Below are 40,493 nucleotides of genomic sequence, written 5' to 3' on the forward strand. Positions count from 1 at the left end.
ATCATACGGACACCTCTTTTTTTAGTTTATAAAATCGAACTTGTGTTCGTTTTTATAATATCATCGTTTTACATTTCATTCAACTATTTACTTCCCTATTTTCAAAATTATTTTGAAGGAAGCTCCATTTCTTGTTTTCTAAGTTCAATACGGCGAATTTTTCCGGAAATCGTTTTTGGTAGTTCATCTACAAATTCAATTTTGCGAGGGTATTTATATGGTGCAGTCAATTCTTTGACGTGTTGTTGGAGCACTGGAATTAATGTTTCTTCGTTCTTGTCTATATTCTCTCTTAATACGATAAATGCCTTCACGACACTTCCGCGAATTTCATCAGGGCTTGCAACAACCGCACATTCTCTTACATATGGATGTTTTACAAGTGCATCTTCGACTTCAAACGGTCCGATTGTATAACCAGAGCTAATAATAATATCATCACCGCGACCTTCAAACCAAAAATAGCCTTCTTCATCTTTTTTCGCTTTATCACCGGTAATATAATAATCACCGCGGAATTGCATCGCTGTGCGCTCATCGTCTTTATAATATTGTTTAAAGAGTGCTGGTGTTTCAATGTGAACTGCGATATCACCAACTTCTCCTACCTGTACAGGAGTTCCTTCTTCATTTACGATATCAACATGGTTTCCCGGCGTCGGTTTTCCCATTGATCCTGGTCTAATGTCCATCCCTTTCATTATCCCAACGAGTAATGTGTTTTCCGTTTGCCCATAACCGTCTCTTACCGTAATATCAAAATGCCTTTGGAACGTTTCAATAACTTCCCTGTTTAACGGTTCACCAGCTGATACAGCGCTATGTAACGCTTCTAAATTGTACTCACTTAAATTTTCTACCTTTGCCATTAATCTATACTCAGTCGGCGTACAACAAAGCACATTCACCTTATTATCGCCTAATAAATTTAAATACGTTTTTGGTTCAAACTTACCATTGTATACAAATCCTGTTGCACCTGAACCGAGAGTCGCTACAAACGGGCTCCAAATCCACTTTTGCCAACCTGGACTAGCCGTTGCCCATACAACATCATTTCCTTCAATTCCGAGCCAGTTCGGAGCGCTTGTACGTAAATGAGCGTATGCCCATGCATGCGTATGAACAACTCCTTTTGGATTTCCTGTCGTCCCTGACGTATAAGATAAAAAGACCATATCTTCTTTATCTGTCTTCGCCATTTCTAACATGTCACTTTCTGTTTCTAATGCTGTTTTTAAATTTTTCCAACCATCTACTGAACGCTCGCTCAAAACGAATTTCTGAAGAGATTCCACCGCTTCTACGCCGTCGAATTGTCCAATATACGGTTCGTAACTTACAATTGCTTTCACTTCTCCGTGCCCAATACGGTACTCAATATCTTTTTTACGCAACATTTCTGAGCTTGGAATAACGACAAATCCTGCTTTAATCGCAGCAATATACGTCATGTAAGCTTCAATTAAGCGCGGCATCATAATAAGGAGCTTGTCCCCTTTTTGTAAGCCACTTTTTATAAAAGCGTTTCCAATTCTATTCGCACCTTGCATTAATTCAAAATATGTAATCTCTCGTCTATTCCCTTTATCATCTTGCCAAATTAAAGCAAGCTTCTCTTTATCACTCGTATATTTCTCTATTTCCGAAACTAAATTATAAGACGGCGGCGCTAACAATTCCTCTCTCTTCATATAACATCCTCCTTTATTTCTATGCCTCCCTTATATAATAAAGAATTTTCAGTAAATTTTGAACCCTCTTCTTTTGACAATTTTTTTATATTTATGTCGAATTGATGTATGAATGTATAGCGACGATGTTTTTAACATAACGATTCATCGGCAAATAACGACGAAAACGACAAAAAGAAAGAGCGGGAGAACCCGCTCTTTCTAAGCCATCGTATATGGGATTATTTTTGGTAACCGCCTAATTGTTGCTCAGCTAGTGAAACTAGACGTTTAGTAATTTCGCCACCAACAGATCCGTTAGCGCGAGATGTTGCATCAGCTCCAAGTTGAACACCAAACTCTTGAGCGATTTCGTATTTCATTTGATCTAATGCTGCTTGAGCACCAGATACTGCTAATTTATTTGTGCTTGCCATGTTGTATCACCTCCTTGTGAGTATAGAGTGTGATAAACAACATGACTTCATGCACATTTGAATGTGGTAATTTATGGGTTTAGAAAAGTTCTTCGAATTTTTCTTCTTCAGCCACTACTTCTACTGTTTGTAATACCATTGTTTCTTTGTTCGCTACAGCCTCTTCAATTAACGGCGCGAAATCGTACTTCGCTTCAAAACGATTTGCTTTCTCACGCTTCGGTTTCGTCGATGGACTTGCTGGTGTAAACACTGTACAGCAGTCTTCATATGGACGAATTGAAATATCATACGTTCCAATTTCTTTTGCAATTTTAATAATTTCTAATTTATCCATCGTAATAAGCGGACGAATAACAGGATAGTTTGTCACTTCGTTAATCGTATGCATACTATCTAACGTTTGGCTCGCTACTTGTCCAAGACTTTCACCAGTCGTAATTGCAAGTGCATTACGCTCCTCTGCAATACGCTCTGTAATACGCATCATCATACGACGCATAACTGTCATAGAATAGCTAGATGGAATTTCTTTATTAATCGTTTTTTGCACTTCAGTAAATGGAACAAGATGAAGTGTTACACGTTTACAGTATTGCGTTAACTCTTGTGCTAAATCGATTACTTTTTGTTTCGCGCGCTCGCTTGTGAAAGGTGGACTATGGAAGTGAACTGCTTCCACAGATACGCCGCGTTTCATCGTTAAGTAAGTTGCTACCGGGCTATCGATACCACCAGAAAGAAGTACCATTACTTTTCCGCCAACGCCAACTGGTAAACCGCCAGCTCCCATGTGCTCACCACACATAATATAGCTGTAACCACTGCGAATTTCTATACGTACATTCACATCTGGATTATGAACATCTACTGTGATATCCTCTGTATTTTCTAAAATGTGCCCACCGATTTCTGGAAGTAACTCCATCGTCTTCATTGGGAAGCGCTTATCAGAGCGGTGCACTGTAATTTTAAATGTTTTCACATCACCTTTTACTTGTAAGAAAGCTGCTAATGCACCTTTTTTAATATCTTCTAATTCTGATGGTACTTTCATTGCTAAGTTAAACTTATGAATACCAAATACATCTTTCAATCTTTCAGAAATTGCTTCATGGTCTTCACCATTTAACTGAATGTACATACGATCATGTGTTGCATCAATTTTAATGTTTGGGAATTTTTTTAATTTGAATTTCACATTATCTTTTAACGTACTTACAAACTTAGAACGGTTCTTTCCTTTTGTCGTCATTTCTCCATAACGAACTAAAATATATTCATATGTCATCATATTTCTTTACCTCATCACTTCATATAATTTTGGCATCGTCTCTTTAACAATACCTTCAAATTGTTTTACTTCTTCCATCGTGTTGTCTGGTGCTAGACTAATGCGAATCGCACTTGTAGCTGCGGCGTGCGGTACTCCCATTGCCACTAGTACTCTGCTCACTTCATTTGCTTTTGAAGAACAAGCAGACTTCGTCGATACATATACACCATGCTCTTCTAAAGCATGAACGACTACTTCTGGTTTTAAACCGACAAATGATACATTTAAAATGTGCGGTGCCGCATATTCAAGTGATGTATTAATCGTTACAGTTTCCATCTCTTTAAAGAAACGGACCAGCTCTGTTTGTAAATTTTGCAAATGAACTATCTTTTCTTTCACTTGTTCCATCGTCATACGAAGTGCTTTCACCATCGCTACAATACCAGGTAAATTTTCTGTACCTGAACGATACTTGAGCTCTTGTTGACCACCTGATAAGATTGGATCTAATCTTACACCATCACGTACGTAAAGAAGACCTGTCCCCTTTACGCTATGAAATTTATGTCCAGATATTGAACAAAGGTCAATATGAGAAGCGTATAAATCAAGTGGTACTTTTCCTATCCCTTGTACATGGTCCACGTGGAATCTTATTTTCGGATAGTTCGTTAATAATGTTCCAATTTCAGCAACGGGCTGAATCGCTCCAGTCTCGTTGTTCACGTGAATAATTGACACAAGAATCGTATCTTCACGAAGTGCTCGTTTTAGATCTTCTACCGATACAACACCGTGCTCGTTAACCGGTAAATACGTTACATCAAAACCGAGATCTTCTAATTGTTTATATGCTTCAAACACAGACGCGTGTTCAATATTTGTTGTAATGATATGTTTGCCGCGCGAACGATTCCTCATCGCTATCCCTTTAATCGCAAGGTTATTCCCTTCCGTTCCACCTGATGTGAAAATAATTTCAGAAGGTTTAACGTGAAGGAGCTGTGCCGCAATCGTTCTCGATTGTGTTAATAGACGCTCTGCCTCTCCTCCAAGCGAGTGAATAGAAGAAGGATTACCAAAATATTTCCCTGCAACCGTTACGTACGATTGAAGCGCTTCTGGATATGGCTTCGTCGTCGCACTATTATCAAAATAGATCATCGTTCTTCCCCTTTCAGCGCTATCACATCATATAATCATATCACAAATACGTGTAATTACGCTAAGACTACTCAAAGGTTCCGTTTTTATATAAAAGTGTACATTTCCCCCGGCCATTTGCAGGCATACTGAGTGGTGAAGATTAATAATCAGTGATGGATGAAACCCCATCACTTATGGTTTCACTTTATCCCGCATTAACGGGCAGTAAGACTCCCACCTCAAAATTCAGCTGGAGCAAAGAAGTTAGGTGGGAAATCCACTGCCCGTAAATGCCCGATTGGTGAAGGCTAATAATCAGTGGGGGGATGGCCCCCTCCCACTGATTAAAGTTTCACTTTATTTTGAAACGAACAACCTTACTGTATTCCGCTATTCATTATAGCAACATCGACTTCAAAATTACACAAAAAAACAAACCCTTTATTAAAGGGTTTGCTCATTGTCTACATATTCAGCTATTTTTTGAACAACACCAGGTTCAAGTTGCTCTAATATAGAAGCCGCTTGTTCTAAAGCTGCATCGTATTGATATTCACGGAATAATTTCTCCGCATAATTTAAGCTTTCTGCAAGATTCTCATCATGACTGCGGTATCGGTTACCGTATTGAATTAGTTTTTCAACTAAATAAGCTTGTCCAATTAATTCTTCTGTCATTTCAGATACACCATTCACAACTGTGTATGCTTCTTCTAAACTGCTATTTACAGTATTCATATTTAACGGCTTTACTTCTAATTGCTCATATACAGCTTGCATCGCCATTTGCCCTTTTTGTAAATCTTCCATAATACTCTCTGGAAGACCTGGTAAATTCGACTTTTGCATAAAACGTTTCGTCTCAAAAATTGTATTTCGCATTTCTTGTAACTTCTCACGTGCTTCAAATTCTTCTTTGCGCATCGTTTGCAACATTTCTTTATATTCTGCATGAAGTACTTTTAAAGTTTCACATTGCTCATAAACCTCTTCTAGTTCCTCACGAATGATAGAGAATGCAATATCTTGTTCAGCAACGCGTATTTGTAACACTTCAAAACGTTTCATTAAAATATGCATTTGCTTTTCAATTACTTTTTGTGACTCAATATCTTTGTCTTGTAATTGATAACTTTGTTTCACAAGTTGTGTTTCTATTTTCGTTTCAATTGTTTCTGTACGAATTTCTTCTAAATCTTCATAAACAGACAGTGTTTTTTGCTCCACATAATGTTTCGCATGCACTTCTTGTTCAAGTTGATCATAAAAACTGTCTAAACGAGTTTTTAAGTTCTCTACTTTTTCTGCTGCTTCTGTTATATGAAGTTCCTGTATATCCATTAAACATGTGTGTAGTTGTGTCGTCATATCGCGGACTTCTTTAGGGATTTCCAAATACTCTAATACATAGCCTTGTCTTATCATATCATCATGACCTTGTAATAAATCTTCCAGCTGAACTGGTAATGTCGCTTGACACTCTACCAATAAATCCGGAATTTGATGAATAACGATTTCTAAACTTGCTAAACCTTCTTCTAAACTAATAACAATTTCTCTCGCTTTTAAATAATCACCATTATCTGTTGCCTCTTCAAAAGTTTTGAACTTCTCGGATTCAACATCTAACATCTCTTCAATTTTTTGCTCAGCTGCTCCATACATGTGTCGATGAGCAAGAACGCTCTTTTTCATACTACGATATGTATCACGTAACCCTTCAATTTCCGCGCTATTTTTCTCATGGCTTTCTAACAGTTGCTGTAATTCATTTAAAATGTCTGTAATACGATTATCAGCGTCATCTAAACCACTTATGGATTCTTTCATCGCATGCTTTGCTTTGCGGAAGGAGAATTGCGAGGCGAATTTTCGCGCTTGCCCTAAATCTTTTTCAGCTTTCGGAAGAGTTGTTGATACAATTTCATCCCACTCTTCACGCCATTTACCAAACAGCTCTTCCGTTTGACCTGTCATATTTAAATCTTTTACCCGCTTTAGTTCATCTGCCACAGGTTTATCTTTTATCTCTTGTTTCCACTGCTCCAGTGCTTCAATATCTTTATATGAACGATTTCTTATCACAAGCTCTATCATGAGCAGCACTAGAATAGAGCTTACTACAATGATAACGATCGTCAGGATAGAATCCATGCAAAAAAGCCTCCTAGTTATATCTCTTTTTTTGTCCGTTCCGTTTATGAAATGGAAGGCATTATGTATAAAAAGGGAATTCCCCTATATTTAACAACTAACAATGTTCTAATCATACCATGTAATGACGTGTTTTTGACCTAGTTTTTTTTAAAATTTCATGTTTCTTTACATGTGATTGTAATATTTCTTAATATTCCACTTATTCCATTATCCGTCCTCAAATGAATGCAATAAAGGTAAGACTTTTACGGGCAGTTAATGCAGGATAACGAGCTCTCTTTCATATGAGAGACGAAATAAATCTTTCGCATTAGTGGTGGTTCTACAGAAATCGCACGTACGTTACCTTGCATTACGGCTTACTGTAAAGCGGTTTCCGGAAGCAATGTTATACCAAGTCCAGCTCCTACCATCGCAATCATCGGTTCTGCATAAGATGTTTCAACCGCAATTATTGGTTTCGCGCCCATACATTGAAACACATTCATAATCATTTTCCTTACATCACATATTTCTGGGTATACAATTAGCTGTTCATTAACAATTATTGCGCTAGTATGCAACAATTTATGGCAAAGAAAACAACATATAAAAATCCCCACCTCAGTTCGTTAGGTGGGGATTTTTCACATATGAACAGCTCTTGGTAGTTCATAATACATACTCTCTTTATATAATGTTCGTTCCATCCATTGCTCAATTTCCTTCGTATACATTTCTAAGAAAAACGTCTCAGACGGAAATGAGTGTAGCACCTCTGATATATATTGTGGATATAAAAACGGCATATTCATCATGCCTTTTAATTGCGTCATAAACATTGTAAAAGATACCTTTTTAAATTCTTGCTTCATTTGTCCTTGTTTAATGATTTGCTCTATATAATATCTTTCTCTAGAAAAATAAACGGTCATCACTTCACGAATTAATGTCGTATCAAGCGAAAGCTCTCTATAAAAAAAACGTGTTAGTTCTCTATTATCAAATTGATATCGTAAAATCCCGCGCACCATTTGCACCATCACATCTTTAGCCGATAAATATTCTCTCTGTTCAAATGACGTTTCAATTACGTGAATATATCCTTCTAAAAAATCAGTAATAAGCTGTTCTAATAACCCTTGCTTTCCAGCAAAATAATATGAAATATTCGCTACATTCACATCCGCTCGCTTTGCAATTTCTCGCACCGACGTTCCATCATAACCTTTCGTGTTAAACAACGCTATTGCCGCATCAATTACTTTTTGTTTCGTCTGTTTCATGCGCTCACTTCCTCTCACTGAACAGCTATAGTTTAAATTTCTTGACTTTTAAGACAAATTCCTTTAATTTTCTATCGACAAAGTCATGTGAAATACATCGTATTTTGCTATCGTTTTACATATCTCGCTAAAAAGGGAGTTGTTTCCATGTTTACAAAAGAAAGTTATGCAGGATCTCGTGAAGAGCAATATAAGACAGTAATTAAACAACTGGATGCATTATTAACTGGCGAACCGAACGTAGTCGCAAACTTATCAAATGCGTCCGCACTATTAAATCAATTTTTAGATCGCGTTAATTGGGTTGGCTTTTATGTAACAGAAGGAAATCAGCTTGTTCTTGGACCATTCCAAGGGATGCCAGCTTGCGTGCGTATTCCGTTCGGACGTGGTGTTTGCGGCGTTGCAGCTGAAACAAAAACAACGCAACTTGTAGCAGATGTTCACCAATTCCCAGGACATATCGCTTGCGATAGTGCCTCTAATTCTGAAATCGTTGTACCGATTATGAAAGAAGGAAATATCATTGGTGTGCTTGATATTGATAGTCCTGAAAAAAATCGTTTCGATGAAGTAGATCAGCACTATTTAGAAAAGTTTGTGGAAACACTCCTAAAGCATATTTAATAAAGAAAAGAGTGAGCTATCGATTACGTACGAAACCGATAGCTCACTCTTTTTTATCCCGCATTAACGGGCAGTAAATTCGGCGAATACAAGGAAGTTAAGTGGGAGATAACTTCCCGTAAAAGCCCGATTGGTGAGGGCAAATAATCAGCGGGTGATGGACAAACCCCCCACTGATTAAAGTTTCACTTTATTGATTACTAACAGTAGATATCTTCTTTAGTGCCTGTTCTAAATCAGAAACGATATCTTCCCATGATTCTAAGCCGACAGATAGGCGTATTAAATTATCAAAAATACCCATTTCTTTTCTTAGTTCAGCCGGAATAGCTGCATGCGTCATCGTCGCTGGATGCTGAATTAACGTTTCTGTATCACCTAAACTTACGGCAATTGTAATAAAATGGAGGTCATTGATAAACGACTGTGTTTCCTCTTTCCCGCCTTTAATTGAAAAAGAAATAACGCCCCCGCCTCGTTTCATTTGGCGGGATGCTAATTCTCCCTCGGGATACCAAACACCTTCTACTGCTTCATGATTTTTCAAAAACGATACAATTTTTTCCGCATTATCACAATGACGATCCATTCTTACTGCTAATGTTTTTAATCCACGTAACAATAACCACGCGTCAAACGGCGCCATAATACCTCCGATATCTTTTCGCATCGGACGGATTTTGTCAGCTAACGTTTTCGTTCTACAAATTGTTACACCCGCTACAACATCCCCGTGACCACCAATATATTTTGTCGCACTGTGAACGACGGCGTCACAACCAAGTTCAAGAGGTCTTTGTAAATAAGGTGAACAAAACGTATTATCAACAATAACAAGCAAATCATTGCGCTTCGCTACCCCGATCACCTTTTCTAAATCAATTAATTTCATCGTTGGATTTATCGGTGTTTCAACGAAAATAAGCTTTGTATTTGGACGAATTTTATTTTCAATATCAGTCTCTGTCTCCATATCACAAAACGAATGAGTAATCATAAATTTCTCTTCTAATACTTCTAAAAAACCGTACGTACATCCATATAATCCATTTGAACAAATAATATGATCTCCAGCCTTTAGAAAACCGATTAACGTTGCTGAAATGGCTGCCATACCTGAACCGAACGCCAGCGCTTCCTCTCCACCTTCTAAAACAGCCATACGTTCTTCAAATAATTTCACAGTTGGATTCCCAAGCCTTGAATAAATATAAGATGGATCTTCTCCCGCAAAACTCGCTTCTCCTTGCTGTGCTGTCTCAAACGTAAATGTAGAAGTTTGAAATAAAGGTGGTGTTAAACTCCCTTTATTTTCATTTGATTCATATCCGTGATGAATTAATGCTGTCTCTATATGTTTCTTTTTCATAAAAACATCCCCCTTATGTCTTTATTTCCACATATCCACCAGGAAAAATCTGATGAACGTCTTTACTACATTTTATGTAAGCGTTTTATTTGTGTTTCTATCTTTTCTTTTATATTGTTTTAAATTCCTTCTTGTTAATTTCCAAAATTTATCTGCATAAAACAAAAAGGGAGTCTCTTGACGAAACTGTAAGTAAAAGATATAATAGCGTTTGTGTAAAATAAAAAGGCAGCCTTGTAATGTGAGTTTATCGTTTGTATTTTGTTCCTCTGCGGAGGTGTATCTCGTAACTCCCTGCTGCTGGAGCGAAGGTACATGAAAACAAAATACCCGTAAATATCGATTACGTCTGTTTTTATTTTACGAAAATAAAAACATTTTTAAAGGAGGAGTCAACTATGGCTCGTTATACAGGTCCAGCATGGAAACTGTCTCGTCGTCTTGGAATCTCTCTAAGCGGCACAGGAAAAGAATTAGAAAAACGCCCTTACGCACCAGGTCCTCACGGTCCTAACCAACGTAAGAAACTTTCAGAATACGGTTTACAATTACAAGAGAAACAAAAACTTCGTCACATGTACGGCATGACTGAACGTCAATTCCGTCGCACATTTGACCAAGCAGGTAAAATGCCTGGTAAGCACGGCGAAAACTTCATGATCCTTCTTGAAGCTCGTCTTGACAACTTAGTTTACCGTATGGGCTTAGCTCGCACTCGTCGTGCAGCTCGCCAATTAGTAAACCACGGTCACATCACGGTTGATGGCGCTCGCGTAGATATCCCATCTTACCGCGTTAAACCTAACCAAACTATCAGCGTTCGCGAAAAATCTAACAGCCTTGTTGTTGTTAAAGAAGCGATCGAAGTTAACAACTTCGTACCAGAATACTTAACTTTCGATGCTGATAAGTTAGAAGCTACTTACACTCGTCACGCTGAGCGTTCTGAGTTAGCAGCTGAAATCAACGAAGCATTAATCGTAGAGTTCTACTCTCGTTAATCTCGGTACTCTGCAAAGAGTATTATTAAAAGCCTTAGGAACCTTGTTTATCAAGGGGCCTGGGCTTTTTTTATTTATATAAATGTCGTATGTATAGTAAGATACTTCAAGGAAGTTTTTTCATGAGTTATGGATAATCGTCCTTACTTCTCTTTTATTCATTCCAACGATTGGATTCTCTTTAATACTGGCTCCGTTTATTGTGCAAAATTTTATAATCCATCTTCATTACATGCTGTTATACTTATTCCCTTAAACATATAATCATTTCGTTTTCAGACTACTCCTTTTTTCATTACTTCCAAATTATATCTCAATAGAAAAAGCTACCAAAGAAACTAAAACGTTCTCTCTGGTAGCTTTTATTTATATATTAAAATTATTTATTTTCCTCTTTTTGAACATATACATAAGCATCTTTCTGCTCTTTATGTACATCAACCTTTGAATGCTCTGCAAGCTGACCAGCGTTTAGCAAAGAAAAAATAATGAGCGCTTCTAGTGACATTTTGTTTTACCACTCCTTTCTATTTGTTATACATTTATCATACCGCTTACATGTGATTTCCGTATGAACTCGAAAAGGAGATTACAACAAAAAGGTTACAGGATTGCTAACTATATTTTATCTACAGAATAGTTTATTAAGGCAAATTATCACGTTATAATAACCATAAAGTGGGGGTGTTTTTTTGACAATAAACCAAATGGTTCAGTTAGGCAGTGCATTTATGCTGTTTATTACTTCAGCACTTATGAGTTGGTATCAAGGGAGTAATTTAATAGATTATCCTGATGAATGGAAATATAGCGCTAAGTTTACGAATTATTTTAAAGGGTACGTTTCACATTATGACGATATTTATCAAATCGATTTCTTTATATATGCGGCAAAATTTTATCCCACAGCATTTGTCGTTATGCTAATTAGCTTACTTTACATGCTCGTATTAATTCTTCATATTCTATTTAAAAGAAATCATGAGGCAATTTAAATGCATACATAAAAACCCCGAACGATAGACTTTTCAGCCTACCATTCGGGGTACTATTTGTTTTAAATTCTTTTCTGATTAGTAACGAATTAAGAAATATTTCTTCTTACCGCGGCGAATGATTGTGAATTTACCTTCGATGCGGTCGTTTTCTGTTACAACGTAGTCTAACGCTTGTGTACGCTCACCGTTTACGTAGATTGCACCGTTAGTTACATCTTCACGTGCTTGACGTTTAGATGGTGAAATTTTGCTTTCTACAAGTAAGTCGATTAATACTGTATCTTCTGCAGTGCGTTCTACAGATGGTACGTCTTTGAATCCTTGCTCGATTTCGCTTGCAGTAAGTTCTGCTACAGATCCACTGAATAATGCAGCTGAAATTTTAATTGCTTGCTCTAACGCTTCTTCGCCGTGAACAAGTTTTGTCATTTCAGATCCTAATGATTTTTGTGCTGCACGTTTTTCTGGTGCTTCAGTTACTTGCTTTTCAAGCTCAAGAATTTCTTCATGAGATAAGAATGTGAAGTATTTTAAGTATTTAACAACGTCGCGGTCATCTGTGTTAATCCAGAATTGGTAGAACTCGTAAGGAGTTGTTTTCTCTGGGTCTAACCAAATTGCGCCGCCCTCTGTTTTACCAAACTTCGTACCGTCAGATTTTGTAACTAGCGGAATTGTTAAACCGAACGCTTTCGCATCTTCTTCTGATTTACGGATTAATTCAAGACCAGCTGTAATGTTACCCCATTGGTCACTACCACCGATTTGTAGACGGCAATTATGGTTTTGGTATAAGTTTAAGAAGTCGTATGATTGTAAAATCATATAACTAAACTCAGTAAATGAAATACCAGTATCTAAACGAGATGCTACTGTATCTTTTGCTAACATATAGTTTAAACCGAAGTTTTTACCGATATCGCGTAAAAATGTAATTACATCTAAGTTACCAAGCCAGTCATAGTTGTTAGCCATCGTTGCTGGGTTGTCCACGTTTTCAAACTCTAAGAAGTTTGAAAGTTGGTTTTTAATGCTTTCCGTGTAGTAAGCAACTGTATCTTTCGTATTTAATGTACGCTCTGCTTTTTTACCACTTGGGTCACCGATCATACCAGTACCACCGCCAACAAGTGCGATTGGTTGGTGACCAGCTAATTGGAAACGACGTAACATTAATACTGGTAACATATGACCGATGTGTAAGCTATCCGCTGTCGGATCGAAACCACAGTATAATTTAACGCTTTCTTTTTCTAATAATTGCTCAAGGCCCTCAGCATCTGTTTGCTGGTTAATTAGACCGCGAAATTCAAGATCTTGTAAAATACCCATATCCTACATACTCTCCTTTAAGTTCATTACTGGCGTGAAGGTTGAAAACATAAAAAAATCGCCCCCTTTAAATAAGGGACGATTTTGATCATCGCGTTACCACCCTAGTTGCAGACAAAAAAAGCCTACCACCTTATTTACATAACGGCTTAGCACCGTCTTTTCCCTTTTGAATACAATTCAATCGAAAAAAGATGCTCTAGGGGCGTAATTCGCGATCATCTATGTGCTGATTTCCACCGACCATCAGCTCTCTAAAACAGGGAAATGATCACTACTTCTCCCTTTCCACGCTCAATTATTCATATACTTTTCTTTATACCATCATTTATATAGGCGTGTCAAATAGAGGTAGGGTTTCTCTCCTTGCCAATCCTTTACAACGTCGCAAAGAGTATCGTAATAAGAGAAAGAATTGGAACTCCAACTAATAACGATACATGAAACACAACCGATAAATCATTTCCAATCGTTGCCTCCACAGGATCTTTCGCTGGAGAACCAAGAAATCCGATTAATCGATCGAAGCGACTTACCGTTTTTGGAAAATCCGGTATTTCTACATGGTCACTATCTAAATGCTGTTTTAATTTATATTCACTCTTAAAGGGATTTTCGCTCAATTTCATCCACCTCCAGCAATTGTTTCAATTTCTTTATCCCGTTATGGAGTCTCGACTTCACTGTTCCAACCGGAATGTTTAATATCTCCGCAATCTCTTTTTGCTGCATATCATGATAATAAGAAAGAATAAGGACAGCTCGCTGTTCTTCAGGAACTTTCAAAATTGCCGCTCTTACTGTGAGCCGATCTTCGTGAGAAAATTCTTTTTCCTGAATCGGCACTAAAAATGGCAAAAGCGTACGCCACTTTTTTCTTCTATTTAATTTATTAATCATAAGACGATAACCAATTTGAAATAAATACGTTTTTATTTTACCTTTTTCAGGTTCATACATATGTTTCTTTCGTTCTAATGTCAAAAATGTATCTTGCACGAGATCGATACTTAATTGTTCATCTCGGTTAAATCGATATAAAAATGTGTATAGCGCTGGTTTGATCAAAACATATAGTTTTTCTCCTGCCTGCTTATCTCCACTTTGATACGCAAGCATGAGCTCTTCCTCAATCCCAATCTGCGCCATGATTTTTGATCTCCTTTATTCCTTTTAACGTTAATGAAATGCGGGAAATTAAATAGCAACTTGCGACAATAATCCATACTTGCGATTGATTCGTAAAAAATTGAACATACGGGTTTTGAATTGTCTGTCCGGTTGAAACTAAAATATTTAATGCTTGCACACATACGCACGCATACACTGCCAAACAAGCCGAAATCGTATCAAATACATTCCAGCGAAAATACACTTTTGTTTTTGTAAAATCAATTTTATATCCTTTTTTCCGTACTATATGTTTTCTATCAAACGGAATAATGATTGAAAACATAACAATCATCATGACACCGGCTGTAATCATTGATACTTTAAATCCGATTGGCATCGGTAATAGCAAACCACAAGAAAATACGACGATAATTCCAATTACGGCAAAAGCAAGAAGTAATTTATTAGACATAAAAAAGCCTCCCTCATCTATTCTTTCATAAATGTATACAGACGAGGAAGGCGCTTCGTTCAAATATTATTTTATTTTTTTTATGATTCTCGCAGGATTCCCGCCCACTACTACATTATCCGGCACATCTTTCGTTACAACGGCGCCAGATGCGATAACCGCATTGTCTCCAATTGTTACACCTGGATTAATAATCGCTCTTCCGCCAATCCATACGTTATCGCCAATTGTAACTGGTTTTCCGTATTCTGATCCGCTTATGCGCTCTACTGGATCAAGCGGGTGTGTTGCTGTATAAATGTGAACACCTGGAGCTAACATGCAGTTCACTCCGATTGTCACCGGGCATACGTCTAAAATCGTACAATCAAAGTTCGCGTAAAAATTTTCACCAACGTGAATGTTATAGCCGTAATCACATCTAAAAGAAGATTCAAGATGAATGTTATCTCCAGTCGTTCCGAATAGTTCTTTTACGATTTCGCTACGCTCTTTTAATTGTACTTCTGGTGTTTCATTTAATTTTCTCGTTAATATACGAGCCTGCTCCCTCTCTTGAATCAAAACAGGATCAGCTGGTATGTACATTTCCCCAAGTATCATCTTTTCTTTTTCTGTTTTCATTTCCTTCTCCCCTTTAACTCGTATGTATAAGTTTATGATACCATAAAAAAAGAAAGGTCTGAACATATTACTTGTTCAGACCCTTCCTTCTTAATCTTCCATCGTTGATAAGTCACCTGTTGGTAAGTTTAGCTCCCAAGCTTTTAATACACGGCGCATAATTTTACCACTTCTCGTTTTCGGTAATTTATCTCTAAATTCAATTTGTCTTGGCGCTGCATGAGCTGCTAAGCCTTTTTTTACAAATTGACGAATCTCTTCTTTTAATTCTTCAGATGGTTCGTATCCCACGCGAAGCGCGATAAATGCTTTAATGATTTCCCCGCGTACTGGATCAGGAATACCAATTACACCAGCTTCTGCTACAGCAGCATGCTCGATTAATTTACTTTCTACTTCAAACGGACCAACACGCTCACCTGACGTCATAATTACATCGTCAATACGTCCTTGGAACCAGAAGTATCCATCTTCATCCATATAAGCAGAGTCACCTGATACGTACCAATCTCCCGGCATAAAGTAAGAATCATATTTTTGTGGGTTATTCCAGATTCCACGCATCATAGATGGCCAACCTTTACCAATTGCTAAGTTCCCCATTGTGTATGGAGGCACTTCATTTCCTTCATTATCAACAATCGCTGCTTTCACACCCGGAATTGGTTTCCCCATTGAACCTGGACGGATTTCCATACAAGGATAGTTACAAATAACTTGTCCACCTGTTTCTGTCATCCACCACGTATCATGAATACGAAGTCCAAATGCGCTCATACCCCAGCGAATTACTTCTGGATTTAATGGCTCACCAACACTTAATACGTGACGCACTTGTGATAAATCATATTTTTTAATTGCGTCTTGTCCAGCTCCCATTAACATACGGAACGCTGTCGGTGCACTATACCAAACTGTTACACCGTAATCTTGCAGTGCTTCATACCATGCCTCTGGACTAAATCTCCCGCCTAAAATAACATTTGATGCTCCCACTAACCACGGTGCAAAAATACCGTAAGCTGTTCCAGTTACCCAGCCTGGGTCAGCTGTACACCAATATACATCATCTTCTTTTAAATCTAATACCCATTTCGCTGTTTGATAGTGCTGAACCATTGCGTTTTGAGCATGAAGGACGCCTTTTGGCTTACCAGTAGAACCAGATGTGTAATGTAGAATTAAACCGTCTTCACGGCCTAACCACTCGATATGTAATTCTTTTGAAGCTTGTTCAAATAAAGGATTGAACGCTACAGTTTTACCGCCTTCTTCTGCATTGTCTCCAACAAGGAAGACTGTTTTTAAAGCAGGTAAATCATTTAATGGTATGCGCTCTAACAATTCAGGAGTTGTAATTAACACCTTCGCTTCGCTATCTTCTAAACGATCGCGAACTGCGCCTTCCATAAATGCTTCAAATAATGGTCCAACAATTGCCCCTAATTTCACTGCACCTAAAAGTGCGAAATATAATTCTGGGGAACGCGGCATAAAAATAAAAACGCGATCGCCTTTCTCAACATCGCCATAGTTTTTCAGGACATTTCCTGCTTTATTAGAAAAATCCTTCATTTCCTTAAACGTATATTTCTCTTTTCGCGATCCATCTTGATAATAAAGTGCTACTTTATTCTTTCGATCTGATTTCGCATGCTTATCAATTGCCTCATACGCCATATTTACTCGTCCTGTTTCATTCCAAGTAAAATTTTTATTAACCTCTTCCCAGTTAAAATTCGCGTATGCCTCTTCATAATTCGGCAAATTATTTTCTCCTTTAATGACAGGAAGCGTTTCCACTTTCATACTTTACATCCCCCTCCTATGTATTCTATTATCTATTATAATGACATTATTTAAAATTTTCAGTATTTTTGTTGATTTTTAGACAAATTTTTAATGACAAAATTCGATTCACATCGCATATATTATAAAGTACGATATTAATAGATTCACAAACCCTCAAGGTGGTGAGCAATAAATTGATTCATAAAAAAATATATAATGCCAGAAACTTAAAAACAGCGAAAGGCACTTTAATTATTGAAGGTCCTGTCTCTACACATAATCTTGAAATGTATGAATTTCATCCAGACCTAATTGCGTTTCGTCCTGCCGAGCAGCAATATAAAGCAATTGTCGAAATTTCTAAGTTACCAGAAGCTCGTCTCATTATTGCTAGACATGACCAAACGATCGTTGGATATGTTACATACTTATATCCTGATCCGCTCGAGCGATGGTCAGAAGGAAAGATTGAAAACTTAATTGAACTCGGGGCGATTGAAGTTGTCCCAGCCTTTCGTGGTTGCTCTGTCGGAAAAAATTTATTAGAAGTTTCAATGATGGACGATCATATGGAAGATTACATTATATTAACGACTGAATATTATTGGCACTGGGATTTAAAACAAACAGGCTTAAATGTTTGGGAATACCGAAAAGTAATGGAAAAAATGATGAATGCTGGTGGTTTACAATGGATGGCTACAGATGATCCTGAAATTTGTTCACATCCTGCCAACTGTTTAATGGTCCGCATCGGTAAACGTGTTGATACGGATTCCATTCAAGCATTCGATCGTCTACGTTTTCACAATCGTTTTATGTATTAATAAAGGGGGCAACTGGAATGATTGTAGAAGAAATTATGAATCAAAATGTAGTAACACTACATCCAAACGATACAATCGAAACAGCAATCCGAACAATACGTACGAAAGGTATTCGGCACATTCCAATTGTCGATCAAAATAATCATGTCGTAGGCATTATTTCTGATCGGGATGTAAGAGATGCAAGTCCGTCTATTTTAGATGAACAAGTTTCACTCGATATGCTGAAGCAACCGCTTGAACTCATAATGAAACACCCTGTTATGACTTGTCACCCTCTCGATTTCGTTGAGGAAATTGCGACTTTATTTTTTGAAAATAAAATAGGCTGTCTTCCTGTTACGAAAGCTGGAAAACTCGTAGGTATCATTTCTGAATCTACAGTGCTGCACACGTTAGTAAAATTAACAGGAGCTCATCAACCGAGTTCACAAATTGAAATTCAAGTGAAAAATGAACCTGGTATTCTTGGAAAAGTCGTTGCTATTTTTAGTGATTTACAAATAAATATTGTGAGCGTTCTCGTCTATCCAGCAAAAGATGAGAATGATAAAGTACTCGTTTTCCGCATTCAAACGATGAATCCTCTAAAAGTGATCGATGCACTCGAAGCAGAGGGCTACCGCGTATTATGGCCAAACATAATGGGGATGCAAGCATGAGCAGCGCCTTCATTTATTCGGATGACTTTCGGGGCTATTCTTTTAGCCCTGATCATCCTTTTAACCAACTACGCGTCACACTTACGTATGACTTATTACAAAAGAGTGGTTTTATCTCCCCTTCTCAAGTCATCGCGCCACGGATGGCTACAGATGAGGAAATTGCATTCATTCATACAGAGGAGTACATAAATGCGGTAAAACTTGCTGGAGAAGGAAAGTTAGAAAAATCAATTGCGATGACATATGGACTTGGAACAGAAGATACACCAATGTTTCCAAATATGCATGAAGCAAGTGCATTACTCGTTGGCGGAACATTAACAGCTGTCGATGCTGTTATTTCTGGGAAAGTAAAGCACGCCCTCAATTTAGGTGGCGGCTTACATCATGGCTTTCGTGGTAAAGCATCTGGCTTTTGTATTTATAACGATAGCTCTATCGCAATGAAATATATTCAGAAGAAATACGGTTTACGCGTTTTATATATTGATACAGATGCTCATCACGGTGACGGGGTACAATGGTCTTTTTACGACGATCCTAACGTATGCACCATTTCATTACACGAAACTGGGCGTTATTTATTTCCTGGAACTGGCGCAGTAAATGAACGTGGACAAGGAAATGGATATAATTATTCTTTTAACGTTCCACTCGACGCTTTTACAGAAGACGAATCGTTTTTAGATTCATATCGAACAGTTGTAAAAGAAGTGGCAGCATACTTTAAACCGGATATTATTTTAACGCAAAATGGTGCTGATGCACATTATTACGATCCACTTACACACCTTTGCGCAACGATGAATATTTACCGTGAAATACCGAAGCTCGCTCGTGAAATCGCTAATGAATATTGCGACGGTCGCTGGATTGCTGTCGGCGGTGGTGGCTATGATCACTGGCGCGTCGTACCAAGAGCTTGGGCACTCATTTGGCTCGAAATGAACAACATCCAAAACATCTCAGGTTATCTCCCTCCAGAATGGATTGACGCTTGGAAAGGACAAGCAGAAACCGACCTTCCCCTTACATGGGAAGATCCAGACAACATGTATCAACCTATCCCTAGAAAACCAGAAATCGAAGAAAAAAATGCATTAACTGTAGCGAAATCTCTTGAAATTATTCGGAATAATATGACAAAATCTTTATATTAAACAGAGAGGAGGCTCGCTTTTTGAACAGCCTCCTTTCTTTTATAGTTTGTTTGCTACTATTGTTGTGTTTTGTCGTTAAATCGATATTCCGTGTCGAATCGATGATATATTTTTTATTTATTAATGAACTAACCCCAACTCTAATGAGAAAAGGTAGTGACACTATGTGGAAACAACAAATAATCAACACGAAACGCGGCACATTCGAACTCTTTACAAAAGGAAATGGCGAACCGCTTTGTATTACACATCACTATTCACAATTTAATGACACTGGCGATTACTTTGCGGATGTTTTCACTGCTACGCATCGTGTATTGCTCATTAATTTACGAAACGCTGGTAACTCAGCAAAAGCCCATTCAGAAAAAGAATTAAGTATGATTGAAACCGTTCACGACTTAGAAGCAATACGAGAAGCTTTACAACTCCCAACATGGCATTTCGCTGGCCACTCAACAGGCGGTATGCTTGGACTTTTATATACCATTACATATCCAAATTCCTTACAATCATTAGTCATGGCCGGAGCCGCAGCAAGTAACTATACCGAAACACTATTTTGCATTTATCACCCAGCACATCCTCAGTTTCATTATATGCAACAACTCATCGAAAACTTGAAAAGCCCTCATCTTACAAATGCAGAACGAAAAGAATTATCTACTAAGAGAACAAAATTATCATTGTATAAACCAGAAAACTACAACTCTTATTTTTGTAAACCAATCCAAAAAACAATGTCCGCTAGCCGGATGAACACTTTCGCCAATGAATATCCGTCATTTGATTTAAGAGAGAATTTACCTTCCATCCAAACAAAGACCCTTATTATATGCGGAAGACATGATGTACAGTGCCCGATCCAATATTCTATCGAGATGCATGAGGGTATACGTAATTCTATCTTTGTGATATTTGAGGAGAGTAACCATTATCCTTTTTTAGAAGAAGCTGCTCAGTTTACTTCTACTACTCAAACATTTTATAAATCGTTACACTAGTACCGTTATTACTAAGGAAAGCTCACAGCCTCTATAAGAATATGAACTTTTTTCAAAAGAAATATTTCACACTAGAAACAACAAGAAGAACAAAAAAATCATTAAGCCTACATCAATGAATATCGACTTTTTATCTCCTGCTTTTATACTCATCATAAAATTAGAAATTATTTTAATTCCAAAAAAGACCATCATAAATAACCCACCGAAATGATCATTCGTAGAATCTTCATCATAAAACATTTGTATTGCACCGATAATTAATAAGATAAGTATGATATTGGTTCCAATCTTTAAAGCCTTGTTTGATTTATTATCTTTTAATGTATCTCCCAAAATGTATCACGCCCTCTCATGCTCTCCTATGTTTTATCTCTCTTTATATTTTAACATAAATTACCTATTATTCCCTTTTTGTTCGAATAACATAAAAAACCTACCAATTACTTGGCAGGTACATTACACGTTAAAGCGATAACCAGCTCCCCACACTGTTTCAATATATTGCGGGTGAGCAGGATCTCTTTCAATTTTTTCACGTAGCTTTCTAATGTGAACAACGACAGTGGCTAAATCGCCAGCTGATTCTAGTCCCCAAATACGTTCAAATAACTGTTCTTTATTTAATACTTGGTTTGGATGCGTTACAAAGAATGTTAATAAATCAAATTCCTTCGTTGTGAACGCGATTTCTTCATTGTTTATAAAAACTTTTCTCGCTCGCTGGTCAATAGAAATTCCATGAATGTATAACGTATCGCGTTGCTTACTCACATTTCCTGATAATCTTTCATAACGAGAAATATGCGCCTTTACTCTTGCTACTAATTCACTCGGGCTAAATGGTTTCGTTATATAATCATCCGCCCCTAAACCGAGTCCGCGAATTTTATCTATATCCTCCTTCTTTGCTGAAACAAGTAAAATCGGAATGTCTTTTATAGCACGTATTTGTTTACAAATTTCAAAACCATTCATTTTCGGAAGCATAATATCTAAAATAATTAAGTCATAGTCTTCCTGAAGAGCCATTTGTAGACCTATTTCACCTGAATGCTCTACATCGACTTGAAAATCACTAATTTCTAAATAATCTCGCTGTAATTCTGCAATACTTATTTCATCTTCTACTAGTAAAATTCTCTTCATTCTACTCACCACATTCCTGTACTTTTTTCAATGAGAAGAAAATACTTGTACCTTCCCCAAGCTTACTTTCCGCCCAAATTTCCCCGCCATGTTCTTCAACAATTTGCTTCGCTATCGCTAAGCCAAGTCCACTTCCACCTGTGCTAGAATTTCGCGATTGCTCTGCACGATAAAACCGCTCAAATATATACGGCAGCGTATCAGCTTCTATACCTGATCCATTGTCCATCACTTTTACAATAACTTTATTGTTATCACTTAATACTGTTACAGTAATTTTCTTCGCTTCTTTATCCATGTATTTCACACTATTATGAATTAAATTTGATATCACTCTATTTATCTTTTCACAATCGGCCGTTACATATAGTGGTGATGAATGTAATTGTAAATAAACTTCTATACCTCCCTCACTTAAATCCATCTGCATCTCTTCTAATAATTCTTGCATAAACACGTTTAACTCTATCGTTTCAAACTGAAATGGAACTCGGTTCAAATCAAGCTTCGAAAACAAAAAGAGCTCATCAATGAGTGTATCCATATGCTTTGCCTTCGTATGAATGGTCGTTAAATACTTATCCATTTTTTCTGGCGTATTTGCGACTCCATCTTTTATGCCTTCTACATATCCAATAATAGATGTAATCGGTGTTTTTAAATCATGAGAGATGTTTGAAATGAGCTCTTTTCGATTTTCTTCATATTGTGTTTGCATCTCAATCGACCCTTTTAACTTCTTCCTCATTTCCTCAAATCCTTGATTTAATTGCCCAATCTCATCATGGGATGTAACTGGAATTTGAAAATCTAAATCCCCTTCTTTAATTCTCCCAGTCGCATCTTTCAATACAAAAATTGGTTTTATCACACTTCTTGAGACGAAATAACTTAATAACCCTATGAGTAAAATGGCTAACAGTAAAAGCCCTCCGAACAAAATTGGAAATAATTTTTGTGTGAGATCGACAAATGAACTTTGCCTTTTTAGTACAAATATACTCCCTTCTTCATCTCCGGGAAAATAAAAATCAAATTTTACATATCGATAAAATGTATCGCCTAGTTCCGTTGTACCACGACTATTAATATTTGCTGATTCAAATTTCGGAATGGCTTCTTTTAAAGATACACCTTCAAATATTTTTGTAGCATAAGAAATCGTTTCTCCCTTTCTTACAACTATTTTCACACCTTCTTTTTCAAGTGATGAAACGAACGATTCATCTAATAGTTGTGATTGATTTTTCTTTGCCGCTAATTTCAATTCAATATACGTATTCTCTTCTTCTGGTGTAAGCGGCTTTTGAATATAGGAACTTTTATAGAAATTTTTCACTGATTCCAAGTCTCCTGTTATGGAAAAAACAATTAAAAATCCCGCGACTAATATGAGCGTAATGGAAACGAGAATAACAGCGATATAAGAGAATAAAAACCTTGTTTTAATAGACATATGTTACATCCTCACTTTATCCCGCATTAACGGGCAGTAAGACCCCCCACCTCAAAATTCAGAGAAAGCAACGAAGTTAGGTAGGGATCAACTGCCCATAAAAGCCCGATTGGTTCAACTAATAATCAGTGGGGGGTACCCCCCACTGATTAAAGTTTCACTTTATCAAACCTTATTACTCATAAGCATAAAAATATATGTTCAAATACTCAAGCGATTTTATAGTAATTTTAGCGTCAGTTTATAAAAATTTAATGTTCTTATTTTACAGTTGCAATGAGGAGGTTGAAATTCCATGTTCAAAAAAACATTAAGCATGATCTGTTGCGTAATTTTTTTGCAAGGATGCTCGCAAGAACAAGAGGTTCAAAAGGAGATGACAAACATGGAGACAGCGCTACTAGCAGCTACTGAGAAACAAGAAACGAATACTGTTATATCATTACTCAAAAAAGGGGCTGACATAAATATAACGGACAGTAAAGGACGTACCCCTCTTATGATTTCTACATACAAAAATGATGTAAAAACTGCAAAAGCGCTTATTGAAGCAGGGGCTGACGTAAATATCCAAGACGATATGAAAAACAATCCCTTTCTATACGCCGGTGCAGAAGGTTACTTTGATATTTTAAAACTAACGATTGATGCCGGTGCAGATCCATCGCTTACGAATCGTTACGGCGGAACAGCTCTTATCCCCGCCTCAGAACATGGCTATATTGATGTTATTAAAGAACTCCTTACGCGAACAACTATTGATGTTAACCATGTAAATAATCTCGGGTGGACCGCTTTAATGGAAGCCATCGTACTAAGTAACGGAAACGAAACACAGCAACAAGTCATTCAGCTTCTTATTGAGCACGGTGCAGATGTAAATATTCCAGACAACGATGGTGTTACCCCGTTAGAGCATGCTCGCGCTCATAACTTTGAAGAGATAGAGAAGATTTTGTTAGAAGGGCGTAAGTAAAAAGCTAATTTTTGCCTTCCTCCCCCACCCTATGCTACATTTAACCCGTTACATTAATATTAATAGGGTGGGAATAAACATGAACAAACCTAAAATTGGGATGATTGGACTTGGAAGTATTGCGCAAAAGGCCTATCTTCCAACACTTACAAAAGAAACAGATTGGAATTTTGTAGGGGCCTTTACACCTAACGCAGAGAAAAGGAAACAAGTTTGCCAACAATACCGCATTCAAGACTTCCATTCTATTGAAACGTTAGCTTCGGAATGTGATGCAATCTTCGTTCACAGTTCAACTGCTACACATTATGAAATCGTTTCTGAACTTCTGAAAAAAGGAATCGACGTTTATGTTGATAAACCGCTAGCAGCTACAGTGGAACAAGCTGAGCAACTAGTCGAGTTGAGCGAAAAGCATAACCGAAAGTTAATGGTCGGATTTAATCGCCGATTCGTTCCTATGTATGTTGCTGCAAAAGAGCAAGCTCATGATATTTCATGGGTTCGAATTGAAAAACACCGCACAAATAAAGTCGGGCCATATACGTACGACTTTACTATGTTAGATGATTACTTACATATTGTAGATACTGCTCGCTGGTTAGCTAATGATGATCTTAACGTCGTTCATAATATGATGCAAATTAATGAAAAGAATGAACTTCTTTACGGACACCATACATATACAACTCCAAGTGGACTGTTACTTTCTACCGCGATGCATCGCCATGCAGGTACAAACTTAGAACAAATTGAACTTGTAACGACAGGGAAAATTATTCGCGTAAAAAATATGAATACATTTGAAATTGAACAAGAAAACTCCGTTTCGCAAAGCGGTTCACCATCATGGGATACGACGTTAAAACAGCGCGGTTTTGAAGATGCTGTTCATCATTTTATCGAATGTGTTCACGGAGATACAAAACCTGTTGTAGATGGATTAGAAGGATTAAAAACGCAGCAACTGTTGCAATCTCTACTGGAGAATGCAACTAAAAATTAAAACGGATACATTTTTCAGAATTTACTTTCATTCCCATTTTCCCTTTATTTCTGTCGCAAATTTCTATAGAATATGTTGATAGGAATTATAAATTTCATAATGAATCGTGGAAAGGATGGGATTAACACATGTGGAACGAGTTTAAAAAATTCGCATTCAAAGGGAATGTAATCGATTTAGCTGTCGGGGTTGTAATCGGTGCTGCATTCGGTAAAATCGTTAGTTCTTTAGTAAAAGATATCATCACACCATTACTTGGTATGGTACTGGGCGGCGTTAACTTTACAGATTTAAAACTTACATTCGGTAAATCATCTATTATGTATGGTAACTTCATCCAAACTATTTTTGATTTCTTAATTATTGCAGCTGCTATCTTTATGTTTGTTAAAGTTTTCAACAAACTAACATCTAAAAGAGAAGAAGAAGAAAAGAAAGAAGAACTTCCAGAACCAACAAAAGAAGAAGAAATTCTTGGCGAAATTCGCGACTTACTAAAACAACAAAACTCTTCTAAAGATAGAGCATAATTGAACGGATAAAAAGGCATGCCCCCTCGGGACATGCCTTTTCTATATGCTATAACGTTTCTGAATTCATATGAATAAATAAAATAATACCAGCAACCATAAGTACCATAATACTACCTGCAAATAGTGTAATACCCATAAACATTAAACTTGTGCTCATGTCCACTGATACACTTTCAATAAAAATAGAAATTACATACGTGATAAGGGCGATTCCTGCAAGAATACTTCCTGGAACAAATCGCTTTAAGCCATTTTGTTTTAACGTCATATATGCAAAAATAGCGGTCATGCAAAGCGTAATTATCCAAAGAACGATCATCTCTTCTCCCCCCTCACAAGCCTTTTCTTTCTATTATACATGACATTGCCCTATAATAGTTAAATTTGCACTTGTGTGACATATAACAAGGAATAATCCAAACTGTAGCGAATGTCTTATGAAGAATCCCAAATACATTATCATTATCAAAGTAACGTATTTACAATACCCGCTTCACTTATCGCGAGTATTGTTTATAAAGTAAAACATTCAGCATAAGGAGACTGATCTCATGTGTATGCTGTAAAATTATTATTTGAATCTGTCCATTCAGGTAAACCTAATCCTAGTAAAATTGATGAACATTATGAAGAGAATCACGATACACTTTTTGAAGAAAGTATCATTCTCGTTAAGGCGAACAGTTTAGAGGAAGCTCATGAGCTAGGTGAAAAGATAGCCCTACAGTCTGAAGATACGTACGATAATATGTACGGTGAGCAAGTAACATGGACGTTTAGAAAAGTGTTGCATGTTTTCGAATTAGATGACACACCATTTGAGACAGGAAAAGAATTATATGCACGCTTTTTACATGTTAAGAAAACTGAAAGTGTAGATACAGTAGTTAAACACCATTATCCTGAATATGAATAAAAGCTCACAGCTATCGCTGTGAGCTCTCTTATTCTTACTTCGTTGAATCTCTAAATTGGATACGGTGAGGTAAGATAACTGAGTGATCTTCTACTTTTTCTTTGTTCATATATTTCGTTAGTAGACGCATTGCTACTGCACCGATATCATACATTGGTTGTACAACTGTCGAAAGTTGCGGGCGAACCATTAATGCAAGACGTGTGTTGTCAAAACCAAGCACTTCGATATCCGTTGGTACGTTTAATCCCGCGTCTTGTGCTGCGTGGATTACACCTAGTGCCATTTCATCAGAAGATACGAAGATTGCTGTTGGTTTTTCATCCATGCCCCAAAGTCTTTCAAACGCTTCTATACCTGAATCATATGTGTAATCTCCATCAATTATAAGATTTTCATCATATGAAATACCTGCTTCTTCTAAAGCTTTTTTATAACCTTGTAACTTCTTCGCGCTTCCTGCTTTATTAATGAAAGGACCAGAGACGAAACCGATACGTTTATGTCCTTGCTCAATAAAATGCTTCATTGCATCGTAAGCTGCTTGTGTATAATCAATATTTACTGATGACGTTTCATTTTGTTCATCAAATGACGCTGCTAATACAATTGGTACTGGAGATTTTTTGAACTCTTCAACGTGAATATCTGTAATATCTTCACCCATGAAAACAATCCCGTCCACTTGTTTCCCAAGCATCGTATTTAATAAGTGGAACTCTTTCTCTTTGTTCTGGTCAGAGTTACTTAAAATGATGTTATATTTGTACATTGTTGCGATATCTTCAATTCCACGAGCAAGTTCTGCATAAAACGTATTTGAGATATCAGGAATAATAACACCCACTGTAGTTGTCTTCTTACTTGCTAGTCCACGTGCTACCGCATTCGGGCGGTATCCTAAACGATCAATTGCTTCTAATACTTTCTTTCTTGTTGTAGGCTTTACATTTGGGTTACCATTCACAACGCGTGATACGGTAGCCATTGAAACATTTGCTTCACGCGCTACATCATAGATTGTTACGTTCATCTCTTCGCACACTCCTTCTATTTATGTTATCTATTTTTATGTATCGGTTCACTTGAATGAAAAAAAGACATCAACTCTATTTGCAGATGCCAACAATCGTCCCGAGTTCTTCCTTTTACTAATGATACGCTAAAAACACAGGGTCATACAATATTTTCCCGCAAAAGTTTCGAAAAAATTCGCTTCTTTTCTCGTATTTTCGTATTTTTTATGCAAAAAAGGTCAATTTTTGTAAAAAAGCTATGTAACAAGGCTACATAGACTAAGAAATCTTTTTATAATTTACTTCCGAATGCTTTTAATTCTTTCATAAACTCATTGAATTCTGGAATGTCCATTTGCTACGCTGCATCTGATAATGCAACTGCTGGGTCTGGATGTACTTCAGCCATAATAGCAAAAGCACCAATTGCCATAGCCGCTTTTGCAAACGGTAAGAGAAGGTCACGTCGCCCTGTAGGGTGTGTTACATCGACAACAACAGGTAAATGTGTTTCTTTCTTTTAAATTGGCACAGCGGAAATATCAAGCGTATTACGCGTTGCTGATTCATATGTGCGAATACCACGCTCACATAAAATGATAGTACCATTCCCCTCTGCCATACTATATTCTGCTACATTAATAAATTCTTCAATTGTTGCTGATAAACCACGCTTTAATAATATTGGTTTATTTACAGCACCAGCTGCCTTTAACAGTTCAAAGTTTTGCATATCGCGAGCGCCAATTTGAATAACATCAACATAATCTGACACTTTAAAGAAGGCACTGAAAGAGTCTATTTCATAAGAAAAAAGAGGTCATTCCCTACTATGTACAGGTAATGACCTCCTTTCTTCTTTCAACATCTTTAGGAAATTCGAAATGTTTTTCTCGAAGTATTCACTTTTTCAGTAGCCTCAGCTTAAAAACTGTCTTTTTTTATTATAGGAAAGAAACAAACGGTTTATCGCTGTTCTTCTCTTTTATAATAACAGCCTCGATTTTATTCTCGGACTTTATTTGTAATTGAACTTTAGCATCTTTAGGAAATTGTTCTAACATACTTTGAGCAGCCGTTTGAGAGAGTGCCATTAATTCTGACTTACCGTTATATTTAACGACAATATCCATCTTTAATTTATCCATCTTATTTTGCTTATAAGAAATCTTAGCATTAACAGGGATATAATCTCCTGGAGAAAATGCCTTCATTGCTTCAGAAAACTTCTTTAGCTTATCATTATCTTCTCCATGTGCCCCCCCAAATTCTTGAGAAGGATACGAATACGACTTTTCATCAATAGTATCCCAATTTCCAAGATTAGTCTCGTTCTTTTGAACAGTAGCGCTTGAAATATAAGTACCATTCTTTAAAGAACTTGTACTTTCTTGCTTGAATATAGCAAACGTAATTGGAGATTTGTTATATTTATCATTTTTATTAATAGCTTCTATAAGCCCCTTAGCGACTTCAGTACCTTTAGAAATAGCTTCCTCATTAGATACACTTGAAGACATAGATAAACCAATAACAACACCAGATAAGCTTAGTTCATTTGAATTTTGTTTGCCGAAGTAGTCCTGTTCTATAATATTAGTCAAAACTGGTACTTCTTGTTTCGTAACTAATTCATCAATTGTTTTCTCTGGAATATATTGATTTAATTGTAATACGTAATTTTCTGTATCGAATTGTTTTGAAGCAATATCCATTAAACCATTTTCATATTCTGCTAAATCTAGTTTAGAATTAGTTTTAACATTAACTGTATTAATTACCTTTTGTTCTTTTAAAGGAATAACAGTTCTATAGTAATCCTTAGAAACAGCAGTTCTTGGAATCATACTTTTTTCTTTCGTATCTTTCTGTACAACTTCATCCTTCTTCTCAATAGTATTATTGCTGCAAGCCCCCAGTAATAAACTTAAGCTTGCGATGCATAATGCCATTTTCTTCATTGCTTAAAACCCACTTTCAAAAGTCAATTTACTTAGTTTTAAAGTATCTCTAGTGTACCATTAAATATATTGCAACAAAATAAAAAAGAAGCAAGCCCTTCGCTTGCCTCTCCCTATTTTACATTCTCTTCTAAAGCTTCTTTTTTAATATTCCAGTGCGATGTATGCCATACTACCATTCCATCTTTTATGTATAACACTTGCGGAGATTCATGCTTAATGCTGTACTGCTCTGCAACATGGTTCGAAACATCTCTCGCCTCTTGTACGTATAAGTAATATGCTGGCACTTCTCTTTCTTCACCGCAATACGCTTGAAACTCTGTATATGCCCCGTGACTAATTGGACATGTCGTACTATGTTTAAAAAGAACGTAAGGCTCGTTCTTTTCTACTAACGCTTCAAGTTCTTCAATCGTTTCAATCTTCATCATACTCATCATTACTCACCTCTCATGCGAAGTCTAGAGCGCTTCTCTCTCTTTTCAGCCTTCTGCTCAGCTTTCTCAAGTTTACGCTCTTCTTTTTCAATCTTTTTCTCTTGTCTCGTAGTACGGTAATGATTATACACTTCAATTGCTGCGCTGCTCCACTGTACAACTTGTGCCACTTTATCTGCATTATTTTCAATTTCGTCCGTAACAGACTCTGAAACGTTGCGAAGCTTCGTATTTAAAGAGTGGATCGTCGTTCCGATTCCATCCACACCTTCTACTACTTTATTTAGCGACTGTGACTTCTGTTGAATATCATCAGCTAACGCATTTGTCTTATGTAATAATTGCTCCGTCTCTACGCTTATTCCTTGCATTTGCTTTTCTAAACCTTCTAACGTGCTCGCAACGTTTTCTAACGTCTTCTGAACCGATAACAACGTTCTGCATACATACACTACTAATACTGCGAAAGCAACCGCGATAATAGCCGCACTTACATATAGAAGAACTTGCATTTCATCACTTCCTTTATCTTTTTCATACTTTCTCCCATTATACAATCATTTTCCGTTTCATTCTAATCCCTATCTTTTCATTAGAATTTTCATACTTATTCGTTAACTTTAACATAAATGATTCAACAAATTCCACTAAGTAGGTTACAATAGGAGAGGATACATAATTAGTAGGGAGGCTTTACATATGAAAGATCCACGCATTGAAAAGTTAGCATACAATTTAATTAACTACTCTATTCGTTTACAAAAAGGCGAAAAAGTATTAATTGAAAACTTTGGCTTACAAAAAGAACTTGTAACTGCACTTGTAAAAGAAGCATATGCAGCTGGTGGTTTCCCATTCGTTTCTTTAAAAGATCATCAAGTAGATCGCTCTTTATTAATGGGTGCTACTGAAGAACATTTCGAACAAATCGCTGCATATGAAGCTAGTGTAATGAAAGATATGGATGCTTACATTGGCCTTCGCTCTGGTGATAACATTAACGAACAAGCTGACGTTCCAAGTGAACGTATGAAAGTTCACGGCCAAACAGTTGGCAAAAAAGTTCATAGAGACATCCGTGTTCCGAAAACACGCTGGGTTGTTCTTCGCTACCCAAATGCTTCTATGGCGCAGCTTGCTAAAATGAGCACAGAAGCTTTCGAAGACTTCTACTTCGAAGTTTGTAACTTAGACTACGGTAAAATGGATAAGGCGATGGATAGCCTTGTTACATTAATGAATAAAACAGATAAGGTTCGCTTAACTGGCCCTGGAACTGACTTAACATTCTCTATTAAAGACATTCCAGCTATTAAATGCTCGGGTCATTTAAACATTCCAGATGGTGAAGTATACTCTGCACCAGTTCGCGATTCTGTTAACGGTACAGTTTCTTACAACACACCATCTCCTTACAACGGTTATACATTTGAAAATGTACAACTTAAATTTGAGAATGGCCAAATCGTTGACGCAACTGCAAACGATTCAGAGCGCATTAACAAAATCTTCGATACGGACGAAGGCGCACGCTACGTTGGTGAGTTCGCAATCGGCGTAAACCCATACATCTTACATCCAATGGGTGACATTCTATTCGATGAAAAAATCGATGGCAGCTTCCACTTCACACCTGGACAAGCTTATGATGATGCATGGAACGGCAACAACTCTAACATTCACTGGGATTTAGTATGCATTCAGCGCCCTGAATACGGCGGCGGTGAAATTTACTTCGACGACGTATTAATCCGTAAAGACGGACGCTTCGTTGTAACTGAACTAGAAGCTTTAAACCCAGAGAACTTAAAATAATGAAAAACGCTCGGAATTGTATCCGAGCGTTTTGTTATTATTTCCACTCTATATCGAGCTACTTTCCTCGCTTTTTGTTTGCTGGAAATGAAAATAAAATAAAAGCGCAACTACGATGGTACCTATTAATATTGGTACATATAAGGGCAGATCCCATTTAATATATACTCTAGTGCAACCAACAAGCACAAACAAAATTTCTAAACAGAATAAAGGTTTTACATATTTCATTTCTTACCTACCATTGCTATTTTCACATTTGGGTTCTCTTTCTCGATAAGCGCGAAAAATTCATTCATATCTTGCGGCATCGCAACCATATGTACTTTGTATGCATTCGTCGTAATTTCAAGAGATTTTCCCACTTGACGAATGATTCTTATCTCTTTCAATACGATATCGTCATTTAAAATGCCGTACTTTAATACACCATTTTCTACTTTATGCTTTTTAATAAATACTTCCCAAACGAGTGGTACATTTACAAGGAAACATAAACCCATTCCAATTAACGCTGACATCCACTGCTCTTTATTTGTGAGGATCATGACAAGTGGATATACAAACATAAAAGCTAACGTGAGACAAACGAAAATTACTACCGATTTACTTCTTTGAATCGGAATGTTCATACACGCACCCCCTACCCCAAATTATACCACTTTTTCCATTTTAGTTCATAAAAAAAGGCCATTTCTACATGACCTTCTTAAACAATATATCTATAGAATTTCTTATCCACCTGTAACACTGGAAAACTTTTTGGCAACTCGTCTATACTCACACTTTGGAAATTATTCTTTTCATAAAAGCGATGCGCTGCTAAAAATTTAACTGTTGTTCCTAAATAAATGTCTTTCAAGTTCTTTTCTTTCGCCCAAGAAATTGCCGTTTGAAGTAGCATATATGATGCGCCCCATTCTTTTCCGCGGAACTCTTTCTTCACGAACATTTTTCTTAGCGCTACTTGATGCTTCCCAATATCTAATAAAGCTATCGTTCCAACTACTTTCCCATCATAAGTTGCTACCCAAAAATTTCCGTTGTCCCTTTGATAGAACATTTCTATTTCAAGTAAGTCCGGCTGCTCTTCTTTCGTAATAGGGACATTGTACTCTTTTCGCTGAATATGAACGATAAGATCTACTACTTCATCTTGAAACGTACTTTCATACGGAATAATGCGTAACTTCTCGTTCATCGAATCTCCTTCCACTCTGAAGCTAGTAAACTATATACAGCGATATCGTGAAAATGATCATATAACCATTCTTCATCTCTTAAAATACCATCTAACTTAAAACCTAAACGCTCTGGAATAGCTCGGCTTTTCACGTTTTCAACACCGCATCTAATTTCTATTTTATTTAATTTTAAATTCTCAAATGCATAGTGAAGTACAGCTTTCACGCTACGCGTCATAATACCTGTCCCACCAGCATCTTCTGCAAGGTAATATCCGAGACTTGCCGCTTTCTTCCCCCAACTTACCGGATGAATGCCTACCATCCCAACGAGCTTTCCTTTATAACGTATGCCACTTTCAAAACCGTCTCCCTCTGCAAACTTCTTTAACCACATCGGACAAATTTCATCATACGCACCAGCAGATTTCGTCCCATCTACCCAAGGAAGCCATCTTCGTAAATGATTACGGTTTTGGTCTATTAATTGATATAGTTCCTCTTTATGATGCTTCTCTAATAACTGTAATTCGATTTCGTCATCTACTCGGAGTGTGAACATGTTTTTTTAGCCCCTTTTAATTTTCCTATTATTCTAACACTTATAGGTGAAAAAAGGTTAAACATTCGCACTTTTTCGGTTTTATATAAGAACAATCACTATATATGATTGATATCTAGATATGAATCATATATAGTTAAAGTATGGAAAAAAATGATAATTTTATAATTCAATTACGTAAAGGTATTTTTGATCTCGCTATTTTGTCTTTAATAAGCAAACAACCTATGTATGGATACGAAATTACAAGTGCCTTACAAGATATCCCTGTGTTTCATATCCCGAACGGTTCGATATACCCTATATTAAATCGAATCACGAAAAACAATTGGGCTGTTTCCTATTGGGAAGAGTCCGGTGATGGGCCAAAAAGAAAATACTATCGCATTACAGACGAAGGGAGAGAAATTTTAAATAGTCGCTTACATGATTATGATGCAGTATACCAAGCTCTAATGTTACTAGCTAAAGGAGAGGATAAAAAATGAACAAGGAACAATTCTTTTCAAATGAACTCATTGTTTCTTTCTTACACGATCTTCATAAAGGTTTAATGAACTTACCTACGTCAGCAAGAGAACAACATGTGCTAGAAATCAAATCCGATTTATATGAAAATGCATTAAGTAAAGAAAGTGAAGGGATACCATCAGCAAGCATTCCTTCACAAGTGATTGAAGAATTTCTTCCTCCAAAAGAATTAGCAAAGGAAATTACAGTAGAATATACAGATGTTATTCAAGATGCACAGCAATCTACAAATACATTTATTAAATATTATTCCGGTCTATCTATCGGTCCACTGGGTGCTCTATCAGTTCCTATCGTATTAGGTTTCATCAATATTTCATCTAATTTACCATTTGTACTAGCATTTATTGCAAGCAACATTTGGTTTATCTGTAGAGAAAATCAATGGAATACAGATTTATTAAAATACTTTAAAACAATTATTTTCATCAGTTCAAGACTGTTAATCGCTCTTCCATTCACCTTTTTCGCGATTCGAATTATGATAACAAAACAATTCGATATGTTTTCATTCTATTATTTAATTGGATATGTACTTTTTAGTTCACTATATATATTCTTATTAAAACAACTATACAAAAAAAATGAACAATACCAACATATCAACGCTTTTTAAAAGATATCGAACACAACAAAAAAGACGCACAGCCACAGCTATGCGTCTTTTTTCTTACTTCTCTGCAACTTGAACTTCTTTTACGTAAGCTGCTTCGAATTTTTGGATGTCACCTGCGCCCATGAAAATAAGAACGCCGTTTTTATGTTTCTTTAACACATCCGTTGTTGTATCTGTAATTAGTTCTGCGCCATCGATACGTTTTTGCAGATCTTCAATTGTTAATTCACCTTTGTTTTCACGTGCTGATCCGAAAATATCACATAAGTATACTTGGTCAGCTTTACTTAAGCTTTCCGCGAACTCATCTAAAAATTTCTCTGTACGTGAGAATGTATGTGGTTGGAATACAGCGACAACTTCACGCTCTGGATGTTTTTGACGTGCTGCTTCAATCGTTGCATTAATTTCTGTCGGATGGTGTGCATAGTCATCAATGATAACTTGTTCTCCCATTGGCTTTTCATTAAAGCGACGTTTTACGCCTTCAAAAGTTGTTAGCTGATGCTTAACTGCTTCTACATCAACGTTTTCATAATGGCAAAGCGCGATTACTGCTAATGCATTTAATACGCTGTGATCGCCGTATCCTGTAATTTTGAACGTGTCATAATACGTATTACGAACGAATACATCGAATATAGTACCATCAGTTCTCTTTTGAATGTTACGTGCTTGGAAATCATTATCTTCTCCAAATCCATAGAAAATAACAGGTACTTTCGCTTGAACTTTTTGAAGTTCTTCATCATCACCACATGCAATAATACCTTTTTTCACTTGCAATGCCATCTCTTGGAATGCATTAAATACATCATTGATGTCTGCAAAGTAATCTGGGTGATCGAAATCGATATTTGTCATGATTGCATAGTCTGGATAGTAAGACAAGAAATGACGACGATACTCACAAGCTTCAAATACAAAATACTTACTATTTTCTACCCCATGCCCCGTTCCATCTCCAATAAGGTATGATGTTGGGTGTGCGCCTTGCATTACATGGGCTAACAAACCAGTTGTTGATGTTTTTCCATGTGCACCAGTTACAGCAACACTTGTGTACTGATTCATAAGATCACCTAAGAAGTGATGGTAACGATGTACTGGGATATTTAATTCTTTTGCTGCTACGATTTCTTCATGCGTATCAGGAAATGCATTTCCTGCGATAATCACTTGTCCTTCTTTAATATTATTCTTATCAAAAGGAAGGATGGAAATACCACGCTTTTCCAATGCTGTTTGTGTAAAGAAACGCTTTTCATAATCAGACCCTTGAACAGTATGCTTCATGTCATGAAGAATTTGTGCTAATGAACTCATTCCTGTTCCTTTAATTCCTACAAAATGGTAAACTGTCATCTTAAAGAACCTCCAACATTTCGAACTAATACAACGGCCTATCTATAAGACAGTATATGAATCTTTTCTTATTTTGGTAATCATCATACATTTCTGATGCAGTGAATTTCTTTTTATATTCACTTATCAGTGATAAACTCGTACGTACTTCTTTTATGTCCATAACACATTTATTATAGCAAAAAACAAGCCGCTATACTATGATAACAGAAAAACTGATAGGGTCAATCACCTATCAGTTTTTCTCGCTTTTACATATCTTCTTTTGTTTCTAATTGAACACGCTCTAGACGTGAATTTGGACGGTATTTACGACCAGCTTTTGCTTCTGGTTTTCCATTTAATTCTACGTTATCACCAGTAAAACCAATATTCATTTTTAATAAGCTACTTCCTACTCCGTATATATCGACAGGAACATTTTGAGCTTCAAATTCACGAATACGCTTCTCATCAAACCCACCAGTTACAACGATATCTACATGTTGGAACCCTTCCTCATCAAGAGCCTTACGAAGTGCAAATACAAGTGATGGATTTACACCACGTGGATCGAATGTTCCAAGTACTTCTGGGTGACGAATGAAGTATTGATCAATCATTGTGCGAGACGTATCGACACGTACACCTTTTAATGTTGATCCAAATTCACGCGCTACGCGAAGTGCATCTGTAATGACATCATTGTTATAATCAATTAGTACGACTAATTCATCTTCTGGGAATTTTTTATGATATGCCTTTGCAGCTTCAACAACATCACCATTAAACATTTGAATTAAAGCATGAGGCATCGTCCCCATACCACTTCTGCCCCACCATTCATTCATTGCATGCGTCGCTTGCGCGCTCATACCTCCGATGTATGCCGCATAGCCGTCACCAGCTTGTTGCGTATAATGATCGTCACGATCTCCCATGAAAATAACCGGTTTTTCTTTATCTACACTACGTGCAGCTTGGACAACGTTATATACGTTTGTCGCAACTGATGTACGACGAGCTAAAATCCCATCAATTACACCTTCTAAAAAGCCGAAGTATTCATAAGGACCATGAATTGTTAAAACTGTTTCAAACGGACTAATATTATCGCCATCCTTTAAAGAATGAATTTCTAATTCCTCAGGATTTTTGGCAAATGTTTGTAGCAATGCGATTACCTCATCTGCTCCGCAAAGAACTGCATGTTCTTTTTGAAAAAACTGCATTGTTACAACACTTTTCGGGCGAAATTCTTCAATGATTTCTCTAGTTTTTAAAAAGTAAACAGCAGAGAACCAGCCTTCTCCAACACGTTCATCAAATTTAAATGTTTTATTTGTTAGTCGATTTATTTCACCTTTTAATTTTAATTCAATTTCTTTCATGTCGCTTTACTCCCTACTTTACTATCCAACATTTTCTATTAGTATACAGCAAAACCGTTTCCTATACATTTGTTTCCTGCATAGCAGCGAATTCATCCTCAGAAATAAGGACATCTCTCGGTTTCGTTCCTCTTCCTTCAGAAATAATCCCTTGCGACTCCATCTCTTCAATTAGACGTGCCGCGCGATTATAACCTATGCGGAATTTTCTCTGTACAGAAGATGTGGACGCTCCCCCTTGCTCTACAACAAATTGACATGCATCAAAAAATAGTTCATCTTCAGACTCACTCTGCTCTGATTTTGCTAATAAATCCTCTTGCTTAAATAAGTAGTTTGGCTTCATTTGCTTTTTCACATGATCAACTGTTCTTTCAATCTCATCATCTGATACGTATACACCTTGTACACGAACTGGTTTAGATGTGCCGTTTCCTAAAAATAGCATATCACCACGACCAAGTAACTTCTCCGCGCCCCCAATATCGATAATCGTACGCGAATCAACTTGAGATGATACTGTAAACGCAATACGCGTTGGAATGTTTGATTTAATTAAACCTGTAATAACGTCTACAGATGGACGCTGCGTCGCAACTAATAAGTGAATACCACAAGCACGCGCTTTTTGTGCAATACGACAAATCGCTTCCTCAACATCACCAGGAGCAACCATCATTAAGTCCGCTAACTCGTCAATGACAATTACAATATAAGGTAATGTCTCACCTGGGATTTCTCTACCACTTACAATCGTATTGTAACGAGTTAAATCACGAGCACCAGCATGAGCAAACAATTCATAACGACGTTCCATCTCTTCAACCGCCCACTTTAACGCAGCTGTAGCTGCTTTTACGTCAGTAATAACAGGTGCTACAAGATGTGGAACAGAATTGTATGGTGCAAGCTCAACCATCTTCGGATCAATTAGTATCAACTTCACTTCATGCGGCTTCGCTTTATATAAAATGCTCGTTAAAATCGCGTTAATGCACACACTTTTCCCTGAACCAGTTGCACCCGCAATAAGTCCATGTGGCATTTTTCGAATATCCGTTACAATTGGATCACCGGAAATATCAAGCCCCAGCGCAACTGTAAGCGGTGATTCACTCTTTGTAAATACAGGACTTCTTAAAATTTCACGCAGGAATACTGGCTTACTTTCCTTGTTTGGAACTTCAATTCCAATTGCACTCTTCCCTGGAATTGGCGCTTCAATTCGAATATCTTTCGCAGCTAAACTTAACTTAATATCATCACTTAAATTTGTAATTTTATTTACTTTCACACCTGGGTCTGGTTGTACTTCAAAACGAGTTACCGCCGGCCCTTGTGACACATTAATAACATGTGCTCCAACATGGAAATTATTAAATGTCGTATTTAATAATTCTTCCTGTTCTTCTAGCCACTCCGTATTATCTAATGCTGCCTGCTGTGGAATTGACAACAACGTTAATGGCGGAAGTTCATACTTCGGTGGCGCTTGTAGTACGTTGCGCATATCGTTCTCTTTTTGATTTACAACATATGCTTTCTCTTGTACTTCCGTACTTGAAATTGGCTCTTGTACTTGTCCAGCCACCACTACTTGTTGCATCGGTTTTTCTTCCACTTGCGGTTCCACTACCACTTGCGGCATCGGTTTTTCTTCCACTTGGGCTTCTACTACCACTTGCTGCACTGGACTTTCTTCCACTTGCGGATCTACTACCACTTGCTGCACTGGACTTTCTTCCACTTGCGGGTCTACTACCATTTGCTGCATTGGCTTTTCTTCTGCTTGTGGTTCTACTACCACTTGCTGCATTGACTTTTCTTCTGCTTGTGGTTCTACTACCACTTGCTGCATTGGCTTTTCTTCCACTCGTTCACTGACAGTTGATTGCATTACGTTCGTTCTTGCCGCATGTCTTTCCATTAATTTCTTTCTATCCTGCTTTAACATGACAACATTAAATGGGACATGACGTTTTTTCTCACGTTTCGGTTCTTCTATTTGTAAAGCAGGCTGTTCTTCAGCAACTTGCTTCTTTTCTTCCGCTTCTTCAACTAAAACGTTCGCAAAGTTTTGAACATCTTTCTTTGTTTGCTCATCCGTTTCTGAAACTGGTACGAATACTTCACTTTCTTCCTTGAACGTAATTGTTTCTTGTTGAGAAATCACTGGTTGCTCTGCAACTGGTGTATTTTCCACTAAATCTGTATTCATCGTTTCTTCAATTACTGTTTCTTGAGAAGTTGGTTCTTCTTCCTTAGTACCCTCTAACTCCGTAACTTCTTCTGTYGCTTCCTCAGYTTCYTCTAATTCCACAACTTCTTCTGTCGCTTCCTYAGYTTCYTCTAATTCCACAACTTCTTCTGTCACTTCCTCAGATTTCTCTAATTCCACAACTTCTTCTGYYGCTTCCTTAGTTTCTTCTAATTCCACAACTTCTTCTGTCGCTTCCTCAGMTTYCTCTAATTCYACAACTTCTTCTGYYGCTTCCTCAGMTTYCTCTAATTCTACAACTTCTTCTGCTGCTTCCTCAGCTTCCTCTAATTCTGCAACTTCTTCTATTGCTTCCTCAGTTTCTTCTAATTCCACAACTTCTTCTGTCGCTTCCTTAGTTTCTTCTAATTCCACAACTTCTTCTGTCACTTCCTCAGAT

General features: G+C 37.1%; 44 protein-coding genes, 4 pseudogenes and 1 other annotated feature (1 of these 49 only partly in view). Of the genes and pseudogenes, 16 read left to right on the top strand and 32 right to left on the bottom strand.

Going from position 1 to position 40,493, the window contains the following annotated elements; genetic code table 11:
• The 7 genes and pseudogenes from AC1DS7_RS18955 to AC1DS7_RS18985 form a co-directional block, all read right to left on the bottom strand.
• On the bottom strand, positions 1-5 hold the 5' portion of the coding sequence (locus AC1DS7_RS18955; RefSeq protein ID WP_002034332.1) for a VOC family protein. 427 nt of this gene lie to the left of the window's left edge; the window shows 5 of its 432 coding nt (coding positions 1-5); the start codon lies at positions 3-5; its stop codon lies beyond the left edge, outside the window.
• Between the two features lie 102 nt (positions 6-107).
• Complete coding sequence (gene mbcS / locus AC1DS7_RS18960) at positions 108-1,694, bottom strand: acyl-CoA synthetase MbcS (protein WP_002034333.1); 1,587 nt, start codon at positions 1,692-1,694, stop codon at positions 108-110.
• A gap of 221 nt (positions 1,695-1,915) precedes the next feature.
• Positions 1,916-2,110: an alpha/beta-type small acid-soluble spore protein gene (locus tag AC1DS7_RS18965; protein WP_000168891.1), complete on the bottom strand. Its 195-nt coding sequence runs from the start codon at positions 2,108-2,110 to the stop codon at positions 1,916-1,918.
• A 79-nt stretch (positions 2,111-2,189) separates the two neighbouring features.
• Positions 2,190-3,404, bottom strand: coding sequence for a tRNA uracil 4-sulfurtransferase ThiI (gene thiI / locus AC1DS7_RS18970; protein ID WP_002034334.1), 1,215 nt, complete (start codon positions 3,402-3,404; stop codon positions 2,190-2,192).
• 6 nt (positions 3,405-3,410) lie between these two features.
• Positions 3,411-4,553: a cysteine desulfurase family protein gene (locus AC1DS7_RS18975; RefSeq protein ID WP_002167571.1), complete on the bottom strand. Its 1,143-nt coding sequence runs from the start codon at positions 4,551-4,553 to the stop codon at positions 3,411-3,413.
• A 426-nt stretch (positions 4,554-4,979) separates the two neighbouring features.
• The gene (ezrA, locus tag AC1DS7_RS18980) at positions 4,980-6,689 is read right to left on the bottom strand and encodes a septation ring formation regulator EzrA (protein ID WP_002129414.1); all 1,710 of its coding nucleotides are present in this window, start codon (positions 6,687-6,689) and stop codon (positions 4,980-4,982) included.
• 248 nt (positions 6,690-6,937) lie between these two features.
• Positions 6,938-7,231 (bottom strand): annotated as a pseudogene (locus tag AC1DS7_RS18985) (LysR family transcriptional regulator substrate-binding protein); the annotation flags it as partial.
• Between AC1DS7_RS18985 and AC1DS7_RS18990 the strand changes: the two are divergent.
• Positions 7,179-7,307: pseudogene (locus tag AC1DS7_RS18990) on the top strand (EamA family transporter); the annotation flags it as partial. The pseudogenes AC1DS7_RS18985 and AC1DS7_RS18990 sit on opposite strands and share 53 nt — an antisense overlap.
• Before the next feature lie 11 nt (positions 7,308-7,318).
• On the opposite strand, the gene refZ reads toward AC1DS7_RS18990, so the two are convergent.
• Entirely contained in the window at positions 7,319-7,957 is a 639-nt protein-coding gene (gene refZ / locus AC1DS7_RS18995) for a forespore capture DNA-binding protein RefZ (protein WP_476999154.1), read from the bottom strand.
• A gap of 147 nt (positions 7,958-8,104) precedes the next feature.
• Between refZ and AC1DS7_RS19000 the strand changes: the two genes are divergently transcribed.
• On the top strand, positions 8,105-8,584 hold the full coding sequence (locus AC1DS7_RS19000; protein WP_012261827.1) for a GAF domain-containing protein: 480 nt from the start codon (positions 8,105-8,107) through the stop codon (positions 8,582-8,584).
• Positions 8,585-8,774: 190 nt separating this feature from the next.
• On the opposite strand, the gene megL is transcribed toward AC1DS7_RS19000, so the two are convergent.
• On the bottom strand, positions 8,775-9,953 hold the full coding sequence (megL, locus tag AC1DS7_RS19005; protein WP_002015566.1) for a methionine gamma-lyase: 1,179 nt from the start codon (positions 9,951-9,953) through the stop codon (positions 8,775-8,777).
• Positions 9,954-10,351: 398 nt separating this feature from the next.
• Here megL and rpsD point away from each other — a divergent pair, with 398 nt between their 5' ends.
• Entirely contained in the window at positions 10,352-10,954 is a 603-nt protein-coding gene (rpsD, locus tag AC1DS7_RS19010) for a 30S ribosomal protein S4 (protein WP_002015568.1), read from the top strand.
• Positions 10,955-11,333: 379 nt separating this feature from the next.
• Here rpsD and AC1DS7_RS19015 read toward each other — a convergent pair whose 3' ends face one another.
• Positions 11,334-11,462 carry a hypothetical protein gene (locus AC1DS7_RS19015; RefSeq protein ID WP_000050938.1) on the bottom strand — a complete coding sequence of 43 codons (129 nt, stop codon included), beginning with the start codon at positions 11,460-11,462 and terminating at the stop codon, positions 11,334-11,336.
• A gap of 184 nt (positions 11,463-11,646) precedes the next feature.
• Here AC1DS7_RS19015 and AC1DS7_RS19020 point away from each other — a divergent pair, with 184 nt between their 5' ends.
• Entirely contained in the window at positions 11,647-11,949 is a 303-nt protein-coding gene (locus tag AC1DS7_RS19020) for a YjdJ family protein (RefSeq protein ID WP_012261829.1), read from the top strand.
• A gap of 78 nt (positions 11,950-12,027) precedes the next feature.
• On the opposite strand, the gene tyrS is transcribed toward AC1DS7_RS19020, so the two are convergent.
• The 6 genes from tyrS to acsA form a co-directional block, all read right to left on the bottom strand.
• Positions 12,028-13,284 carry a tyrosine--tRNA ligase gene (gene tyrS / locus AC1DS7_RS19025; RefSeq protein ID WP_159147177.1) on the bottom strand — a complete coding sequence of 419 codons (1,257 nt, stop codon included), beginning with the start codon at positions 13,282-13,284 and terminating at the stop codon, positions 12,028-12,030.
• Positions 13,285-13,355: 71 nt separating this feature from the next.
• Positions 13,356-13,584, bottom strand: a binding site (T-box leader).
• Between the two features lie 77 nt (positions 13,585-13,661).
• Positions 13,662-13,907 carry a hypothetical protein gene (locus tag AC1DS7_RS19030; RefSeq protein WP_001293781.1) on the bottom strand — a complete coding sequence of 82 codons (246 nt, stop codon included), beginning with the start codon at positions 13,905-13,907 and terminating at the stop codon, positions 13,662-13,664.
• Complete coding sequence (locus tag AC1DS7_RS19035) at positions 13,888-14,433, bottom strand: RNA polymerase sigma factor (protein WP_002143399.1); 546 nt, start codon at positions 14,431-14,433, stop codon at positions 13,888-13,890. The genes AC1DS7_RS19030 and AC1DS7_RS19035 overlap by 20 nt, the downstream gene beginning before the upstream one ends.
• The gene (locus AC1DS7_RS19040) at positions 14,414-14,869 is read right to left on the bottom strand and encodes a hypothetical protein (RefSeq protein ID WP_002143400.1); all 456 of its coding nucleotides are present in this window, start codon (positions 14,867-14,869) and stop codon (positions 14,414-14,416) included. Before AC1DS7_RS19040 ends, AC1DS7_RS19035 begins: the two co-directional genes overlap by 20 nt.
• 66 nt (positions 14,870-14,935) lie before the next feature.
• Complete coding sequence (locus AC1DS7_RS19045; protein ID WP_002143401.1) at positions 14,936-15,493, bottom strand: maltose acetyltransferase domain-containing protein; 558 nt, start codon at positions 15,491-15,493, stop codon at positions 14,936-14,938.
• Positions 15,494-15,583: 90 nt separating this feature from the next.
• Positions 15,584-17,302, bottom strand: a complete 1,719-nt coding sequence (acsA, locus tag AC1DS7_RS19050; RefSeq protein ID WP_016102955.1) for an acetate--CoA ligase — start codon at positions 17,300-17,302, stop codon at positions 15,584-15,586.
• Positions 17,303-17,478: 176 nt separating this feature from the next.
• Here acsA and acuA point away from each other — a divergent pair, with 176 nt between their 5' ends.
• The 4 genes from acuA to AC1DS7_RS19070 all read left to right on the top strand — a co-directional run bounded on the left by acuA (position 17,479) and on the right by AC1DS7_RS19070 (position 20,940).
• Positions 17,479-18,111 (top strand): acetoin utilization protein acetyltransferase AcuA, encoded by a 633-nt coding sequence (gene acuA, locus AC1DS7_RS19055; RefSeq protein ID WP_002112293.1) that lies wholly within the window; start codon positions 17,479-17,481, stop codon positions 18,109-18,111.
• Positions 18,112-18,128: 17 nt separating this feature from the next.
• A complete protein-coding gene (locus AC1DS7_RS19060; protein ID WP_002123078.1) occupies positions 18,129-18,773 on the top strand; it encodes an acetoin utilization AcuB family protein in 645 nt (214 codons plus the stop codon).
• A complete protein-coding gene (acuC, locus tag AC1DS7_RS19065; protein WP_078206416.1) occupies positions 18,770-19,936 on the top strand; it encodes an acetoin utilization protein AcuC in 1,167 nt (388 codons plus the stop codon). Before AC1DS7_RS19060 ends, acuC begins: the two co-directional genes overlap by 4 nt.
• Before the next feature lie 143 nt (positions 19,937-20,079).
• A complete protein-coding gene (locus AC1DS7_RS19070) occupies positions 20,080-20,940 on the top strand; it encodes an alpha/beta fold hydrolase (protein WP_407707777.1) in 861 nt (286 codons plus the stop codon).
• A gap of 66 nt (positions 20,941-21,006) precedes the next feature.
• Here the strand turns inward: AC1DS7_RS19070 and AC1DS7_RS19075 are convergent, their stop codons facing one another.
• The 3 genes from AC1DS7_RS19075 to AC1DS7_RS19085 all read right to left on the bottom strand — a co-directional run bounded on the left by AC1DS7_RS19075 (position 21,007) and on the right by AC1DS7_RS19085 (position 23,545).
• Positions 21,007-21,276: a hypothetical protein gene (locus tag AC1DS7_RS19075; protein ID WP_002129432.1), complete on the bottom strand. Its 270-nt coding sequence runs from the start codon at positions 21,274-21,276 to the stop codon at positions 21,007-21,009.
• 123 nt (positions 21,277-21,399) lie between these two features.
• Positions 21,400-22,089, bottom strand: coding sequence for a response regulator transcription factor (locus tag AC1DS7_RS19080; RefSeq protein ID WP_002034338.1), 690 nt, complete (start codon positions 22,087-22,089; stop codon positions 21,400-21,402).
• Position 22,090: 1 nt separating this feature from the next.
• Positions 22,091-23,545 (bottom strand): sensor histidine kinase, encoded by a 1,455-nt coding sequence (locus AC1DS7_RS19085; protein ID WP_002034337.1) that lies wholly within the window; start codon positions 23,543-23,545, stop codon positions 22,091-22,093.
• Positions 23,546-23,840: 295 nt separating this feature from the next.
• Between AC1DS7_RS19085 and AC1DS7_RS19090 the strand changes: the two genes are divergently transcribed.
• The 3 genes from AC1DS7_RS19090 to mscL all read left to right on the top strand — a co-directional run bounded on the left by AC1DS7_RS19090 (position 23,841) and on the right by mscL (position 26,057).
• Complete coding sequence (locus AC1DS7_RS19090; protein WP_016102951.1) at positions 23,841-24,521, top strand: ankyrin repeat domain-containing protein; 681 nt, start codon at positions 23,841-23,843, stop codon at positions 24,519-24,521.
• A gap of 79 nt (positions 24,522-24,600) precedes the next feature.
• Positions 24,601-25,527 carry a Gfo/Idh/MocA family protein gene (locus tag AC1DS7_RS19095; protein ID WP_016102950.1) on the top strand — a complete coding sequence of 309 codons (927 nt, stop codon included), beginning with the start codon at positions 24,601-24,603 and terminating at the stop codon, positions 25,525-25,527.
• 128 nt (positions 25,528-25,655) lie between these two features.
• Positions 25,656-26,057: a large-conductance mechanosensitive channel protein MscL gene (mscL, locus tag AC1DS7_RS19100; RefSeq protein ID WP_002015591.1), complete on the top strand. Its 402-nt coding sequence runs from the start codon at positions 25,656-25,658 to the stop codon at positions 26,055-26,057.
• A 49-nt stretch (positions 26,058-26,106) separates the two neighbouring features.
• Here the strand turns inward: mscL and AC1DS7_RS19105 are convergent, their stop codons facing one another.
• Positions 26,107-26,379 (bottom strand): DUF3917 domain-containing protein, encoded by a 273-nt coding sequence (locus AC1DS7_RS19105; protein WP_000636592.1) that lies wholly within the window; start codon positions 26,377-26,379, stop codon positions 26,107-26,109.
• Between the two features lie 111 nt (positions 26,380-26,490).
• Between AC1DS7_RS19105 and AC1DS7_RS19110 the strand changes: the two are divergent.
• Both AC1DS7_RS19110 and AC1DS7_RS19115 read left to right on the top strand, forming a co-directional pair.
• A pseudogene (locus AC1DS7_RS19110) lies at positions 26,491-26,598 on the top strand (DUF3949 domain-containing protein); the annotation flags it as partial.
• A gap of 15 nt (positions 26,599-26,613) precedes the next feature.
• A complete protein-coding gene (locus AC1DS7_RS19115) occupies positions 26,614-26,976 on the top strand; it encodes a DUF4288 domain-containing protein (protein WP_002184820.1) in 363 nt (120 codons plus the stop codon).
• Between the two features lie 34 nt (positions 26,977-27,010).
• On the opposite strand, the gene ccpA is transcribed toward AC1DS7_RS19115, so the two are convergent.
• The 5 genes and pseudogenes from ccpA to AC1DS7_RS19140 all read right to left on the bottom strand — a co-directional run bounded on the left by ccpA (position 27,011) and on the right by AC1DS7_RS19140 (position 30,905).
• On the bottom strand, positions 27,011-28,009 hold the full coding sequence (ccpA, locus tag AC1DS7_RS19120; RefSeq protein WP_002034370.1) for a catabolite control protein A: 999 nt from the start codon (positions 28,007-28,009) through the stop codon (positions 27,011-27,013).
• A gap of 275 nt (positions 28,010-28,284) precedes the next feature.
• A pseudogene (locus tag AC1DS7_RS19125) lies at positions 28,285-28,764 on the bottom strand (bifunctional 3-deoxy-7-phosphoheptulonate synthase/chorismate mutase); the annotation flags it as partial.
• Between the two features lie 172 nt (positions 28,765-28,936).
• Positions 28,937-29,953, bottom strand: coding sequence for a CamS family sex pheromone protein (locus tag AC1DS7_RS19130; protein WP_002015611.1), 1,017 nt, complete (start codon positions 29,951-29,953; stop codon positions 28,937-28,939).
• Between the two features lie 113 nt (positions 29,954-30,066).
• A complete protein-coding gene (ytxJ, locus tag AC1DS7_RS19135) occupies positions 30,067-30,393 on the bottom strand; it encodes a bacillithiol system redox-active protein YtxJ (protein ID WP_002067603.1) in 327 nt (108 codons plus the stop codon).
• A 2-nt stretch (positions 30,394-30,395) separates the two neighbouring features.
• A complete protein-coding gene (locus AC1DS7_RS19140) occupies positions 30,396-30,905 on the bottom strand; it encodes a DUF948 domain-containing protein (protein WP_012261840.1) in 510 nt (169 codons plus the stop codon).
• 187 nt (positions 30,906-31,092) lie between these two features.
• Here AC1DS7_RS19140 and AC1DS7_RS19145 point away from each other — a divergent pair, with 187 nt between their 5' ends.
• Positions 31,093-32,208: an aminopeptidase gene (locus tag AC1DS7_RS19145; protein WP_002034367.1), complete on the top strand. Its 1,116-nt coding sequence runs from the start codon at positions 31,093-31,095 to the stop codon at positions 32,206-32,208.
• Between the two features lie 48 nt (positions 32,209-32,256).
• On the opposite strand, the gene AC1DS7_RS19150 is transcribed toward AC1DS7_RS19145, so the two are convergent.
• From AC1DS7_RS19150 to AC1DS7_RS19165, 4 genes are all read right to left on the bottom strand, one after another.
• On the bottom strand, positions 32,257-32,439 hold the full coding sequence (locus AC1DS7_RS19150) for a hypothetical protein (protein ID WP_012261842.1): 183 nt from the start codon (positions 32,437-32,439) through the stop codon (positions 32,257-32,259).
• Positions 32,436-32,840, bottom strand: a complete 405-nt coding sequence (locus AC1DS7_RS19155; protein WP_002143426.1) for a PH domain-containing protein — start codon at positions 32,838-32,840, stop codon at positions 32,436-32,438. Before AC1DS7_RS19155 ends, AC1DS7_RS19150 begins: the two co-directional genes overlap by 4 nt.
• A 77-nt stretch (positions 32,841-32,917) precedes the next feature.
• Entirely contained in the window at positions 32,918-33,409 is a 492-nt protein-coding gene (locus AC1DS7_RS19160) for a GNAT family N-acetyltransferase (RefSeq protein WP_016102948.1), read from the bottom strand.
• Positions 33,406-33,954 carry a GNAT family N-acetyltransferase gene (locus AC1DS7_RS19165; protein WP_002143428.1) on the bottom strand — a complete coding sequence of 183 codons (549 nt, stop codon included), beginning with the start codon at positions 33,952-33,954 and terminating at the stop codon, positions 33,406-33,408. Before AC1DS7_RS19165 ends, AC1DS7_RS19160 begins: the two co-directional genes overlap by 4 nt.
• Before the next feature lie 143 nt (positions 33,955-34,097).
• On the opposite strand from AC1DS7_RS19165, the gene AC1DS7_RS19170 reads away from it, so the two are divergent.
• Together AC1DS7_RS19170 and AC1DS7_RS19175 are read left to right on the top strand one after the other, a co-directional pair.
• Entirely contained in the window at positions 34,098-34,442 is a 345-nt protein-coding gene (locus tag AC1DS7_RS19170; protein ID WP_002143429.1) for a PadR family transcriptional regulator, read from the top strand.
• Complete coding sequence (locus AC1DS7_RS19175) at positions 34,439-35,101, top strand: HAAS signaling domain-containing protein (protein ID WP_016102947.1); 663 nt, start codon at positions 34,439-34,441, stop codon at positions 35,099-35,101. Before AC1DS7_RS19170 ends, AC1DS7_RS19175 begins: the two co-directional genes overlap by 4 nt.
• 54 nt (positions 35,102-35,155) lie before the next feature.
• Here the strand turns inward: AC1DS7_RS19175 and murC are convergent, their stop codons facing one another.
• The 3 genes from murC to AC1DS7_RS19190 all read right to left on the bottom strand — a co-directional run.
• Entirely contained in the window at positions 35,156-36,466 is a 1,311-nt protein-coding gene (gene murC / locus AC1DS7_RS19180) for a UDP-N-acetylmuramate--L-alanine ligase (protein ID WP_002015598.1), read from the bottom strand.
• A 251-nt stretch (positions 36,467-36,717) separates the two neighbouring features.
• Positions 36,718-37,836, bottom strand: a complete 1,119-nt coding sequence (locus AC1DS7_RS19185) for a nicotinate phosphoribosyltransferase (RefSeq protein WP_002015597.1) — start codon at positions 37,834-37,836, stop codon at positions 36,718-36,720.
• A gap of 61 nt (positions 37,837-37,897) precedes the next feature.
• Positions 37,898-40,493, bottom strand: a 2,596-nt coding sequence (locus tag AC1DS7_RS19190) for a DNA translocase FtsK (RefSeq protein WP_476999155.1), incomplete at its 5' end; no start/stop codon positions are given.

The sequence above is a fragment of the Bacillus sp. P4_E1 genome (genome assembly GCF_056401715.1).

What these genes read in the sequence shown, in the direction of transcription:
- mbcS (WP_002034333.1), bottom strand. Translation starts at nt 1,694, where the DNA reads ATGAAGAGAGAGGAATTGTTAGCGCCGCCGTCTTATAATTTAGTTTCG.
- AC1DS7_RS18965 (WP_000168891.1), bottom strand. Translation starts at nt 2,110, where the DNA reads ATGGCAAGCACAAATAAATTAGCAGTATCTGGTGCTCAAGCAGCATTA.
- thiI (WP_002034334.1), bottom strand. Translation starts at nt 3,404, where the DNA reads ATGATGACATATGAATATATTTTAGTTCGTTATGGAGAAATGACGACA.
- AC1DS7_RS18975 (WP_002167571.1), bottom strand. Translation starts at nt 4,553, where the DNA reads ATGATCTATTTTGATAATAGTGCGACGACGAAGCCATATCCAGAAGCG.
- ezrA (WP_002129414.1), bottom strand. Translation starts at nt 6,689, where the DNA reads ATGGATTCTATCCTGACGATCGTTATCATTGTAGTAAGCTCTATTCTA.
- refZ (WP_476999154.1), bottom strand. Translation starts at nt 7,957, where the DNA reads ATGAAACAGACGAAACAAAAAGTAATTGATGCGGCAATAGCGTTGTTT.
- AC1DS7_RS19000 (WP_012261827.1), top strand. Translation starts at nt 8,105, where the DNA reads ATGTTTACAAAAGAAAGTTATGCAGGATCTCGTGAAGAGCAATATAAG.
- megL (WP_002015566.1), bottom strand. Translation starts at nt 9,953, where the DNA reads ATGAAAAAGAAACATATAGAGACAGCATTAATTCATCACGGATATGAA.
- rpsD (WP_002015568.1), top strand. Translation starts at nt 10,352, where the DNA reads ATGGCTCGTTATACAGGTCCAGCATGGAAACTGTCTCGTCGTCTTGGA.
- AC1DS7_RS19015 (WP_000050938.1), bottom strand. Translation starts at nt 11,462, where the DNA reads ATGTCACTAGAAGCGCTCATTATTTTTTCTTTGCTAAACGCTGGTCAG.
- tyrS (WP_159147177.1), bottom strand. Translation starts at nt 13,284, where the DNA reads ATGGGTATTTTACAAGATCTTGAATTTCGCGGTCTAATTAACCAGCAA.
- AC1DS7_RS19035 (WP_002143399.1), bottom strand. Translation starts at nt 14,433, where the DNA reads ATGGCGCAGATTGGGATTGAGGAAGAGCTCATGCTTGCGTATCAAAGT.
- AC1DS7_RS19040 (WP_002143400.1), bottom strand. Translation starts at nt 14,869, where the DNA reads ATGTCTAATAAATTACTTCTTGCTTTTGCCGTAATTGGAATTATCGTC.
- AC1DS7_RS19045 (WP_002143401.1), bottom strand. Translation starts at nt 15,493, where the DNA reads ATGAAAACAGAAAAAGAAAAGATGATACTTGGGGAAATGTACATACCA.
- acsA (WP_016102955.1), bottom strand. Translation starts at nt 17,302, where the DNA reads ATGAAAGTGGAAACGCTTCCTGTCATTAAAGGAGAAAATAATTTGCCG.
- AC1DS7_RS19060 (WP_002123078.1), top strand. Translation starts at nt 18,129, where the DNA reads ATGATTGTAGAAGAAATTATGAATCAAAATGTAGTAACACTACATCCA.
- acuC (WP_078206416.1), top strand. Translation starts at nt 18,770, where the DNA reads ATGAGCAGCGCCTTCATTTATTCGGATGACTTTCGGGGCTATTCTTTT.
- AC1DS7_RS19070 (WP_407707777.1), top strand. Translation starts at nt 20,080, where the DNA reads ATGAGAAAAGGTAGTGACACTATGTGGAAACAACAAATAATCAACACG.
- AC1DS7_RS19080 (WP_002034338.1), bottom strand. Translation starts at nt 22,089, where the DNA reads ATGAAGAGAATTTTACTAGTAGAAGATGAAATAAGTATTGCAGAATTA.
- AC1DS7_RS19085 (WP_002034337.1), bottom strand. Translation starts at nt 23,545, where the DNA reads ATGTCTATTAAAACAAGGTTTTTATTCTCTTATATCGCTGTTATTCTC.
- AC1DS7_RS19090 (WP_016102951.1), top strand. Translation starts at nt 23,841, where the DNA reads ATGTTCAAAAAAACATTAAGCATGATCTGTTGCGTAATTTTTTTGCAA.
- AC1DS7_RS19095 (WP_016102950.1), top strand. Translation starts at nt 24,601, where the DNA reads ATGAACAAACCTAAAATTGGGATGATTGGACTTGGAAGTATTGCGCAA.
- mscL (WP_002015591.1), top strand. Translation starts at nt 25,656, where the DNA reads ATGTGGAACGAGTTTAAAAAATTCGCATTCAAAGGGAATGTAATCGAT.
- AC1DS7_RS19105 (WP_000636592.1), bottom strand. Translation starts at nt 26,379, where the DNA reads ATGATCGTTCTTTGGATAATTACGCTTTGCATGACCGCTATTTTTGCA.
- ccpA (WP_002034370.1), bottom strand. Translation starts at nt 28,009, where the DNA reads ATGAACGTAACAATCTATGATGTAGCGCGTGAAGCAAATGTTTCAATG.
- AC1DS7_RS19130 (WP_002015611.1), bottom strand. Translation starts at nt 29,953, where the DNA reads ATGAAGAAAATGGCATTATGCATCGCAAGCTTAAGTTTATTACTGGGG.
- ytxJ (WP_002067603.1), bottom strand. Translation starts at nt 30,393, where the DNA reads ATGAGTATGATGAAGATTGAAACGATTGAAGAACTTGAAGCGTTAGTA.
- AC1DS7_RS19140 (WP_012261840.1), bottom strand. Translation starts at nt 30,905, where the DNA reads ATGCAAGTTCTTCTATATGTAAGTGCGGCTATTATCGCGGTTGCTTTC.
- AC1DS7_RS19145 (WP_002034367.1), top strand. Translation starts at nt 31,093, where the DNA reads ATGAAAGATCCACGCATTGAAAAGTTAGCATACAATTTAATTAACTAC.
- AC1DS7_RS19150 (WP_012261842.1), bottom strand. Translation starts at nt 32,439, where the DNA reads ATGAAATATGTAAAACCTTTATTCTGTTTAGAAATTTTGTTTGTGCTT.
- AC1DS7_RS19155 (WP_002143426.1), bottom strand. Translation starts at nt 32,840, where the DNA reads ATGAACATTCCGATTCAAAGAAGTAAATCGGTAGTAATTTTCGTTTGT.
- AC1DS7_RS19160 (WP_016102948.1), bottom strand. Translation starts at nt 33,409, where the DNA reads ATGAACGAGAAGTTACGCATTATTCCGTATGAAAGTACGTTTCAAGAT.
- AC1DS7_RS19165 (WP_002143428.1), bottom strand. Translation starts at nt 33,954, where the DNA reads ATGTTCACACTCCGAGTAGATGACGAAATCGAATTACAGTTATTAGAG.
- AC1DS7_RS19170 (WP_002143429.1), top strand. Translation starts at nt 34,098, where the DNA reads ATGGAAAAAAATGATAATTTTATAATTCAATTACGTAAAGGTATTTTT.
- AC1DS7_RS19175 (WP_016102947.1), top strand. Translation starts at nt 34,439, where the DNA reads ATGAACAAGGAACAATTCTTTTCAAATGAACTCATTGTTTCTTTCTTA.
- murC (WP_002015598.1), bottom strand. Translation starts at nt 36,466, where the DNA reads ATGACAGTTTACCATTTTGTAGGAATTAAAGGAACAGGAATGAGTTCA.
- AC1DS7_RS19185 (WP_002015597.1), bottom strand. Translation starts at nt 37,836, where the DNA reads ATGAAAGAAATTGAATTAAAATTAAAAGGTGAAATAAATCGACTAACA.